Origin of the sequence: Pseudomonas sp. SID14000 (assembly GCF_002165135.1) — a bacterium.
In the GTDB taxonomy this organism is placed as follows: Bacteria; Pseudomonadota; Gammaproteobacteria; order Pseudomonadales; family Pseudomonadaceae; genus Aquipseudomonas.
Genome location: NZ_NFZQ01000005.1, coordinates 1 through 57,117 on the forward strand (window position 1 = coordinate 1; position 57,117 = coordinate 57,117).

A 57,117-nucleotide genomic window follows, 5' to 3' on the forward strand; every position below is an offset into this window, starting at 1 on the left:
ACCTTGCGAAAGCCCCGGTTGCCCTCTAGGTAAGCGGTGATAGCCGTGAGCTTGAACTGCTCTGTGTATTTACCCATAGATCCCCCACGGGTTGGATTGGTGTCCAACTTCTTGGGGGCAGTCCAGGGACCGCACCGCCCTCAAGGAATGTGCAGTACCTGTGGGAGCGGGTTCACCCGCGAAGAGGCCGGCACAGGCAATCAAACCTCCCGCAGGTTATGGCAGCGCCTGAACCGCGCCTCCAGGTTGCGATCAGGCATCTGGTGGCTGCGCAGGGCATTCAAGGTCTGCTCGACATAATCACGCGTAGTGCCATAGCGCCCCTTGGCATTGGCCAGGATCTGGCTGAGCAGGGTGTCCGGCAGGTTCCCGGCATAGCACGGCAAATGCCTCTCCAGCACGAAGCCCAGGGCCTGCACCTTGCTGCCATCACCCAGCCGGCAGCTGAGCCAGTGTGGCCGGTACGCCGGGTACGGCATCTCGCGCTGCCACAGGGCCATCAGCGACTCGTCCAGGCTGCTTTCATCCAGCCGGTAGGCAAAGCCACTGCAGGAGCCACCGCGGTCCAGGCCGAACACCAGCCCGGGGGTTTCCGGAGTGCCGCGGTGTTCGTGCGACCACAGGTACAAGCCACGGTGGTAACCATGTACCCGCGCGCGTTGACGCTCCACGGAGTTGCACTCCGGCCGCCATATCAACGAACCATAGGCGAACAGCCATACCGGCCCACCCTGATGGCGAGACATGGTTGTCTTCATGGAGTTGAACAATTGTTCGCGAGTATGTTGCTGACCGAAGTCGAGTGTCGGAGGATATGAAACTTCCCAGGACATACTTTCAAGTGCCGACATAAGCTGCCGCCATTATCCCTGTGAACTACGGATGTAGCGAGATTCGATTACGATGCGGCCCAAGGCCTCTGTACCAAGGGCGCTTGCAGTAACCATAGGACAGAAATGCAAGAATACTCAAGCCCTCGCGCCAGAGTTTCATCCGCGCTTCCGACGACTGGAAATACTGTTTCGGCAACTGTGAAAGTTATTAGCCAAGGCGGTAACAATTACCGCCTTATACCCAGACTTGCAAACTTCGGTTATTAACCGCGTGGTGCGTAGGCAAACACATCCGCACGCATGCGATGCGCATCCATACCGGCTTCGACCAAGGCATCGAGCGTGGCATAGATCATGTTCGGCGAGCCGCTGGCATACACATGCACGCTGTTGAGGTCGGCGATGTCCTCGCAGACCGCCTCGTGCAACATGCCGCAACGGCCTTCCCAGCCACACAGGTCGCTGACCACCTGGTGCAGGAACAGGTTTGGCAGGCGCTGCCATTCTTCCCAGTGCTCGATCTGGTAGAAGTCCTCGGGCCGGCGCACGCCCCAGTACAGGTGTACCGGGTGCTTGAAGCCCTGGGCCCGGCAGTGCTCGACAAGGCTGTGCATCTGGCCCATGCCCGTGCCGGCAGCGATCAGCACCAGCGGCCCGTCGGGCAATTCGGCCAGGTGGGTGTCACCGAACGGCAATTCGATGCGTGCCAGGCGCTCGCGCTGCAGCTGGGCGATAAGTTGCAATGCGCTGGGCTCGCGTGCCAGCACATGCAGCTCCAGTTCGCGCCCGGCATGGGGCGCGGAAGCCAGCGAAAACGCCGACTGCTTGCCACCCTCACGCTCGATCATCAGGTACTGCCCGGCATGGTAGCGCGGCGGTTTGCCGGCCGGCGCGCGCAAGCGCACGCGCCAGACGTCGCCACCGACCTCGACGCACTCACTGACACTGCACGCCAGTTTGCGCACCGGCAGCTCGCCCAGGGCGAGCACACCATCCCAGAGCAACACGCAGTCCTCCAGCGGTTCGGCAATACAGGTGAACAGCTCGCCATGGTCGCGGACTTCGCCGTCCTGGCGTACCCGGCCTTCAACCAACAACGCGGCGCAGACATGGCAATTGCCATTGCGGCAGCTGTTCGGGCAGTCATAGCCCAGCCGCCGCGCTCCATCCAGGATCCGTTCCCCGGGTTCGAGCGCCAGCACCGCCCCGGACGGCTGCAACGTTACCTGCATCAATCTATTCCCAATTGATCCCACAGCTCATCGATACGGCGGGTGACGGCTTCGTCCTTGACGATGACCCGTCCCCATTCGCGTGTAGTCTCGCCCGGCCACTTGTGCGTGGCATCCAGGCCCATCTTCGACCCCAGCCCGGATACCGGCGACGCGAAGTCCAGGTAGTCGATCGGGGTGTTGTCGATCATCACCGTATCACGCTTGGGGTCCATGCGCGTGGTGATGGCCCAGATCACATCGTTCCAGTCACGGGCATTGATATCGTCGTCAGTGACAATAACGAACTTGGTGTACATGAACTGTCGCAGGAACGACCACACACCCAGCATCACACGCTTGGCGTGGCCCGGGTACTGCTTCTTCATGGTCACCACCGCCATGCGGTATGAACAGCCTTCCGGCGGCAGGTAGAAGTCGACGATTTCCGGGAACTGCTTCTGCAGGATCGGCACGAACACTTCGTTCAGCGCCACACCGAGGATCGCCGGCTCATCTGGCGGGCGGCCGGTATAGGTGCTGTGGTAGATCGGTTTCTGCCGGTGGGTGATGCGCTCGACGGTGAACACCGGGAAGCTGTCCACTTCATTGTAGTAGCCGGTGTGGTCGCCGTACGGGCCTTCCGGGGCCATCTCGCCCGGGTGGATCACGCCTTCCAGGATGATTTCGGCAGTGGCCGGTACCTGCAGGTTGCTACCCCGGCACTTGACCAGCTCGGTGCGGTTGCCGCGCAACAGGCCGGCGAAGGCGTACTCGGAGAGGGTATCCGGCACCGGAGTCACGGCACCGAGGATGGTGGCCGGGTCAGCACCCAGGGCCACGGCGACCGGGAACGGCTGGCCAGGGTTTTTCTCGCACCACTCGCGGTAATCCAGGGCGCCACCACGGTGGCTGAGCCAGCGCATGATGACCTTGTTGCGACCGATCACCTGCTGGCGGTAGATGCCCAGGTTCTGGCGATCCTTGTTCGGGCCGCGGGTTACTGTGAGGCCCCAGGTGATCAGCGGCGCCACATCGCCCGGCCAGCAGTGCTGGATCGGCAGGGCGCCGAGGTCGACATCGTCACCCTCGACCACCACTTCCTGGCAAACCGCGTCCTTGACCACTTTCGGTGCCATCGACACGACTTTCTTGAAGATCGGCAGCTTGGACCAGGCGTCCTTCAGGCCCTTCGGCGGCTCGGGCTCCTTGAGGAAGGCCAGCAGCTTGCCGATTTCCCGCAGTTCATCGACCGACTCGGCGCCCATGCCCATGGCCACCCGCTCCGGGGTGCCGAACAGGTTGCCCAGCACCGGGATATCGAAGCCGGTCGGCTTTTCGAACAGCAATGCAGGGCCCTTGGCACGCAGGGTGCGGTCGCAGACCTCGGTCATTTCCAGGACGGGAGAGATCGGAACCTGGATGCGCTTGAGCTCGCCGCGCTGTTCCAGGCCACGGATGAAGTCGCGCAAGTCGCGATACTGCATGCAGAAGCCTCGTGTTGGCCGTATCGGTCGGGGTGCAGAGTGTAGCGCCGTTCTGGCTTTGTTTGGGGGCAAAAATGCATTGGGGCCGCTTCGCGTCCCTTCGCGGGCACGCCCGCTCCCACAAGGATCACACTGAACCTGTGGGAGCGGGCGTGCCCGCGAAGGGCCGCAAAGCGGCCCCAATTACTGCCTGGCTTGAAACGCTTACTTGCGCTTCATCGACAGGAAGAACTCGTCGTTGGTCTTGGTCTGCTTGAGCTTGTCGACCAGGAACTCGATGGCGGCGATTTCGTCCATCGGGTGCAGCAGCTTGCGCAGGATCCACATGCGCTGCAGTTCGTCGTCGGCAGTCAGCAGCTCTTCGCGGCGGGTACCGGAACGGTTGATGTTGATGGCCGGGAACACACGCTTCTCGGCGATACGGCGGTCCAGCGGCAGCTCCATGTTGCCGGTGCCCTTGAACTCTTCGTAGATCACTTCGTCCATCTTCGAGCCGGTTTCGACCAGCGCGGTGGCGATGATGGTCAGCGAGCCGCCTTCCTCGATGTTACGCGCGGCACCAAAGAAGCGCTTCGGCTTCTCCAGGGCGTGGGCGTCGACACCACCGGTCAGTACCTTGCCGGAGCTCGGGATCACGGTGTTGTAGGCACGTGCCAGACGGGTGATGGAATCCAGCAGGATGACCACGTCCTTCTTGTGCTCGACCAGGCGCTTGGCCTTCTCGATCACCATCTCGGCAACCTGTACGTGGCGGGTTGGCGGCTCATCGAAGGTGGAGGCAACCACTTCGCCGCGTACGGTACGCTGCATTTCGGTCACTTCTTCCGGGCGCTCGTCGATCAGCAGAACGATCAGATGGCACTCGGGGTTGTTGCGGGTGATGTTGGCCGCGATGTTCTGCAACATGATCGTCTTGCCCGCTTTCGGCGGGGCAACGATCAGGCCACGCTGGCCTTTGCCGATCGGGGCGCACAGGTCGATGACCCGACCGGTCAGGTCTTCGGTGGAGCCGTTACCGGCTTCCATCTTCAGACGCTTGTTCGGGAACAGCGGCGTCAGGTTCTCGAACAGGATCTTGTTCTTCGCGTTTTCCGGGCGGTCGAAGTTGATGGTGTCGACCTTCAGCAGGGCGAAGTAACGCTCCCCTTCCTTCGGCGGACGGATCTTGCCGACGATGGTGTCGCCGGTACGCAGGTTGAAGCGGCGGATCTGGCTGGGCGAGACGTAGATATCGTCAGGGCCGGCCAGGTAGGACGCATCAGCCGAACGCAGGAAACCGAAACCATCCTGGAGAATCTCCAGCACGCCGTCACCCGAGATCTCTTCGCCGCTTTTCGCGTGCTTCTTCAGCAGGGCGAAAATCACGTCCTGTTTGCGCGAACGGGCCATGTTTTCGATGCCCATCTGTTCGGCCATTTCCAAAAGATCGGTAATCGGCTTTTGCTTGAGTTCAGTCAGGTTCATAAGGGGAATGACGTAATCATGTAAGAAGGGAGAATTAAGCTTCTGGCTTAATGAGGCCGCGCCGCTAGATGGCGACAGGATCGCGTACTGATTCGAATTAGGGATGCTTCGGCGACGGCGTGTAGAGGGCACTGGAAAAGCAGTGCGAGGCCGAATGTAACACTTGCTTTTTTCTGCGTCTAGTGGTTTTGCCCTGCCATTTACAGCTGCCACACACCTGCCAGTAGGAGCAGCCTTGTGCTGCGAAGAGGCCATCAGCCGCAGCGACAACGTCAGCCTTACCGGCCCTTTCGCAGCACAAGGCTGCTCCTACATGGGCAAGACTGCCTTTGCAGAGGCAAAAAAAACCCCGCATCTGCGGGGCTTTTTCACATCACAGATTAGCGTCGAGGAACGCGGCCAGCTGCGATTTGGACAGAGCGCCGACCTTGGTGGCTTCGACGTTGCCGTTCTTGAACAGCATCAGCGTCGGGATACCACGTACGCCGTGCTTGGCCGGGGTTTCCTGGTTCTCGTCGATGTTCAGCTTGGCGACGGTCAGTTTGCCCTCGTAGGTCGCAGCGATGTCGTCCAGAACCGGAGCGATCATCTTGCATGGGCCGCACCATTCAGCCCAGTAGTCGACCAGCACCGGGCCTTGAGCCTGCAGTACGTCGGCTTCGAAGCTGGCGTCGGTGACGTGTTTGATTTTGTCGCTCATGGAAATCTCCAAGGTCGTAAGCAATAAAAACGTTGCCCATCATAGCCGCACCCGTCTCCTACAGGAAGCCGCGGACGATTGAGTGTAACTATAGTTGTGCAAGACGCCGCGAATCGAAACTGTCATACAAGCGTCATAGCATCGAATGGCACATTGCCTTGCATCAATGCCAGCTCAACGGCTGTATGTCACGCGTTGGCGATAGCCTGCTATCGTGGCACGATTGCCGGGTTAACGACCGAGAACAACCAGATCATGCCGCATACCATCGCGAAGAACCTGTCCCTGATTGCCGCCATCGACCTTGGCTCCAACAGCTTTCACATGGTCGTGGCCAAGGCCCACCATACCGAAATCCGCATTCTCGAGCGGCTCGGCGAGAAGGTTCAGTTGGCCGCCGGCATCGATGAAGAGCGCATGCTCAGCGAAGAAGCCATGGAACGAGGCCTGGACTGCCTCAAGCGCTTTTCCCAGCTGATCAACGGCATGCCCGCCGGCTCGGTGCGCATCGTCGGCACCAACGCCTTGCGTGAAGCGCGCAACCGCAACAGATTCATCCAGCGCGCCGAAGCCATCCTCGGCCACCCGGTCGAGGTGATCTCCGGCCGTGAGGAAGCGCGCCTGATCTACCTGGGCGTGTCGCACACCCTGGCCGACACCCCCGGCAAGCGCCTGGTGGCCGATATCGGCGGGGGCAGTACCGAGTTCATCATCGGCCAGCGCTTCGAGCCGCTGCTGCGCGAGAGCCTGCAGATGGGCTGCGTCAGCTTCACCCAGCGTTATTTCCGCGACGGCAAGATCACCCCGGCCCGCTACGCCCAGGCCTACACCGCCGCGCGCCTGGAGCTGATGAGCATCGAGAATGCCCTGCACCGCCTGACCTGGGACGAGGCCATCGGCTCATCCGGCACCATTCGTGCCATCGGCGCCGCCATCAAGGCTGGCGGCTTGGGCAATGGCGAGGTCAACGCCGAGGGGCTGGCCTGGGTCAAGCGCAAGCTGTTCAAGCTGGGTGAGGTCGACAAGATCGACTTCGAAGGCGTCAAGCCGGACCGCCGCACCATCTTCCCGGCTGGCCTGGCGATTCTCGAAGCGATCTTCGATGCCCTGGAACTGCAGCGCATGGACCACTGCGACGGTGCCCTGCGCGAAGGCGTGCTGTTCGACCTGTTGGGCCGCCACCACCACGAAGACGTGCGCGAACGCACCCTGAACTCGCTGATGGAACGCTACCACGTGGACCAAGGCCAGGCCGCGCGTGTCGAGCGCAAGGCATTGCACGCCTTCGACCAAGTGGCCGACGCATGGGACCTGAAAGACGGGAACTGGCGCGATCTGCTGGGTTGGGCGGCTAAAGTGCACGAAATCGGCCTGGATATCGCTCACTACCACTACCACAAGCACGGCGCCTACCTGATCGAGCACTCCGACCTGTCGGGCTTCTCTCGCGAGGACCAGCAGATGATGGCCTTGCTGGTGCGCGGCCACCGCCGCAACATCCCCAAGGACAAGATCGCCGAACTGGGCGAGGAAGGGGTCAAGCTGCTGCGCCTGTGCGTGTTGCTGCGCTTCGCCATCCTGTTCCATCACATCCGTGGCAACCAGCAGATGCCGAAGGTCGAGCTCAAGGCTGCCGATGACAGCCTTGATGTCGCCTTCCCTGAGGGCTGGCTGGAACAGAACCAGCTGACCCAGGCCGACTTCGCCAACGAGGCGGAGTGGCTGGCCCGGGTCGGCTTCGCCCTCAGCGTACGTTGAGGACCGGGTTGCTCAGGCGCTCCAGCAGGGTCGCCTGGGCACTGCGCGGGTTCTGGTTGCCGGTCGGCGTGCTGCGCACATAGCGCCCGTCCGGCTGCAGGGTCCAGGCGTGGGTGTTGTCGGTCAGGTAGCCTTCCAGTTCCTTCTTCACCCGCAGCAACAGCTTCTTGCCTTCCACCGGGAAGCAGGTCTCGACGCGCTTGTCGAGGTTGCGCTCCATCCAGTCGGCACTGGACAGGTAGATCTGCTCTTCGCCGCCATTGAGGAAGTAGAACACCCGTGTGTGCTCGAGGAAGCGGCCGATGATCGAGCGCACCTGGATGTTGTGCGAAACCCCCGGAATGCCAGGGCGCAGGCAGCACATGCCACGCACCACCAGGTCGATCTTCACGCCTGACTGGCTGGCCTTGTACAGCGCCTTGATGACCTTGGCGTCGGTCAGCGAGTTGAACTTGGCGATGATATGCGCCGGCTTGCCTTCGAGAGCGAACTGGGTTTCCCGCGCGATCATGTCGAGCATGCCCTTCTTCAGGGTGAACGGCGCGTGCAGCAGTTTCTTCATGCGCAGGGTCTTGCCCATGCCGATCAGTTGACTGAACAGCTTGCCGACGTCCTCGGTGAGGGCGTCGTCAGAGGTCAGCAGGCTATAGTCGGTGTACAGGCGGGCGTTGCCAGCGTGGTAGTTGCCGGTGCCCAGATGTGCATAACGCACGATCTCGCCCTGCTCGCGACGCAGGATCAGCATCATCTTGGCGTGGGTCTTGAAGCCGACCACACCGTAGATCACCACCGCACCGGCGGCCTGCAGGCGGCTGGCCATCTGCAGGTTGGACTCTTCGTCGAAACGCGCCCGCAGCTCGATCACCGCGGTGACCTCCTTGCCGTTACGCGCCGCGTCCACCAGGGCGTCTACGATTTCCGAGTTGGCCCCGGAGCGGTACAACGTCTGGCGCACGGCAAGCACGTGCGGGTCCTTGGCGGCCTGGCGCAGCAGGTCGATCACCGGCGTGAAGGACTCGAACGGGTGCATCAGCAGGATGTCCTGCTTGCCGATCACGCTGAAGATGTTGTCGGCGTTCTGCAGCAGCTTGGGGATCGCCGGGGTGAACGGCGTGTACTGCAGCTCGGGGTGGCTGTCCAGGCCGGTGATGCTGAACAGGCGGGTAAGGTTGACCGGACCGTTGACCTGGTACAGCTCGCTTTCGCTGAGGCTGAACTGCTTGAGCAGGTAGTCCGACAGGTGTTTCGGGCAGGTATCGGCCACTTCCAGGCGCACGGCATCACCGTAGCGACGCGAGAACAGCTCGCCGCGCAGGGCCCGGGCCAGGTCGTCGACCTCTTCGGAGTCCAGTGCCAGGTCGGCGTTACGGGTCAGGCGGAACTGGTAGCAGCCCTTCACCTTCATGCCCTGGAACAGGTCATCGGCGTGCGCGTGGATCATTGACGACAGGAACACGTAGTTGGCGCCTGGGCCACCCACATCTTCCGGCACCCGGATGACCCGCGGCAGCAGGCGCGGGGCCGGGATGATCGCCAGGCCCGAATCGCGGCCGAAGGCGTCGACACCTTCGAGCTCGACGATGAAGTTGAGGCTCTTGTTCACCAGCAGCGGGAACGGGTGGGTCGGGTCGAGGCCGATCGGAGTGATGATCGGGGCGATTTCGTCACGGAAGTAGCGGCGCACCCAGGTCTTGAGCTTGGGTGTCCAGTAACGGCGGCGGATGAAGCGGATATGGTGCTTTTCCAGCTCGGGCAGCAGCACGTCGTTGAGGATCGCGTACTGGCGCTCCACTTCACTGTGCACCAGGTCGCTGATGCGCGCCAGCGCCTGGTGCGGCTGCAGGCCATCGGCTCCGGCCTGTTCACGGGCGAAGTTGATCTGCTTCTTCAGGCCGGCGACACGGATCTCGAAGAACTCGTCGAGGTTGCTGGAGAAGATCAACAGGAACTTGAGGCGTTCGAGCAGCGGGTAGCTCTCGTCCAGCGCCTGTTCCAGCACACGGATATTGAACTGCAGTTGCGAGAGCTCGCGATGAATGTACAGGCTGCTGTCGTCCAGGCCTGGGACGATGATCGCCGGCGCAGGCGCCGGAGCCGCAGGCTCCACGGCAGGCACGGGCGCCGGCGGCAGGTCTGGCGGGGTCTGCATCATCTCTTCGGGGAGTTCCTGAGCATCCTTGATCGCGACAGGGGTTAGCACTTCATTATTCATCTGGCGTTCCTGAGGACGTTAACGCCCTATCATCTATTGAGCGGCAAGATAAGCACCCATTATGACGCCTGTGTTACACGCCAGGGCAAGCCATGGCGCATAGCTTCTGGCATTCTCCGAGCAGGAAATGTTCATGTCGAGACACATTTGGACACTTTCACGAACGCGCGCGAAGGGGTAGGCTTCGCGTTCATTTCGCCAGCACCTCAGAAAATGCTTCAACAATTCCTGCAGGATTTCGGCTACTTCGCCCTTTTTCTAGGCACCTTCTTCGAAGGCGAGACCATTCTGGTGCTTGCGGGATTCCTTGCGTTCCGCGGTTACATGGACATCAACCTGGTGTGCCTGGTGGCGTTTTTCGGCAGCTATGCCGGCGACCAGCTGTGGTACTTCATGGGCCGTCGCCACGGGCGCCGGATCCTGGCACGCAAACCGCGCTGGCAGGCGATGGGTGACCGGGCGCTGGACCACATCCGTCGCCACCCCGACATCTGGGTACTGAGTTTCCGCTTCGTCTACGGCCTGCGCACGGTCATGCCGGTAGCCATTGGCCTGTCGGGCTATCCGCCACGCCGCTACCTGCTGCTGAATGGTATCGGCGCAGCCATCTGGGCAGCGGCCCTGGGCGCGGCCGCGTATCACTTCGGCGCCATCCTCGAAGGCCTGCTGGGCAACGTGAAGCGTTACGAGCTATGGGTACTGGGTGGCCTGCTGGCGCTGGGTGGCCTGCTATGGCTGCGCCGGCGCTTCCGTACCCTGCGTGCGGAGCGCAAGGCGGCGGGCATGCCCCAGGCCCCAGAGGCTGAACAGGCTGTAGACCACGAACAGGAACCAGGCCAGCGGCGCGACCACCGCTAAGCCCAATGCGCCGGCCAGGTGCCTGGCTTGAATTTCTCAGGTGATGCGTCAATCGAGCGCCGCCCGCGCGGCGCTTCGCGGGGCAAGCCCGCTCCCACATTTGTTGCAACGTGGCCATGCCTGTGAAAGAGGCGTTGTCAGCCTTGGTGCAAGGCTTGAGGCAAATGGGGGGCAGAAATGCCAGCACAGAGATCCAGCCAGCCCACCCAGGCTGACAACCATGACCTGTCAGGTTCGGCACGTTGCAACAAATGTGGGAGCGGGCTTGCCCCGCGAAGCGCCGCGCGGGCGGCGCTCGATCTCACAGGCACCATACAACTCACGCCAAGCATAAGATAAAGCCGCACGGAACCCCCTATCGCTACATCTGCCAAACTAGAGGACATTTAGCGCCTCGACACTGGAGTAAAAAGCATGACAAAAAAAGTAGCGGTGATTCTTTCCGGCTGTGGCGTTTATGACGGCGCCGAAATCCACGAAAGCGTGATCACCCTGCTGCGCCTCGACCAGCGTGGTGCGCAGGTGCAGTGCTTCGCGCCGAACATTGCGCAGATGCATGTGATCAACCACCTGACCGGCGAGGAAATGCCCGAGTCGCGCAATGTGCTGGTGGAATCGGCGCGCATTGCCCGCGGTGAGGTCAAGGACATCCGCGAAGCCAAGGCCGAAGACTTCGATGCGCTGATCGTGCCGGGCGGTTTCGGGGTGGCGAAGAACCTGTCCAACTTTGCCGTGGAAGGCGCCAACTGCAGCGTCCACCCCGACGTACTGGCACTGGCCGAAGCCTTTGCCGACGCCTGCAAGCCGGTTGGCCTGATCTGCATCTCGCCGGCGCTGGCGGCGAAGATCTACGGGCCGGGCGTGGTCTGCACCATCGGTACCGATGCAGGTACCGCAGCGGCCGTGGAGAAGATGGGTGGCACCCATGAACCGTGCGATGTGCACGATATTGTCGAAGACACCCAGCGCAAGCTGGTGACCACCCCGGCGTACATGGAGGCCAAGTCGATCAGTGAAGCGGCTGGCGGGATCTACAAGCTGGTGGATCGGGTGCTGGAGCTGACCCACGAGTAACGGGTGCAAGATTCAGAATCTGACGCGCTCCCACACGTCGCCCGCCAGCAGGGTCGCTTCAGGGTTTGGATAACCGGGCAATGATCCGGTCCAGCGCATTGGCAAACGCCTGCTTCTCGCGCTCGCCATAAGGCGCCTGCCCTCCCCCGACCTGGCCCTGCTCGCGCAGTTCGGTGAACAGGTTGCGCGCCGCCAGGCGGTCGCCCATGTTGCGCTCGTCGAACTCGCGCCCGCGCGGGTCCAGCGCCGCCACGCCCTTTTTCACCAGGCGGTCGGCCAACGGCACGTCACTGCAGATCACCAGCTCGCCGGGCACGGCGTGCTCCACCAGGTAATCGTCGGCCGCATCCATGCCGCTGGGCACCACGATCAGGCGCACGATCGCGAACGCCGGCTTGGCCACAGCCTGGCCCGCCACCATCACTACCTCGAACTTGCGTTTAAGGGCGAACTTGACGATCAGATCCTTGGCCGCCTTGGGGCAGGCGTCGGCATCGATCCACACACGCATCGGAAAACCTCGCAATCAGCTTGAGGCACCCATCATGCCTCAAGCGCAGCGAAAGCTGGAGCAGCTCAAGCGCGTTGGAAAAATGGCGCCAATATTTCAATTGCCGCTTATCCACCCCCGCCACTCAGGCTACACTCGCCACAGCCCCGCTGGCCTGCCCGAGTACGCAATGAACCACCCCCACGAAATCCGCCCCGACCTGGATGAAGGTATCGACCGCAAGGTCCTGGCGACATTGCGTGCACGTTTCCTGCGGCTCAACCAGGGCCGGCTGCAGCGGGCCCTGGAGGGCCTGTCGACGCGCCAGCAACAAGTGCTGACGCTGCTGCCACTGCTGTTTCATGTTAACCACCCGCTGCTGCCGGGCTATGTCTCCGGCAACACCCCCGCTGGCGTCTCGGGCTACGAGCCAAGTGCCGACCTGATAGTCGAGGCCCAGCGCCTGGCCCGCTCGTTCACCTACAAGGCCCGCCATGGCAATCCACCTCGGCCGATACACGGCCTGTTCCTGATGGGCAGCCTGGGCTCGCTGGCCCAGGCCGAGCAAAGCGACATGGACCTGTGGGTGTGCCATGCGCCCGGCCTGGCCGACGAACTGCTGGGCGAACTGCGCCGCAAATGCCAACTGCTGGAGGCGTGGGCGGAAAGCCTGGGTGCCGAAGCGCACTTCTTCCTGATCGACACGCAAGGTTTCGCCCTGGGCCAACGCGAGGGCCAGCTCGGCTCCGACGACTGCGGCACCACCCAGCACTACCTGCTGCTGGACGAGTTCTACCGCACCACTATCTGGCTGGCTGGCCGCACGCCGCTGTGGTGGCTGGTGCCGGTCTACCAGGAGCACCACTACCACGCCTACACCCAGACCCTGCTGTCCAAGCGCTTCATCCGCAACCAGGACGCCCTCGACCTCGGCAACCTGGCACATATTCCGCCCGGCGAGTTCGTCGGCGCCGGCTTGTGGCAGCTGTTCAAAGGCATAGATTCGCCCTACAAGTCGCTGCTCAAGCTGCTGCTGACCGAGGCCTATGCCAGCGAACACCCCGGCGTGCGCTGCCTGAGCCTGGACTACAAGCAGGCAGTGTTTGCCAACCAGCTCGACCTCGACGAGCTGGACCCCTACGTGATGGTGTACCGGCGCATCGAGCGCTACTTGCTGCAGCGTGGCGAGCCCGCGCGCCTGGAGCTGGTGCGGCGCAGCCTGTACCTGAAGGTGAACAAGAAGCTCAGTGATCCGGCCCGAGCCAATGGCTGGCAGCGCCGGCTGTTGCAGCGCCTGGCCGACGAGTGGGGCTGGGACGAGCGCCAGCTGGCCCTGCTGGACAGCCGCAACCAATGGAAAGTGCAGCAAGTTGCCGTCGAGCGTCGGCAACTGGTGGCCGAACTGAACCACAGCTACCGCTTCCTCAGCGAGTTCGCCCGCACCCAGAAAGCCAGCAGCCGCGCCGACCAGCGCGATCTCAATGTGCTGGGCCGGCGTCTATACGCGGCCTTCGAGCGCCGCGCCGGCAAGGTCGAAGTGATCAACCCTGGAATCGCACCGGACCTGGCCGAAGACACCCTGACCCTGGTCCAGGCGCCCAACCGCAAGGAGCCCGGCAGCCACCACTGGGAGCTGTACACCGGCAACCTGAGCATCCATGAGGTGGATCAATTCAGCCCGCTCAAGCGCTGCCGCGAGCTGCTCGAACTGCTGACCTGGGCCCATCGCAACGGGGTGATCGACAGCAGCACGCGCCTGGCGCTGCACCCGGGTATCAGCGACCTCAGCGAATTCGAGCTGTTCAACCTGATCGGCTGCCTGCAGCAGAGCATCCCCCTGCCCTTGCCGACCGTCAGCGAAGTGCGCCTGCTGCAACCGAGCGTTGCCGACGAAGTGCTGCTGCTGATCAACGTCGCCATCGACCCGCTGCGCCACCACCGCGACCTGAACATCCTGATGACCACCGAGCGCACCGACTCATTGAGCTATGCAGGTGTGCGCGAGAACCTGGTACTGACCCTGGATCAGATCACCCTCAACAGCTGGAGCGAGGTGCTGGTCCAGCGCTATGACGGCGAGCATGCGCTGGTGCGCTGCCTGCGTGACTTTCTCAACAGCCCCGTGCTGCGCGGCCACCGGCCGAGGGTGCGGGTGCGCTGCTTCTGCCAGAGCCGCGCCCAGGCCATCGGCCAACGCGTGGAGGAAATTTTCGACACCGCGCAACTACTGCTGGACCAGGGCCTGAACCACCGCTACCTGCTGCAGGTGGCCCAGCACACCCACGTACTGGAGCTGATGGCCGGGCACGTCGGCCTGACCACCCTGGCCGAGCATGAAGCGCTGCTGAACCACCTGGGCGAAGAGCGTAGCGCCTACAGCCCGCTGTATCTGGATGCCAACGCCCTGCAGGACCACGACCTGCACCTGGTGCTGGAGCAGGGCCGGCCGGCCTGTATCCAGGTGTTCTACCGCCTGCAAGGTGGCTGGGCAGAGCTGTATGTGCTGGATGAATACAACGCCCTGTGGCAGCAACGCCTGCCCCTGCACGACGAAGCCCACCTGCTGTTGCCACTGCAGCGTTTTCTCCGCTCGGTGGTGATGCGCCGTGATGCCCGGCTACCGCTGGATAACCTGCGACCGGCCTCGCTGGACATCCACTACGCGCAACTGCTGCCTTCCGGGCCAGGCAAGGCGCGCAGCATCGAGCCGCGCCAGGCCCCGGTCGAGGGTCGCGACCAGCCTTACTATGAGGTGCAGGCGATCATCCAGGCCGGGGTGGCGGGCGCAGCGCATGTGACGCTGTATTGCGACCAGCAGGAGTTTTCCGAGCTGGAGCATGGTGAGCAGTTGTATGCGGTGGTGGCCAGGCAGATCATTGGGCAGCGGCGCAGTGCCGGGCAGTACCGGTGCTACATCACCGACCTGGATTTGTCCGAGATGCTGGATGACCAGCTGGGGTCGACGCAGCTGTACCTGCGCTACAAGCGGGAGCTTGAACACGCTTTGAATGAGGGGTTGGAGCAGGTCTTGGCGGAGGGATCCTGAATTCGCAGCACAAGGCTGCTCCTACATGGGATCGCATCTCAACCTGTAGGAGCAGCCTTGTGCTGCGAATGGGCCGCAAAGCGGCCTCTCGGGGCTTACAGGTCGAAATCGCCCGCTGCTTCCGGCTGGTACTCGACTTCCAGCAGCTTCAGCTTGAGGGTCTTGCCCCCCGGTGCCGGCCAGTCGATCTGCTCGCCCACCGACAACCCCAGCAAGGCGCAGCCAATTGGCGCCAGGATCGAGACCTTGCCTTCCGGCCCAGCATCCTTCGGGTACACCAGGGTCAGGTGGTAGTCCTTGCCGCTGGCTTCCTCACGGCAGTGCACGCGCGAGTTCATGGTCACCACGCCGGCCGGGACTTCCTCGTGACCAACCACCTGCTCGGCGCGGTCCAGCTCGCCCATCAAGGCGAGCACACCCGGCGTACTCTCGTCGAGGCTGTCAATCAGACGCTCCAGACGTTGTACGTCCAATCGGGTGAGGATGAGGGAAGGCTTGGTGCTCATGATCCAGTCAGACTCCTTTGAACAGGCGGTTTTCATCGTGCAGATAAAGCAAAACCCCGCCCAGGGGCGGGGTTTGTAAAGGCTTTGGCGTCACCGACGCAGAACCCGACGTTACCACAGCCGGGTAAATACTCAAGCCCCTGCGATCAGTGTGCCTTAGCCTGGTCGCGCAGGGCCTGGGCCTCGCGGCAAATCTGCCGGCGCCGTTCGTCATCGGCCGAGCGCCATTCCCGGATATGCTCGACATGCCGGTGGCAACCCGTGCAGACCCGCTGTTCGTCCAGCCGGCAAACGCTGATGCACGGCGACGGCACGGCAGGACTGACGTTACTGTAGAGCGGTTTGGGCGGCCGGACCTGGGTGCTGCTCATGTCAGATCTCGTCGAAGTCCAGCTTCTCGCCGGCCCGCTCCCAGACGATGCGCTCGAGCATTTCGCCCAGCAACTCCTCGCTCTTCTCGCATACCCACTTGCCGCTGTCTTCGTCGTAGTCGAAGTGGAAACCGCCGGAACGGTCGGCCAGCCACAGCTGGCGCAGCGGCTCCTGGCGGCTGAAGATCAGCTGGGCGCCGCCCTCGAACTTGACGGTGAGGACGCCGGCGGAGTTCTCCATGTCCAGGTCCAGGCCGCTCTCGTCGAACAGGTCTTCCAGGGCCTGTTGGGTCGCGTCGACCAGATCATGGAAACGCGCTTCACTCAAACTCATTGCAGGAACCTCGAAATTGGCTGCGTTACAGGCAAGCCCGGCAAGATACGGGCGCTTGCCGCCGAATGCAAAGGTTTAGCCGCTACCTTAACTGGCCCCGTCGCGGCTAAAGCCGCTCCCACAGGGATAGCGCAAGGCCCGAGGCCAGTGCAGTACCCGGTAGGAGCAGCCTTGTGCTGCGAAGAGGCCAGTAAGGCAACAGATATTCTTCAGCAGTAACGGCCTCTCGCAGCACAAGGCTGCTCCTACAAGCCGCGAAAGGGCCCTTGCAGGCGGTAAGAATAGCCCGCCCGGCGGGCCGGCCCTTGCATAGGCAAGCCGTCGGTCGCTCGGTATACTCGGTCGCAATACTGCATATTTCTAAGGATTTCACCCATGAAGCGCCTGATTTCCTCCCTCGCGGCGCTGGTCGCTGTTGCCTGCCTCGTTTCGGCCTGCGGCCAGAAAGGCCCGCTGTACCTGCCTGAAGACGGCAAGGACGGCAAGGCCAGCCACAAGTCGCACCAGTACCAGCCAAAAGCCAAGCCGGCCCCGACGCAGGAGCAGCAGCCCGAGCTGCAGTCCGAGCCCGAGCAGTCGCCAGCGCAGTAAGGAAACCAGATGAACGCTTTCAACTACCGCGACGGCGAGCTGTTCGCGGAAGGCGTGGGCCTGTCGGCCATTGCCGAACGCTACGGCACCCCAACCTACGTCTATTCGCGTGCCCACATCGAGGCCCAGTACCGTAGCTACGCCGACGCCCTGCAAGGCACCGAGCACCTGGTGTGCTTCGCGGTCAAAGCCAACTCCAACCTCGGTGTGCTGAACGTGCTGGCGCGCCTGGGCGCAGGCTTCGACATCGTTTCCGGCGGCGAGCTGGAGCGCGTGCTGGCCGCTGGTGGCCGTGCCGACCGCGTGGTGTTCTCCGGTGTCGGCAAAACCCGCGATGACATGCGCCGAGCCCTGGAAGTCGGCGTGCACTGCTTCAACGTCGAGTCCACCGACGAGCTGGAGCGCCTGCAAGTGGTGGCCGCCGAGATGGGCAAGGTTGCCCCGGTCTCGCTGCGGGTCAACCCGGACGTCGACGCCGGCACCCACCCGTACATCTCCACCGGCCTGAAAGAAAACAAGTTCGGCATCGCCATCGCCGACGCCGAGGCCATCTACGTGCGCGCCGCGCAGCTGCCGAACCTGGAAGTGGTCGGTGTCGACTGCCACATCGGTTCGCAGCTGACCACCGTCGAGCCTTTCCTCGATGCCCTCGATCGCCTGCTGGTGCTGGTCGACCGTCTGGCCGAGTGCGGCATCCACCTGCGCCACCTGGACCTGGGTGGCGGTGTCGGCGTGCGCTACCGCGATGAGGAGCCGCCGCTGGTGGCCGACTACATCAAGGCTATCCGCGAGCGCGTCGGCGAGCGCGACCTGGCCCTGGTGTTCGAGCCGGGCCGCTACATCGTGGCCAACGCCGGCGTCCTGCTGACCCGCGTGGAATACCTCAAGCACACCGAACACAAGGACTTCGCCATCATCGATGCGGCGATGAACGACCTGATCCGCCCGGCCCTGTACCAGGCCTGGATGGGCGTCAGCGCGGTCAAGCCTCGCACAGGCGAAGGCCGTGCCTATGACCTGGTCGGCCCGATCTGCGAGACGGGTGACTTCCTCGGCAAGGACCGCGTGCTGAACCTGGCCGAAGGTGACCTGCTGGCCGTACAGTCCGCAGGCGCCTATGGTTTTGTCATGAGCTCCAACTACAACACCCGTGGCCGTTGCGCTGAAATCCTGGTCGACGGCGACCAGGCCTTCGAAGTACGCCGCCGCGAGACCATCGCCGAATTGTACGCTGGCGAAAGCCTGCTGCCGGAGTAAGCCCATGCTGCTGCGTTTTACCAAGATGCACGGGCTGGGCAACGACTTCATGGTCCTCGACCTGGTCAGCCAGCACGCGCATATCCAGCCCAAGCACGCCAAGCAATGGGGTGACCGCCACACCGGCATCGGCTTCGACCAGTTACTGATCGTCGAGGCGCCGAACAACCCGGAAGTGGACTTCCGCTACCGCATCTTCAACGCCGACGGCTCCGAGGTCGAGCAGTGCGGCAACGGTGCGCGCTGCTTCGCCCGCTTCGTGCTGGACAAGCGCCTGACCGCGAAAAAGCGCATCCGCGTGGAAACCAAGAGCGGCATCATCGAGCTGGACGTGCAAAACGACGGCCAGATCAGTGTCGACATGGGTCCACCGCGCTTCATCCCTGCCGAAATCCCCTTCGTCGCCGACGAGCAGGCACTGAGCTACCCACTGGAAGTCGACGGCCAGGTGCATTCGATTGCCGCCGTATCCATGGGTAACCCGCATGCCGTGCTGCGTGTCGACGACGTGCGTACCGCCCCCGTGCACCAACTGGGCCCGAAGATCGAAAACCACCCACGCTTCCCGCAGCGGGTGAACGTCGGCTTCCTCCAGGTCATAGACCGCCACCGCGCCAATCTGCGCGTGTGGGAACGCGGCGCGGGCGAAACCCAGGCCTGCGGCACCGGCGCCTGTGCCGCCGCCGTGGCGGCGATCAGCCAGGGCTGGATGGACTCCCCGGTGTCCCTCGACCTGCCCGGTGGCCGCCTGCACATCGAATGGGCCGGCCCCGGCAAGCACGTGGTGATGACCGGCCCGGCCGTACGCGTCTATGAAGGACAGGTTCGTCTCTAAGCGAGTAACCGCCATGACCGATCAGCCCCAGGTTGTACCCCAGCAGTCCGCTGAGCTCGATGCCGAAGCGGTGGTCGCCTACCTGCGCGCCCACCCCACCTTCTTCGCCGAGCACGACGAGCTGCTGATCGAGCAGCGCATCCCTCACCAGCGTGGCGACAGCGTGTCGCTGGTGGAGCGCCAGCTCAAGCTGCTGCGCGACCGCAACATCGAGATGCGCCACCGCCTGTCACAACTGATGGACGTGGCCCGCGACAACGACCGGCTGTTCGACAAGACCCGCCGGCTGATCCTCGACCTGCTCGACGCCGGAAGCCTGGAAGAAGTGGTGATGGCGGTCGAAGACAGCCTGCGCCAGGAATTCCAGGTGCCCTTCGTCAGCCTGATCCTGTTCGGCGAAAACGTCGCGCCGGTCGGGCGCTGGGTCAGCAACGCCGAAGCGCAGCAGGCCATCGGTGCCCTGCTGGGCGGCGGCAAGACGGTCAGCGGCAACTTGCGCGAGCACGAGCTGGCCTTCCTGTTCGGTGATGAACAGCGCCGGGAAGTGGGCTCCAGCGCCGTGGCTGCCCTGGAATACCAAGGCCTGCACGGGGTGCTGGCAATCGGCAGCCGTGACCCGCAACATTACAAGAGCAGCGTCGGTACCCTGTTCCTCGGCTACATCGCCGAAGTACTTGGCCGCGTTGTGCCACGCGTTACCCAGACCCTGCGCCCGGTACGTTGATGGAACGCCAGCTGGAGGCTTATTGCGCCCACCTGCGCAACGAGCGCCAGGTGTCCGAGCACACTCTGCTGGGCTACCGTCGCGACCTGGACAAGGTCGTCGCCTACTGCAAGGAACGCGGCATTGCCAGCTGGCAGGCGCTGCAAATCCAGCAGCTGCGTCAGCTGATCGCCCGCCAGCACCATCATGGCCAATCCTCGCGCAGCCTGGCGCGACTGTTGTCGGCGGTGCGCGGCCTGTACCGCTACCTCAACCGCGAAGGCCTGTGCCAGCACGACCCGGCCAGCGGCCTGAGCGCGCCCAAGGGCGAACGCCGACTGCCCAAGGTGCTGGATACCGACCGTGCCCTGCAATTGCTCGATGGCGGTGTCGATGATGACTTCATCGCCCGTCGTGACCAGGCCATCCTCGAACTGTTCTATTCATCGGGCCTGCGCTTGTCCGAGCTGACCAACCTCGACCTCGATCACCTCGACCTCGCCGCCGGCCTGGTTCAGGTGCTGGGCAAGGGCGGCAAGGCCCGCGTGCTGCCAGTTGGCCGCAAGGCCCGCGAGGCCTTGCAGGCCTGGTACCGCCTGCGCGGCATCGGCAACCCGCGCGACCGCGCGGTGTTCATCACCCGCCAGGGCAATCGCATCAGCCCACGGGCCGTTCAGCAACGGGTGAAAGCGGCTGGTGAGCGCGAGCTGGGCCAGCACTTGCACCCGCACATGCTTCGCCATTCCTTCGCCAGCCATGTGCTGGAATCGTCCCAGGACCTGCGCGCGGTGCAAGAGATGCTCGGCCATGCCGACATCGGCACCACGCAGATCTACACCCACCTGGACTTCCAGCACCTGGCCGCGGTGTACGACAGCGCCCACCCTCGGGCCAAACGCAGCAAAGGCACAGACTCATGAGCATCAAGCTGATCACCTTCGACCTCGACGACACCTTATGGGATACCGCGCCGGTGATTGCCAGCGCGGAAGTCGTGCTGCGCGACTGGCTCGAAGCCAACGCCCCAATCCTTGGCGGCGTGCCGGTTGAACACCTGTTCGCCATCCGCGAGCGCCTGGTGCAGGCCGAGCCCGGCCTGAAGCACCGCATCAGCGCCCTGCGCCGACGGGTGCTGTTCCACGCTCTGGAAGAAGTCGGCTATAGCGAGAAGCATGCGCAGGAGCTGGCCAACGAAGGCTTCGAAGTATTCCTGCATGCCCGCCACCAGGTGGAGATTTTCCCGGAGGTGCAGCCGGTGCTGGAGATCCTGCGCCATCACTACATCCTGGGAGTGGTCACCAACGGCAATGCCGACGTGAGCCGGTTAGGGCTGGCGGACTATTTCCGCTTCGCCCTGTGTGCCGAGGACCTCGGCATTGGCAAGCCGGACCCGGCGCCGTTCCTCGAAGCCCTGCGCCGCGGTGACGTGAAGGCCAGCGCGGCGGTGCACATCGGTGATCATCCAGGCGATGACATCGCCGGCGCCCAACGTGCCGGGCTGCGGGCGGTGTGGTTCAACCCGCTGGGCAAGACCTGGGTAGGCGAGCAGGCGCCGGATGCCGAGATCCAGCGCCTGTCGCAGTTGCCCGACATCCTCGCGCGCTGGCGCTGACAGGGGCCGCTGCGCGGCCCATTCGCGGGTAAACCCGCTCCCACAGGTTCACCACTGCCCTCCGGTCCTGCGCCGTCCCTGTGGGAACGGGCGTGCCCGCGAAGAGGCCGGCACAGGCAACACAAAACCCACAGGCACAAAAAAGCCCGCAGCGACGGCGGGCTTTTTTAGATCAGCCACTCAGATAGGGCGGCTGCCGTACTTGTTGTCCGGCTTCTTGGGCGGGTCGGCGACCACGTTGGCCTCGACTTCCTGAACCTTGCCGCCGCGGGCGAGGAACTCTTCCATGGCCTTGGCCAGGGCGTCACGCTCTTTCTGCTTGGCTTCCATGCTCGGCATCTCGTCTACCGAGACCGCCGCCTTGGATTTGCCCTTGGCAACGGGTGCCGGACTGCTGTCGTCATCGCCAGCGTCTTCGGCGCCATCGTCGGCTGCCGCTTCGAGGCCTTCATCGCCCTCGTCTTCGTCGCCTACTTCGAGGTCATCATTTTCCAGATCGTCGTCGCTCATGTTCTACCTCATGACTTGCGAAAAGCAGGTTAGTTATAGACCAGTGCAGCCGTAGACCGGCAGCCACCAGTGAAAATTCAACTGGCCGTGGGTTAGGCCACTGCCCCAGGGTCGGCGCTCCTGATGGGAGGCGGCACCCAGCAGGCCCTGCTCCTGGCAGGACCTGACAAATCCTTTAGCCCCTGCTGGCCACACGCTATTGGCAAGCCTAGCAAAGGCTGGCGAAGCGTGTGGACTACTCGTCACACACCCTTCGGCGCGCATTCTAGCGCGCCAGCAGAAAAAGCAAAGCATCATGAATGCTCTGCGTTTTGTAAGTTTTCTGCCTACGTCGCGAACGTGTCGGATAAACCGTTTGCCGTACTGGAAATGCTAAAAACCTGGCAAAAAAAATGCCCGGCAAGCCGGGCAAGTTTTTACCGCACCGCGGTTACAGGTTGTAGCCGCGCTCGTTGTGCTGAGCCAGGTCGAGGCCGACCGACTCTTCTTCTTCGCTGACCCGCAGGCCCATCACCAGATCCAGCACCTTGAGGATCACATAGGTGACGATGGCGGTATAGGCCACGGTGAAGATCACGCCCTTGGCCTGGATCCAGACTTGGGCTCCGATGTCGGTGACCGCGCCAAAGCCACCCAGGGCCGGTGCCGCGAACACGCCAGTGAGGATGGCACCGATGATGCCGCCGATACCGTGCACGCCAAAGGCATCCAGCGAGTCGTCATAGCCCAGTTTGCGCTTGAGGCTGGTGGCGCAGAAGTAGCAGATCACGCCCGAGACCAGGCCGATCACCAGGGCGCCCATCGGGCCTACGGTACCGGCAGCCGGGGTGATGGCGACCAGGCCGGCGACCACACCCGAGGCGATGCCCAGGGCGCTCGGTTTGCCGTGGCCGACCCACTCGGCGAACATCCAGCCCAGGGCCGCGGCGGCGGTGGCGATCTGGGTCACCAGCATGGCCATGCCGGCGGTGCCGTTGGCGGCAGCGGCAGAGCCTGCGTTGAAGCCGAACCAGCCGATCCACAGCATGGCCGCGCCCATCAGGGTGTAGCCCAGATTGTGCGGGGCCATCGGGGTGGTCGGGTAGCCCTTGCGCTTGCCCAGCACCAGGCAGCAGACCAGGCCAGCGATACCGGCGTTGATGTGCACTACGGTGCCGCCGGCGAAGTCCAGCACACCCCAGTCCCACATCAACGCACCGTCACCGCTCCAGACCATGTGCGCGATCGGCGCATAGACCAGGGTGAACCAGATGCCCATGAACACCAGCATCGCGGAGAACTTCATGCGCTCGGCGAAGGCACCGACGATCAGCGCCGGGGTGATGATGGCGAAGGTCATCTGGAAGGTGATGAATACCGCTTCAGGGAACAGCGCGGCAGCCGAGGTCAGGTTCGAGGGCGTGACGCCGCTGAGGAACGCCTTGGAGAAGCCGCCGACGAAGGAATTGAAGTTGAGCACACCCTTTTCCATACCGGTGGTATCGAAGGCCATGCTGTAGCCGTAGACGACCCAGAGAATGCTCATCAGGCCAGTGATTGCAAAACACTGCATCATCACCGACAGCACGTTCTTGGAACGCACCATGCCGCCATAGAACAGGGCCAGGCCCGGAACGGTCATGAACAGCACCAGCGCCGTTGCGGTCAGCATCCAGGCGGTGTCGCCGGAGTTCAGCGCTGGGGCAGCTTCCTCCGCCAGGGCAAGCCCGGGCATTACGAGGGACAATAGGGCTCCTAGCCCTGCGATCTTACGCAGAGTCATGTTGTTTTCTCCTGGGGCGTTGGGTTTGGTGAGGCTTTGTTGCTGCTTAGATCGCGTCGGTATCGGTTTCGCCGGTACGGATACGGATCGCCTGCTCCAGATTCACCACGAAAATCTTGCCGTCACCGATCTTGCCGGTGTTGGCTGCCTTGGTGATGGCTTCGATTACCCGATCAAGGTCCTTGTCATCGATGGCAACATCGATCTTCACCTTGGGCAGGAAATCGACCACGTATTCAGCACCGCGATACAGCTCAGTGTGGCCCTTCTGCCGACCGAAGCCTTTGACTTCGGTGACGGTGATGCCCTGCACGCCGATTTCCGACAGCGACTCGCGCACGTCGTCCAGCTTGAACGGCTTGATGATGGCTGTGACTAGCTTCATGAAACTCTCTCCCGATTTGGTGGACTTGCCCCAGGAAAACAAACCCGTCTCAAGTCTAAGCGCAGCGGTTGGCTTTGTAACGCGTCGTCGGCATCCGGCTCCGCGTGCGCACTGCCTGGTCACAAGGAACTGCATCAGTGCATGGCTCGTACTGGTCTTTGCAGAAACCTTGCCAGTTCTGCCAAAGCACGCGAAAACAGTGGGTTATGTGAATTGGTCGGGATTGGCCAGTCGCCAGCATGGAAAACATGCACAATTTCGGTGCGCCTCGACCTGACGCATTGCTCGAAAAATGTGCAGTTAAGAGGAGAGCTGCTTTCTGCTGGAGCCAGCGACGCAGCCGGATGCTCATGCATGCGTGCTACACTGCCGGCCATTTCCCAGCATCAGTGGACAGCCCCATGCTCGCGCCCAAAGCCCTTCTCGACGCCCTGAGCGACCAGGCCTCGCGCCTGTTCAGCAGCGATAGCGCCCAGCCCCGCGCAGAACTGGAAAGCCAGTTCAAGGTGCTGATGCAAGGTGCCTTCAACAAGCTGGACCTTGTCAGCCGCGAAGAATTCGACAGCCAGATGGTCGTACTGGCGCGCACCCGTGCACGCCTCGAGGCCCTGGAAAAACAAGTAGCCGAGCTGGAAGCCCGGCTTGACCCGACCCCACAGGATGAGTGAATGCAGCCCTCCAGCGCTTACCCGGTATTGTTGTTCTCCTACGGCACCTTGCAGGACAAGGCCGTGCAACTGGCCAACTTCGGCCGCGAACTGAGCGGACAGGTCGACCGCATGCTGGGCTACCGCCAGGACTGGGTCGAGATCACCGACCCGGCCGTGCTCGCGGCCAGCGGCAAGTCCCATCACCCTATCGTTACCCCCAGCAGCCAGGCCGACGACAGCGTGGCCGGCATGGTCTTCCAGATCAGCGAGGAAGAGCTGGCGGCGGCGGACCGCTATGAAGTCGCCGACTACAAGCGCGTCGCCGTCACCCTCGCTTCGGGCCTGACCGCCTGGGTCTATGTACGCGCCTGAGTCTCTCGGGCGTGCAGCAGGCACGAATCCAACGGGGTGAGAATGCAGGGGAAATCCCTGCCTGAAAAATCACGACGCACACTTCTTGCGCCGCTCCGGGCCGCGCTCGCTATTCTTGCATAGCCGCAGGAAGCGGCCCTTTTCAGCGACAACGGAGCGTCCATGTCCCTAGCCCTCGTCCACAGCCGCGCCCAGGTGGGCGTGCAGGCACCGGCGGTCAGCGTCGAAACCCACCTGGCCAACGGCTTGCCCCATCTCACGCTGGTCGGCCTGCCGGAAACCACAGTCAAAGAGAGCAAGGACCGGGTACGCAGCGCCATCGTCAACTCCGGGCTGAACTACCCGCAGCGGCGCATCACCCAGAACCTCGCCCCCGCCGACCTGCCCAAGGACGGCGGGCGTTATGACCTGGCCATTGCCCTGGGCATCCTTGCCGCCGACGGCCAGGTGCCAACGGCCACCCTTGCCGAGGTCGAATGCCTGGGTGAACTGGCGCTGTCTGGCAAGTTGCGCCCGGTGCAGGGTGTGTTGCCCGCGGCACTGGCGGCACGCGAAGCAGGCCGGGCGCTGGTGGTGCCACGGGAGAACGCCGAGGAGGCCAGCCTGGCAGGCGGGCTGGTGGTGTATGCGGTGGGGCACCTGCTGGAGCTGGTCGCCCACCTGAACGGCCAGGTGCCGTTGCCGCCGTATGCCGCCAACGGCCTGATCCTGCAGCAACGCCCGTACCCGGACCTGAGCGAGGTGCAGGGCCAACTGGCGGCCAAACGCGCACTGCTACTAGCTGCGGCCGGGGCGCACAACCTGCTGTTCACCGGGCCTCCCGGTACCGGCAAGACCCTGCTCGCCAGCCGTCTGCCGGGGCTGCTGCCACCGCTGGACGAGCACGAGGCGCTGGAAGTGGCAGCAATCCAGTCGGTCAGTGGCCATACGCCACTGAGCAGCTGGCCGCAGCGGCCTTTTCGCCATCCGCACCACTCCGCCTCCGGTCCTGCGCTGGTCGGCGGCAGCAGCCGGCCGCAACCGGGCGAAATCACCCTCGCCCACCATGGCGTGCTGTTCCTGGATGAACTGCCGGAATTCGAGCGGCGTGTGCTGGAAGTGTTGCGCGAGCCGCTGGAGTCGGGCGAGATCGTGATCGCCCGGGCCCGCGACAAGGTGCGTTTCCCCGCACGTTTCCAGCTGGTGGCGGCAATGAACCCCTGCCCTTGCGGCTACCTGGGCGACCCCACTGGCCGCTGCCGCTGTAGCACCGAGCAGATCGCGCGGTATCGCAACAAGCTGTCCGGGCCGTTGCTGGACCGTATCGACCTGCACCTGACCGTGGCCCGGGAGAGCACCACGCTGAACAACCAGCCCTGCGGCGAAACCAGTGCCGATGTCGCGGCCAAGGTGGCCGAGGCACGTGAACTGCAACAGCAGCGGCAAGGGTGTGCGAATGCGTTTCTCGACCTTGAGGGTTTGCGCCGCCATTGTGGGTTGGTGGCGGCGGATCAGGTCTGGCTGGAGGGAGCCTGTGAGCGGCTGACCCTGTCGTTGCGCGCGGCTCACCGGTTGCTGAAGGTGGCGCGCACTCTGGCGGATCTGGAGGGTAGCCAGGCAATTGGCCGGGCACATCTGGCCGAGGCGCTGCAGTACCGGCCAGGGAGCAGTTAGATTGCGGCGAGCATTACCTCGCTACAAGCATATTGATTGCGCAAGTATGCTGAGATGGCTGTTGAAGCTATCGGCCTCTTCGCGGGCTTGCCCGCTCCCACAGGTACTGCACAGCTCTTGAGACCAGCGCAGTACCTGTGGGAGCGGGTTCACCCGCGAAAGGGCCGCTACAGGCTTCACTGGCTGCCCACCAAAGCATCCTCAACCACCTTCAGCAGCACCTCTTCGGAAAATGGCTTGCCCAGGCACACCAGTGCCCCAAGCGCCATCGCCGCCCGCACCGCCCCTTCATCCCAATGCGCCGACATGCAGATCACCGGCAAACGCCACCCCAGCCGGGCCAGCTCGCGTTGCACCGCCAGCCCGCTCATCCCAGGCATCTTCAGATCAAGCAGCACACACCCCGCCTGCCGCGCCAATGCCGAGGCCAGGAACAGGTCCCCCGCAGCGAACGACAAGGTCTCGAGCCCAGCCGAACGCAGCAGGTTGCCCAGGCTTTTGCGCACCGACGCATCGTCGTCGACGATGCACACCGCTCTGCTCATGCGCCGCCCAGGCCCTCAGGCCGCGACCCGATGACGTTGTGCATGGCCACCAGCTCCAGCAGCGAGCGTGACTGCATCTTGTTCATGATGTTCTTCTTGTGAACCTTGGTCGTCACCTCGCTGGTGCCGATCTGCCTGGCGATCTGCTTGTGCGACAGGCCGCCGACCACCAGCGAGAACACCTGGCGCTCGCGCTGGGTCAGGCGCTGGTACTTTTCCTCCACCTGTCGCGCATGGCGCCACTTGCGCCCTTCGACCACGGCACGCGTGCGCACCGCCTGCAGCAGTCTCAGCAGCTGGTCTTCGTCGAACGGTTTGGTCAGGAACTCCACGGCTCCGGCACGCATGGCCTGGACGGTCATCGGGATAGTGCCGAAGCCGGTCATGAACACGATCGGCCAGGGCAGCGCCAGCCGGCGCAGCGCGTCTTGTACATCCAGGCCGCTGGAATCGGGCAGGTGCATGTCCAGCAAGAGGCAGGCATAGGGGGTTTCCAGGCGGGCCTCGAACAGCGCCTCGGCACTGGCGAACAAATGATGCGGGATGTCCTGCGAGCGCAGCAGACGGCCCAACGCCGTGCGCACCGACGGGTCGTCATCCACCACCAGCACAGGCACGTTCAAGCGCTCATCGAACAGCTCGACAGTGTCGGCCACGGCGCACAGCGGCGACTTGTCCAGCGCCTTGCCAGGTACTTCGAGGCTGATCTCGGCGGCCAGGCGGTAGCCCCGGCGCGGCACGGTCTGGATCAGGTCGCGGTCGCCAAAGGCCTTGCGCAGCAAGGACACCTGCACCTGCAGATTGTTGTCCTCAACCACCGTGCCGGCCCACACCTGGCTGAACAGCTCGTCCTTGCCGACCACCCGACCCTTGGCCTTGATCAGCGTCGCCAGCACCTCGAAGGCACGCCCGCCCAACAGGATCGGCTTGCCGTCAACAAAGGCTTCGCGCCGCTCCAGCGACACCTGGGCATTACCTATCCGGATCATGGCTTCCTCGCGCGGGCAAAGGCGTTTTCGCAGCCCCGCCAGCCTAGGCCTGCGTACGCATTCAGACAATTATCCCGAGGGATAGGTTGGCCTGAGGACTATACAAAAGCCCGTCAGCCCCCAGGGGACGATAACGGACAACAGCGTGCCCGTTCCTGCCAAGCAGGCTGCAGCCCGCATCCGTACTGGGCCCGCTGCGTATACTCGCGCATCAGGATGTCGCTAGCAGGGGGTGCTTTATGCTCGATGAACGCCTTGCCCACAGGCCCATCGATTACGACCAGTCGGTCGACGAGGGCTGGCTGAACCGGTGCGACATCAGCGCGCTGGGCCAGGAAGGCGAGCTCAGCTACTTCCGCCTGAGCGACCCTGCCACCCGCCAGGCCTGGATCGCCGTGCGCGCCCCGCGCGAGGCCCCCGCCGCCTGTCAGCGCCTGGAACGTGACTACCGCCTGCAACTGGACCCACAGTGGGCAGTGATCCCCTCGGCGTTCGTGCGTTCGGCCGAAGGCCCGCTGCTGGTGTACCCGACCGGTCGCTCCATCGCCGACCTGATCGCTGAGGGCCCGACGGCCCTGGCTCCGTTTCTCGAGATCGCGGTGAACGCGGCCAATGCCTTGGCCCTGGCCCACGAACGCAATGTGCTGCACGGCGCACTACAGCCCGAACATGTGTGCCTGCACGCCAACCAGCAGGTACGGCTGAGCTGCTTTCGCGCCGACCCGCCGGAGTTGATCAGCAAACAGGGCTCCCCACTCGGCAACTGGGCGTACCTGGCACCGGAACAGATCTGCCCGCACGGTAGCAGCAGCGACCGACGCACCGACATCTATGCCCTGGGCGCAATCCTCTACCAGCTACTGCTGGGCGAACTGCCTCTGACGGGGCGCGACACCCAGCACTGGCGCCAGCTGCATGCCGGCGTGCAGCCGCGAGCAGCCTGCGAAGTGGACAACAATGTGCCGCCCCCCCTCAGCCGGATCCTGGCCAAGGCCTTGTCCAAAGAACCGGACGCCCGCTACCAGAGTGCCCGGGCCCTGGCGGTAGACCTGGCCCACTGCCAGCGGCAGTGGGCCGCCAGCAAGACCATGGAGGCCTTCGAACCAGGCTGTGCCGACCCGGTCACGCCCAGCCGCGCACGCTTGTATGGCCGCTGCGCCGAACAGAAGGCCATCGCCCTGCTGCTCAAGACCCTGCGCCGCGACAGCAAGCCACATGCCCTGTTCATCAACGGCGCCGCCGGCATGGGCAAGTCAAGCCTGGTCGAGGCTGCGCTCAAGGCCAACGCCGAGGGTTACTGGGCGGTCGGCAAGTGCAGCAGTATGGCCCAGGCCGTGCCCTACGCACCCTGGGTCGAAATTCTCGGCGCGCTGACCACCCAGTTGCTGGCCAAGAACAGCCAGGACCTCGACACCCTGCGCCGCGAGATCCTGCGCCGCATCAAAGGCCATGGCCGGCTGCTCGGCAAGCTGGCGCCAGACCTGCACCTGATCCTCGGCCCCCTCCCCGATCTGCCGGCCAAGCCCACGCGCCTGGCACTGCAGAAGGAACTGCGGTCGATCGTCGAATTCTTGCAGGTGTTCAGCCGCCCCGGCCAGCCGCTGGTGCTGTTCTTCGATGACCTGCAGTGGGCCGACGACGCCAGCCAGCAACTACTGGCGCTACTGCTGGCTCACGCACCCGGCAACCTGCTGCTGATCTTCGCCCGGCGCAATGATGCGCCCGCCAGCAGTACACCCCTTGCCCTGCCCCCAGCAGTGCGCAGCACCACGCTGAACCTGCACCCCCTGGACGTGGGCGCGGTGACCGAGCTGATCGGCGAGCGCTACCACGTCGGCCCCGAGGACGCATTTCAGGTGGCCGAACTGGTGCACGGCAAGACGGCGGGCAACCCGTTTTTCATCAATCAGATCCTCCGGGCCATGGTGGAGGACCAGCTGTTCACCTTCGACACCCAGGCCATGCGCTGGTCATGGTGCCTGCAGGCCGTGGCCCGCCATCGCTATTCCGACAATGTCGCCGACCTGCTGATCCACCGCCTGGCGCGCCTGCCGGCACCGCAGCGCGACCTGCTGCGGGTGGCTGGCGCTGCGGGCAGCCGTTGCGATGAACGACTGCTTCACCAAGTCCTCGCCAAAGTGCCCGGCGAACCGTTGAAAGCCTTGATTGGCGCGGGTTTCCTGCAAACTGGCCAGAACGGCCTGGGCTTCGCCCATGAGCGGGTGATGGAGGCCGCGTACGCTCTCACGCCCGAGCGCGAGCGTGCCCCGCTGCATGCACATATTGCCCTGGCCATGCGCCACGCCTGGCAAGATGACTTGCACGAGCTGCTGTTCGAGCTCGCCAACCAGCTGCAACGCGCCAGCCCATGCGGGTTTGCAGCGGATGACTGCGAAGCGTTCCTGCAGCTTTTACGCGAAGCAGCATCACGCGCACGCGACGACGGCGCCTTCGAGCAGGCCGCTGGCTACCTGCATACGGCCGAGCAGTTGCTGCACCACGGCGCCACGTTGGAAAGCCGCGCTACGCATGGCTTTGCCATCGCCTGCATGGCGACGGAGTGCGACATGCAACTGTCGCGAATGATCGCGGCCGAGGCCCGCCTCACTGAATGCCGCCAGCGCGCACGCTCGGCGCTGGACCAGGCGCGGGTGTGCCGGCTGCAGGCTCTGCTGTACACCTTGCGCGGCGACTATCAGGCGGCCATCGACAGCGCCCTCTCCGGCCTGGACTTGCTGGGTACAAGCCCGGTGCGGGGGGGCGACTGGCAACAGATCGAAGCCAGTCATGCCCGGGTACAGGCTCTGGTCGAACAGAAAGGCCGGCACTGCCTGGAGTCGCTGCCGTGCACCGATTCGGAGGAAGTGACAGTTGCGATCAGCCTGCTGGCCACCCTGTCGTCATCGTTTTTCGTAAAGGACGACATCTGCTTCCTGCACCTGGCCAAACTCATGGAGCTGTCGCTGCTGCACGGCGTTGCCCCGGGCAGCACCTATGGCATGGCCTGGTACGGGGTGATGATTGCCGAGCATTTCGGCGCCTACCATGACGGCCATGCCTGTTGCCTGGCCGCGCTCAAGCTGATCGAGCGACACGGTTTCGAGGCCGACCTGACCAGCGCGCTACTGGCCCTGGACCAGGTCAGCGCCTGGACCTCGCCCATGGAGTTCGCCCGCCGCACCGCGCTGGACGCGGTCGACTCGGTGCGCCTGAGCGGCGACCTGGCGATGAGCTGCTATGCCTGCAACCACCTGGTTTCCGACTCGCTGTTCATGGGCCGCTGCCTGCCGGACGTGGTCGAGGAAGTGGCGCAAGGCCTGGCCACCGTACGCCGCCATGGCTACCGCGATATCGAGCAGATCCTGCAGGCCCAGCAAGCATTCATCGCCAACTTGAGCGGCACGCCCTGCCCGGCCGCGGGCGCAGCCTCGAAATCGCCCACCACACGGTTCTTCCAGTACCTGCTGGCCGGCATGAGCGCCTTCTACCTGGGCAATATCCCGCAGGCCATGCGCAACCTGGCACTGGCCGGAGACAACACCTGGGCGGCACCGGCGCACATCAACCTGGCCGACTATCACCTGTTCCGCGGCCTGGCCCTGGGCAGCCCCGAGGCCGCTGGCAGCCTGGCCGACAAGCTGCGCGAGCTGCAGGCCCTGCGCGAGCGCTTCGACCGCTGGGCCAGCTTCAACCCGGCCACCTTCCGCAACAAGCTGTTGCTGATCGAAGGCGTGATCGCCAAGCTCGAAGGCGACGGCCTGGCCGCCATCCGCTGCTTCGACCAGGCACAGATCGCCGCCACCGCCGCCGGTTTCATCCACGAGCAGGCGCTGGCCCACGAACAGCTGGCCGAGGTGTGCATCCCCAGCGGCCTGATCTCCGGCGCCAACCTGCACCTGCGTATTGCCCGTGACTGTTTCCATATCTGGGGCGCGACCGGCAAGGTGCACCAGCTGGAGGCTTTGCACCCGTTCCTGCGCACCCAGCCGATCCAGGAAACCTACCGCGCCACCCACCAGGCCAAGCTCGACCTGGAAGTCGGCATCGAAGCAGCACGGGCACTGTCCGAGGAAGTGCTGCTCGAAGGCCTGATCGAAACCCTGATGGGCCACCTGACCCAGCACTCCGGCGCCGACCACGGTGCGCTGCTGATCGTCAGCGGTGCCGAATTCCAGATGGCTGCCCTCGCCTACATCGACGATGCCGGGCTGCACGTGAATATGGACGACTGCCAGAAGTTCATGACCCAGGCGCCGCTGTCGATCATCAACGCCACCATGCGCACCAAGAAGCCGCTGGTGCTCAATGATGCCCAGCGCGATTGCCCCGAGGCCTTCCGCGAGCAGCTGCAGGCGCGCAACGCCCGTTCGGTGCTATGCCTGCCGCTGGTGATCCAGGGCGTGCTGATCGGCCTGGTGTACCTGGAAAACCGCCTGGTGCCGAACCTGTTCGGTGGCCAGCGCCTAGCCATGCTGGAAATTCTCGCCTCGCAGGCGGCAGTGTCGCTGCAGACTGCCAAGTTCTACACGCGCCTGGCCGAAGACAACCAGACCCGCGCCCAGATGGAGGCCGAGTTGCGCCGCTCCCGCGCGGAATTGGCGCGCACCGCACACCTGCAGGTGATGAACGAGCTGTCGGCGTCCATCGCCCATGAGATCAGCCAGCCGCTGCTGGGCATCGCTTCCAACGCCGCTGCCAGCCTGCGCTGGCTGAAGCGTGCCAAGCCCGACCTGGAAGAGGCGATTGCTGGCCTGGAAGACATCCGCAACGACAGCGAACGGGCCGCCAACATCGTGCGTGCGCTGCGCTCACTGGCCAAGCAGTCACCAATGCAACTCAAGGCGGTGAAGCTGGACGAACTGATCCGCGAAGTGGTGCGCCTGACCTCGGCCGATGCCGCCAAGGGCACGGTGGACGTGCAGACGCGGTTGCAGGCAGGGGTGAGCGTGATGGCCGACCCGGTGCAGTTGCAGCAGTTGGTGTTCAACCTGATTACCAATGGCCTGGAGGCGCTGGCGGGGTATCGCAGCGATGGGGTGCTGCGCATTGCGTTGGCGGTGGTCGGGGATGATGTGGAGGTCTGCGTGGACGACAACGGGCCGGGGATAGCTGCGGATGAGCGTGAGCGGGTGTTCGATGCGTTTCATACCACCAAGATCGGCGGCATGGGGATGGGTTTGGCAATCTGCAGCTCGGTGGTGCAGGCCCATGGTGGGGAGTTGCAGGCGCTGGTGTCGGAGCTGGGCGGGTGCCGGATTCGCTTTACGCTGCCTGTGAATCCTTCCTAAGCCTGTACCGGCCCTTTCGCGGGTGAACCCGCGAAGAGGCCGGTACAGGTTCACATCAACGGGCGCTCAAGGCCGCATAGCTGTTCATCAGGTTGCGGTAGTTGGGAATCCGCTGCGACAACAGGTTACCCAGCCCTTCGATGTCGTTGCGCCAGTCGCGATGCAGCTCACAGGCCACCGAGAACCAGTTCATCATCTGTGCACCCGCCTGGGTCATGCGCACCCAGGCCGCCTGTTGCACGGTTTCGTTGAAGGTGCCAGAAGCATCGGTCACCACGAACACTTCAAAACCTTCTGCCAGCGCCGACAGGGTCGGGAACGCTACGCACACATCGGTCACCACGCCGGCGATAATCAGCTGCTTGCGGCCAGTAGCCTTGATCGCCTTGACGAAGTCTTCATTGTCCCAGGCGTTGATCTGGCCGGGGCGGGCAATGTACGGCGCATCCGGGAACATCTCTTTCAGCTCGGGCACCAGCGGGCCGTTCGGGCCTTGCTCGAAGCTGGTAGTGAGAATGGTCGGCAAGCCGAAGAACTTGGCCAGGTCGCCCAGGGCCAGCACGTTGTTCTTGAACTCGTTGGGCGAGAAGTCCTGCACCAGCGAGATCAGGCCGGTCTGGTGGTCGACCAGAAGCACCACGGCATCGTCTTTGTTCAGGCGCTTGTAATCGGGTTGGCTCATCGGGGTGACTCCTTGGGTTGGGAAAACGGGCCGGCACTGTCTACAAGGGGCTATACCGGCGGATAGGGTCGGCTTAAGGGTGGACCTGCGCCTGACGCCAGGCCTTGGGCGGCTGGCCGACCAGGCGGCTGAAGGCACGGGTGAAATGGGCCTGATCGCAGAAGCCGCATTCCAGGCTCACGTGGGTGATTGGCGCCTCGGTGGCAAGCAGGCGCTTGGCCTTTTCCATGCGCGCCAACAGGCGCCAGGCCTGGGGCGATAGGCCAGTGTTGACCTTGAACGCACGGGAGAAGTGGCTGCGGGTGAGGTTGCATACCCCGGCGATTTCGATGATCGACAACGGGCTGTGCAGCATCAGTTCCTTGGCCCGGCGCAACCGCGCAGGCGTCAGTGCGCCGGGGGTTTGCTGCGGCGCTTGGGGCTTCCCGGGGTGCATGGCGACTCTCCTGTTCAATGCAGAAAGTCTCGCCCCCGGCACATGACAAAGTCCTGAGCCAGACCTGAATAGTTGTTAATTGTGCACTGCTGGCCCTGGCCGTTTTGCCGATACCTTAAGATGCGTTTCGTATTCAGCTTCAGGCCGCTAGTGGCGGCCGGCATTCAAGGCAAAAGAGCCATGCAGGAAAAACCCGCCCACCGTACCGTAGCCATGGTGCTGTTCAATGATGTGTTGTTGCTGGACGTGACCGGGCCCATGGACGCGTTTGCCATTGCTAACCGCTTCCTTCCTGCCGAGCGAAAGTACCGGCTGCTGACCCTGGCCGAAGGGCAGGCAGCGGTGCGCGGCTCTTGCGGATTGAAAGTGGTGGCTGACCTGCGCCTGGAGGACTTGCCGGAGGCCGTCGACCTGTTGCTGGTGCCAGGCGGCCCGGGGGCCTATGACATCGCCCTGCCAGGCATCGAGCGTTGGCTGCCCCAGGCTGTGCGCCGGGCCAAACGCTTTGGCGCAATCTGCACCGGGGTATTCCTGCTGGGCCGGGCCGGGTTGCTGGACGGCTATCGCTGCACCACCCACTGGAACTACGTGGAGCGTCTGGCACAGGCGTTCCCCGAGGCCAAGGTCGAGACCGAGCAGATCTACGTGATCGACCGTTGCCTGATTACCTCGGGCGGCATCACCGCTGGCATCGACCTGGCCCTGGCGGTAGTAGCCGAGGACCACGGCAAGGCGCTGGCCCTGGAAGTGGCCAAGGTGCTGCTGGTCGCCCGCCATCGCCAGGGCGGGCAGGCACCTTACGGGCCACTGCTGGCGGCTGTACCGCGGGATGATTCGCCGATTGCCCGGGTGCAGGCGTATATCGTCGACCATATCGAGCAAGCCTTCACCGTGCAGAAAATGGCCGACCTGGTGGCCATGAGCGGGCGCAACTTCGCCCGCACCTTTCAGCGCGAGGTGGGCATCACGCCGCTGCAGTACTTGCAGAACGCACGCATTGACCGGGCGCGCAAGCTGCTGGAAGGCAGCGACCTGCCGTTGAAGGTGGTGGCGGCGCAGTGCGGGTTTGGCAGTGACCGGCACATGAGAAAGGTGTTCTGCGAGCGGATTGGCATGACGCCGACGCAGTATCGGGCGCAGTTTGGTGGCAGTTGAGTATGCAGATTTCCTGTGCTGGCCTCTTCGCGGGTGAACCCGCGAAGAGGCCAGCACGACTGTCACCTGATTCAGGACAATGTGTCTTCCTCACAGAAGATTGTCTGGCCCTCCCACATTCCCCAGAATTGCCCGCCAAACTGATCTGACGCTGCCCCGGCAGCTCATGGAGTACGAGCCCATGCCACACGAAGGCAGCCTTCTGCAAACCGCGGTGATCTTCCTGCTCGCTGCTGTCCTCGCCGTCCCCCTGGCCAAGCGCCTGCAACTGGGGGCCGTGCTCGGCTACCTGCTTGCTGGCGTAATCATTGGCCCGCAGGCACTGGGCCTGATCCGCGACACCGAAAGCGTGGCGCACATTTCCGAGCTGGGCGTGGTCCTGCTGCTGTTCATCATTGGCCTGGAGCTGTCGCCCAAGCGCTTGTGGCTGATGCGCAAGTCCGTGTTCGGCGTCGGCACCGCCCAGGTTTTGCTGACCGGCGCGGTGATCGGTGCCATCGCCCTGTTCGGCTTCGGCCAGTCGTTGCCGGCGGCCGTCGTGCTCGGCCTCGGCCTGGCGCTGTCGTCCACCGCCCTCGGCCTGCAGAGCCTGGCCGAAAGCAAGCAGCTCAACGCGCCCCATGGCCGTCTGGCGTTCGCCATCCTGTTGTTCCAGGACATCGCCGCAATTCCGCTGATCGCCCTGGTTCCGCTACTGGCCGCCAGCGGCCCGGACACCAGCCACGGCGACAGCCTGCAACACGGCCTGAAGGTGTTCGCCAGCATCGCCGTGGTCATCGTCGGTGGCCGCTACCTGCTGCGCCCGGTGTTCCGCACCGTGGCCCGCACCGGCTTGCCGGAAGTGTCCACCGCCACCGCACTGCTGGTGGTGATTGGCACCGCCTGGTTGATGGAAGAAGCCGGTATATCCATGGCCCTGGGTGCGTTCCTCGCCGGCCTGCTGCTGGCCGACTCGGAATACCGCCACGAACTGGAATCGCAGATCGAACCGTTCAAGGGCCTGCTGCTGGGGCTGTTCTTCATCAGCGTCGGCATGGGCGCCAACCTGCGCCTGCTGCTGGAAATGCCTTTGGTGCTGCTGGGCCTGACCCTGCTGCTGGTGGCCGTGAAGCTGGTACTGCTGATCGGCGTCGGGCGCCTGGCCGGTGGCTTGAACAGCGCCAGCGCACTGCGCCTGGGCATGGTGCTGGCGGCCGGTGGCGAATTCGCCTTCGTGGTGTTCAAGCTGGGCAAGGGCCAGGGCCTGTTCGACACCCAGACCTACGACCTGCTGCTGATGACCATCACCCTGTCGATGGCCATTACCCCGCTGCTGATGATTGGCTGCGCCCACGCCCTCAAGCGCCCGCAACCGGCGCGTGAAGTGCCGGAGCATTACAAGCAGATCCAGACTGACACGCCACGGGTGGTGATCGTCGGCATGGGCCGCATGGGCCAGATCGTCGCGCGCATCCTGCGGGCACAGAAGATTCCGTTCATTGCCCTGGAAACCTCGGTGGACACCATCGAGATGACCCGTATGTTCGAACAGGTCCCCGTGTTCTACGGCGACCCGCTGCGCCCGGAAGTGCTGCATGCGGCCAAGGTGGGCGAGGCGGAATACTTCATCATTACCATCGATGACCCGGAAGCTGCCATTCACACCGCGGAACGGGTGAAACGCCTGTACCCACACCTGAAAGTGCTGGCCCGCGCACGTAACCGCCAGCATGTGCACAAGTTGGCGGATGTCGGCGCCGAGCCGATTCGCGAGACGTTCTACTCCAGCCTGGAGATGACCCGCCGGGCATTGGTGGGGTTGGGGTTGAGCGACGCGCAGGCGGCGGACCGGATTGCACGGTTTACCCAGCATGACGAAGAGGTGCTGGTCGCCCAGGGGCAGGTGCGTGATGACCGGGCCAAGGTGATGCAGACGGCCAAGGAGGCCCGGGCGGAGTTGGAGCGGTTGTTTGATTCGGATGCGGATTGAGGGTTTCAAGCGCATGGCTGTAGAGATGTAGCGGCCTTGAGATCGAGCGCCGCCCGCGCGGCGCTTCGCGGGACAAGCCCGCTCCCACATTTGTTTCGGGCCAATTATTCCTGTGCCAGGTGGGTTGCAGCCTTGGTGTATGGCTGAAGATGAATGAAGAGCAATTGCGCCCCCTTCGATATCGAATGGAACAAACAAGGCGGACAGAGGTGACTTCACAGGAGTGACTGGCCCGAAACAGATGTGGGAGCGGGCTTGTCCCGCGAAGCGCCGCGCGGGCGGCGCTCGGTCTCATAGGCGCCAGAAATCTATCGCCAGGCACCTGGAGGCCATTCTGCAACCTCCCGACGGTCACCTCCCTGCCATTACGCGGATACCAAAAAACCATCAAAAAATCGTCCGTCTCTCAGCAAGGTCCTACTTCCTAGCGAACCATTTCCTACGTTAATGCTGACCCTGACGAATTATCCTACGCACCGTGTCGAAGCCCGTCTGATTGTCCGGGGAAAGCCTGCTCTCTAGGCTTGCCGGGTCGCTGTCGGTTCAGCGATCGGGTGTGGAAACCCGGATCTGATGAAGGGCTGCCGTTATGGCAGTTGTGCGCGTGAGGCCTTTTGGCCTACCGGCTTGCCTTCTCACCGGTTTTCCACCCCGCGCACAACTGCCGCCTTCTGCGTGGAAACGGGTGGTTGCAGTTCAACCCGAGAGAAGGAATTGCCATGAAAAGAATCGTCCCCAATCCACCCCTCCCCAGCACCACACAACGCGCTTTCAGCCGCTGCGATGCCGGCCATCCACCTTTGTTCACAGTAAACCCGGGCGTCTCTGCCCACGACGCCCTGGTGCATGTCGCCCAGTACCTGCGCGGCGCATACGACTGTGGCTACAAAGCCCTGGAACACCTTGATGAAACCGGCAAGAGCCTGTTCTGGAGCAACCTGAATGCGCTCGAAATGGCAGAAGGATTGGTTGAGGCATTGCTGGATGGGATTGAGTCGCAGCCTGTAAGTTGAAGTGCATTGCATTTGCACAGAGCAGGCTGCGGTAACAGGCCTGCTCCGCCTCAATATAGGAAACGCCTTACAAAACGGGTCAATCCCCGTCTGATTGTTCGAGGAAACCCTTCTCCCTAGGCTCACTTGGCCGCACTGATCGCAGCCAGGTATCGCATTGAACCCCAACAACCCCACCGCGAAAGTCGCCGAGAAAAAAGGCCAGAACACTTGGCTGGACGAACAACTACCTGACCTCAGAACGCTCGCGCGTGAATGGCGTACACGGGCTATCGAAGAATTGGCTGCTGCCGATTCGCATGAATCAGCAATCGAACTTGCTGCGCAGCATCTGGGTTTGAACAGTGAAGAAGCCAGCGTAGTAACCGTCAGAACTCCAATGGGCGACATCCAGATTCAACGCAGTTGTATCCATCACATCGTCGAGAAGCGACAAGACGCCCGGGAACGCTATGTAAAAGTAGCGCTGGATACGCTGATCGGACCATTTGAGGTATGGCAGGTCGCCTACACCAATGACACCTACAGGCTGGCGTTCATTGGCGTGTACGAGACCAAGCGGCAGATGCTAGTGGTCGTGACACTCGATAACGGCAAAATGCTGTGGAATTTCATGCAGTGCGATGCAAAGGCACTGAATAAGCATCGCCATGGAAAACTGCTCTACAAGCGGTACGCTTATCTGCCGAGCAAAGAAAAGGGCCACTGTCACCAGTGGCCCTGTGCTCGTGCTTGATACTCATATACACACCCTCAAGCCGGGGTGTGGAGGTCTCACCCGACGCTGATGATTCAGCCATCGACGGGGTTCCTACACCAGCTATTGCCGCTGAATGGCAGCTGGTTTCGCGCTCAGGTGAAACGCTAACAACACTCCTGGACCAAGTCAACGATGGCCCCCTTGCGGAAGCCATCCATCAGATTACTTGGTGTTACTTACCCGCAGTCAGCGCGCTGTAGCTGGTAATCAGATTGCGATAATCCGGAATGTGGTTGGAGCACAGCGCCGCCAGCCCTTCGATGTCGTTGCGCCAGTCGCGGTGCAGCTCACAGGCCACGCCGAACCAGGTCATCATTTGCGCGCCAGCGCGGCTCATGCGGTCATGGGCAGCATCGCGGGTCATTTCGTTGAAGGTGCCAGAAGCATCGGTCACCACGAACACTTCGAACTCCTCTTCCAGGGCCGACAGCGCCGGGAACGCTACACAGACCTCAGTCACCACGCCGGCGATGATCAGCTGTTTCTTGCCAGTGGCCTTCACCGCCTTGACGAAGTCTTCGTTGTCCCAGGCGTTGATCTGGCCTGGGCGGGCGATGTACGGGGCGTCCGGGAACAGGGCTTTCAGCTCTGGTACCAGCGGGCCGTTGGGGCCTTGCTCGAAGCTGGTGGTGAGGATAGTCGGCAGGTTGAAGAACTTGGCCAGGTCGGCCAGGGCCAGCACGTTGTTCTTGAACTTGTCCGGCTCGATGTCACGGACCAGGGACAGCAGGCCAGCCTGGTGGTCGACCAGCAGGACAGCGGCGTCGTCTTTGTTCAGGCGGTTGTAGGTGAATTTGCTCATGGTCTGTGCTCCTAAGGGTTATGAATTTTTCAGCATTCGGGGGTGTTTCGCGTTGATGGGCACAGATTAAAATCATCACCTTTGTGGCGGTAGATAGCAGAATTTGGCTTTAGCGTTCCGTTTTATGAACGATAGATTTGTAGGGGCTGTGCCGGCCTCTTCGCGGGTAAACCCGCTCCCACAGGGATGGCGCCGGGCTTGAGCCCTATGCAGTACCTGTGGGAGCGGCTTTAGCCGCGAAAGGGCCGGCACAGGCAACCAAGTACCTGGAGACCGATCATTGGAAGACCTCAACTCCCTCTACTACTTCACCCAGGTAGTCGAGCACGGTGGCTTCGCCCCGGCTGGCCGGGCGCTGGACATGCCCAAATCGAAGCTCAGCCGGCGCATCGCCGACCTCGAAGACCGCCTGGGCGTGCGTCTGCTGCATCGCACCAGTCGTCACTGCTCGCTCACCGAGATCGGCCAGGCCTACTACAACCGCTGCCTGGCCATGCGCGTGGAAGCCGAGGGTGCGGCAGAGATCATCGAGCGCAACCGCAGCGAGCCGCGCGGCCTGGTGCGTATCAGTTGCCCGACTACCCTGCTCAATTCCTGGGTCGGGCCGATGCTGACCCGCTACATGCTCAAGTACCCGCAGGTGGAGCTGTTCATCGAGAGCACCAACCGCCGCGTCGACCTGCTGCACGAGGGTTTCGACATCGCCCTGCGGGTGCGCTTTCCGCCGCTGGAGAACACCGACATGGTGATGAAGGTACTGAGCAACAGTACCCAGTGCCTGGTCGGCCAGCCGCAGTACCTGGAGCAGTTGCCCAAGGGCTTCGACCCGCAGCTGCTGGGCACGCTGCCCAGCGTGCATTGGGGCAGTGCCCAGCGCGAATACCAGTGGGAGCTGTTCCAGGGTGAGGACAGCAACCGCAGCATCGTCATCCCGCATACACCGCGCATGGTGACGGACGACCTGTTTGCCCTGCGCCATTTCGTGGTGGCGGGGGTGGGTATTGCGCACCTGCCGCGGGTGGCGGTGCGTGAAGACCTGGCGGCGGGACGGCTGGTGGAGTTGTTGCCGGACTGGCACCCGCGTTGCGGCATCGTGCACGCGATCTTCCCGTCACGGCGGGGCTTGCTGCCGTCGGTGCGGGCGCTGATCGATCATCTGGCCGAAGAGTTCGCCATCAGCGACATGGCTTGAGCCGGTTGCCGCCTGTGCCGGCCTCTTCGCGGGTAAACCCGCTCCCACAGGGTTACCACTAGCCCCAAGGCCTGTGCAGTACCTGTGAGAGCAGGTCACCACTAGCCCCAAGGCTTATGCAGTACCTGTGGGAGCGGGTTTACCCGCGAAGAGGCCGGCACAGGCAAAACCAGCCAGAGCACACACATACAAGCCCCCTTGCCTATCCTTCATCCACAATCCCGGATCATCCCCCCTGGAGCCCCCATGATCCGCGCCACTCACGGACCAGGCCGCGCCCTGCTCGCCACCCTCGCCCTGTACCCGGCGCTCAGCCAGGCTGACGAACCCGGCTGGTCACTGCTCAGCCGCAACTATTTCCTGCACAGCGACTTCCGCTCGCCCTCCGGCAGCGGCCAGAACTATCGCCAGGAATGGGCCCAGGGCTTCATTGGCGAGATCCGCTCCGGCTTCACCGAGGGCACGCTCGGTGCCGGTATCGATACCCACGGTTTTCTCGGCCTCAAGCTGGACGGCGGCCGCGGCCATGCCGGCACCGGCCTGCTGCCGCGCGACAGCGATGGCCGCTCCGAGTCCGACTACTCAAGCGCCGGCGCCGCATTAAAGCTGCGCCTGGGCAACACCCAACTACGCTACGGCGAAATGACCGTGGAAACCCCGGTGTTCGACACCAGCGACAAACGCCTGCACCCGGAGTACGCCACCGGCTGGTTCCTGGACAACACCGACCTGCCCGACTGGCGCCTGCAGGCCGGGCGCTTCACCGCCTTCAACAACCAGGACAACAGCTCCAGCCATGATGACTTCAGCGGCTACGGCGTCAGCACCCGCAACCGTGCCATCAGCCTGGCCGGCGCCACCTTCGCACCCGCAGGCCCGTTCGGTGGTGCGCTATACGCCGGGCAACTGCAGGACACCTGGCGCCAGGCCTACCTCAACCTGAACCTGGCCGAGGGCAATTGGCGCCTGGACGGCAACCTGTACAAGACCCGCGACACCGGCAATGCCGGTGCCGGGGCAATCGACACCCTCGCCTACAGCCTGCTGGCCAGGTACAGCTTCGGCGCCCAAGCGCTGAGCCTGGCCTACCAGAAGGTCGAGGGCGATACCCCGTTCGACTTCGTCGGCGGCGACTCCATCTACCTGGCCAACTCGATCAAGTACGCCGACTTCAACGGCCCCGGCGAGCGCTCGTGGCAACTGCGCTACGACCTCGACTTCGCCACCCTCGGCGCTCCCGGCCTGAGCCTGATGGGCCGCTATGTCAGCGGCCGTGGCATCGACGGCAGCCATGCCCCGGCGGGCGGCGCCTATGTGGGCCAGTACGGCGACGGCGGCAAGCACTGGGAGCGCGACATCGACCTGAAATACGTGGTGCAGTCCGGCGCCGCCAAGGACCTGAGCCTATCGTTTTCCCACGTCAGCCACCGCGCCAACCAGGCCCAGGCCGGCGATGACATCGACCGGATCTACCTGATCATCGAATACCCACTCAAAGGCAGCTTCTGACATGAGCACGTCCCCTTCAGGCGCCTGGAGCCCGTTGCGCAACACCACCTTCCGTATGCTGTGGATCGCCACCATCGCCTCCAACATCGGCACCTGGATGCACGAGGTGGGCGCCGGCTGGCTGATGACCACGCTGTCGGCCAGCCCGTTGCATGTGGCACTGATCCAGGTAGCCGGCTCGCTACCGATGTTCTTCCTCGCCCTGCCGGCTGGCGCGGCGGCGGATATCGTCGACAAGCGCCGCTACCTGTTGCTGGTACAACTGTGGATGTCTGCGGTGGCCGTGGTGCTGGCGACCCTGACCCTGCTCGGGCTGATGAACGTCACCCTGCTGCTGGTGCTTACCCTGGCGCTGGGCATCGGCACGGCACTGATGATGCCGGCCTGGAGTGCACTGACACCGGAACTGGTGGGCAGGGACGACCTGGCCAACGCGGTGGCGCTTTCCAGTGTCGGTATCAACGTGTCGCGCGCTATCGGCCCGGCTTTGGCAGGCGTGGTAGTGAGCATGGTCGGCCCGTGGCTGACCTTCGCCCTGAATGCCATCTCGTTCGCCGGGGTGATCCTGGTGCTGTTCCTGTGGAAGCGCGAGGTGAAGGAGCCGCTGCTGCCGGCTGAGCGCTTCGTCGGCGCCATGCGCACCGGGCTGCGTTTCGCGCGCAGTGCCAAACCCTTGCAGGCGGTGATATTGCGCGCCTTGGCATTCTTTTTCTGCGCCAGCGCCGGTACCTCGCTGCTACCGTTGATCGTACGTGGCGAGATGCATGGCACCGCCGCCGATTTCGGCCTGCTGCTGGCGGCCATCGGTATCGGCGCAGTGGCCGGTGCCACCTTGCTGCCACGCCTGCGCGAACGCATCAGCCGCGACCACCTGGTGCTGCTCGCCAGCCTGCTGTATGCACTGTTCCTGCTGGCACTGGCGCTGGTGCGCAACTTCTACGCGCTGCTACCGGCGATGCTGCTCAGCGGCGCGGCGTGGATTGCCGTGCTGTCCAACCTGCAGGTGGCGGCGCAGACCTCGGTGCCAGCCTGGGTTCGGGCGCGGGCGTTGTCGGTGTACATCCTGATCTTCTTTGGTGCCATGGCCTGCGGCGGGTTGCTGTGGGGAACGCTGGCCAGCCATGCAACGATCACCTTGAGCCTGCTGCTGGCCGCAGGTGGCCTGGCGCTGGGCACGCTGCTGACCTGCAAGGTGACGCTGCCGGAAACCGCAGCCGAGGAGCTGACGCCGTCACTGCATTGGCCGGCGCCGCTGCTGAGCGACGACATGGACAAGGAAAGCGGGCCGGTGATGGTCACCGTGGAGTACCACGTCGACCCGGCCAAGGCCGAGGCGTTCCAGCAGGCAGCGCGGGAGCTGGAGGCGATGCGCAAGCGCAATGGCGCGTTGTCGTGGGGGTTGATGCGCGACAGTGCGAACCCGGCGTTGTGGCTGGAGTTCTTCTTCGAGGAATCGTGGCTGGAGCATTTGCGGCATCACCACCGGGTTACCCGGGGTGAGCTGAAGATCGAGGCGCGGGTGCGGATGCTGCAGACCGATGGGGTGGAGGTGAAGATTCGGCATCTGTTGGCTGGAGCTGAGCACAAGGCTCACCATTGATGCTGGCCTTTCCGGCTTCTTCGCGGGTAAACCCGCTCCCACAGGGACAACACAGGCCTGAGTGCGCCGCCGTACCTGTGGGAGCGGGTTTACCCGCGAAGAGGCCAGCACAGTAGGAACAAAAAAGGGGGCCAATAACTGGCCCCCTTTTCATCAGCTCAGCTTAGAACGCGAAGCACGAGCAACCCAGCGCGCCCCAGAAGCCCTGGTAGTCATTCACCGGCACGCTCGAATGCCGCGCCTTTTCATGGCTGTGCGCATGCACCCCGCATGGCCCGCTGCATTGGTGCACGGCGGCTGCCAGCGACGGCGTGCCCACGCGCCAGTGGCCCGGTACCTTGGTCACCGGCGACCACTCCGGCAGCACCGGCACCTGGGGCGGGCCGAGTTTGTCGAATTCCGCCGCACCATACACCACCTTGCCGTCGACCACGGTCAGCACCGACTCGATGCCCTTGATCGCCTCTTCATCGACACTGAAGAAGTCCAGCGACAGCGCCGCCAGGTCGGCCAGCTGGCCCACCTTGATCTGGCCTTTCTTGCCCTGCTCGCTGGAGAACCAGGCGCTGCCCTGGGTGAACAGCTGCAGCGCGGTGTCACGGCTGAGGCCTTCCGGGTACAGCTCCATGCCACCGACGGTCTTGCCGCTGACCAACCAGTACAGCGAGGTCCACGGGTTGTAGCTGGACACGCGGGTGGCGTCGGTACCGGCGCCCACCGGCACGCCCATCTCCAACATGCGCTTGATCGGCGGGGTCTGCTCGGCGGCCTTGGCGCCGTAGCGGTCGACGAAGTACTCACCCTGGAAGGCCATGCGGTCCTGGATGGCGATACCGCCGCCCAGCGCACGTACGCGCTCGATGTTCTGCGGGGTGATGGTTTCGGCGTGGTCGAAGAACCATGGCAGGCCATTGAACGGGATGTCGCGGTTTACCTTCTCGAACACGTCGAGCATGCGCGTGATCGATTCGTTGTAGGTGGCGTGCAGGCGGAACGGCCAGCGCTGCTCGACCAGGTGACGCACCACCGGTTCCAGCTCTTGCTCCATGGTCTGCGGCAGGTCCGGGCGCGGTTCGAGGAAGTCCTCGAAGTCGGCAGCGGAGAACACCAGCATTTCGCCGGCGCCATTGTGGCGCAGGAAGTCGGTACCGCTGTGCAGCTTCACGCTGGAGGTCCACTTGCGGAAGTCGTCCAGCTCTTCCTTGGGCTTCTGGGTGAACAGGTTGTAGGCAATGCGCACGGTCAGTTGGTTGTTGTCGGCCAGCTCCTGGATCACCTGATAGTCATCCGGGTAGTTCTGGTAGCCGCCGCCAGCATCGATGGCGCTGGTCAGGCCCAGGCGATTGAGCTCGCGCATGAACTGACGGGTGGAGTTGACCTGGTATTCCAGCGGCAGTTTCGGCCCCTTGGCCAGGGTGGCGTAGAGGATCATCGCGTTAGGGCGGGCGATGAGCATGCCGGTCGGGTTGCCGAACTTGTCGCGCTGGATCTCGCCGCCCGGCGGGTTGGGGGTATCCTTGGTGTAGCCAACGGCCTTGAGCGCGGCACGGTTGAGCAGCGCGCGGTCATACAGGTGCAGCAGGAATACCGGGGTATCCGGCGCGGCCTGGTTGATTTCTTCCAGGGTGGGCATGCGCTTTTCGGCGAACTGGAACTCGTTCCAGCCACCGACCACGCGCACCCACTGCGGGGTTGGTGTACGCGCGGCCTGGTCCTTGAGCATGCGCAGGGCATCGGCCACCGAAGGCACGCCTTCCCAGCGCAGTTCCAGGTTGTAGTTCAGGCCACCCCGGATCAGGTGCAGGTGCGAGTCGTTCAGGCCAGGGATGACCGTGCGCTGCTTGAGGTCGATGATCTGCGTGGTGGCGCCCTTGTGGGCCATGGCCTCGGCGTCGTTGCCCACGGCGATGAAACGGCCATCCTTGATGGCGACGGCGGTCGCGGTGGGCTTTTCACGATCAACGGTGTGCAGTTTGCCGTTGAACAGAATCAGATCGGCGGTCATGGAACCTCCTTGGGTGGATGCGTAAGCGGAACCGGTAAAGGGCAATGCGGACCAGAGCGCGCCAGCGGCACCGAGCACGGTACTGGTGGCGAGGAACTGGCGACGGGTCTTGTCGTTGCGGTCCTGGGACATGGAGTTCTCCGTCTCTGGGTGCGGCGGCGGCAGGCGCAACTGCAGAGCATGCCGGTTGGTGTAGGGGCAAGGCTTGGATGGATGTGCGGTGGGTGGTTGAAGGTTAGCCCCGTTCGGCATTTGTGCTGCCTGGGCTGGCCTCTTCGCGGGTGAACCCGCTCCCACAGGGACACCACAGGCCTGTAAGACTGCGGTATCCCCTGTGGGAGCGGGTTTACCCGCGAATGCCTCCCACCATTACTTCTGGAGGAATGCCAGCAAGTCCTCATTCAGCTGCTGTGCATGAGTCACCGCAAACCCGTGCGGCGCCCCCGCATACACCTTCAGCTCAGCCCCGCGAATCAGCTCCGCCGCCCGCTTGCCGGTGCTCTCCAACGGCACGATCTGGTCGTCATCACCGTGGATCACCAGAGTCGGCACATCGACCTTGGCCATATCCGGACGGAAGTCGGTTTCGGAGAAGGCGGTCACGCAATCCAAAGTGCCCTTGATCGACGCCATCAGCGCGATGTTCAGGGTCTGGGTCTGCACCCCCTGGGACACCTGCTGCCCATGGTTGATGCCATAGAACGGCGCCGCAAAATCGGCGATGAACTGCGCGCGGTCGGCACGCAGGCCGGCGCGGATACCCTCGAACACCGACAGGTCGACACCTTCAGGGTTGTCGTCACGCTTGCCGAACACCGGCGTCACCGCGCCCAGCAGCACCAGCCCGGCCACCCGCTCGCTGCCGTGGCGGGCGATGTAGCGGCTGACGTCACCGCCACCCATCGAGAAGCCCACCAAGGTCACGTCGCGCAGGTCGAGGTGTTCGATCAGCTGGGCGATATCATCGGCGAAGGTGTCGTAGTCGTAGCCGCTCCACGGCTGGCTCGAACGGCCGAAACCACGGCGGTCGAAGGCGATGGTGCGGTAGCCGCGACTGGCCAGGAATTCCATCTGCGAATCCCACATGTCTGCATCCAGCGGCCAGCCGTGGCTGAACAGCACGGGCTTGCCGCTGCCCCAGTCCTTGAAGTAAATCGAAGTGCCATCACGGGTAACGAACGTGCTCATGTCGGTATCTCCTTGAAAATGTCGAGGTAAAGGCCTGGCTCAGCCGCGCAGCCAGTTGGCGCAGCGGCGGGTTACCCAAGGCATGATGTAGAACACCACGGGCAGGATGACGAACAGGTTGACGATCAGGTTGCCGGTGATCGCACCGCCCAACTGCGGGAAGCGCGCAAACAGCGGACTCAGCAGTTGTGGAATCACCAGGGTCATCGGGCAGATCACCAGGTAGGTCAGCAGCGCCTGCTTCCAGCGCGGCGGTTGCGCTGCGTTGGTGCTCGGCGGGGTGAACCAGAACTCCGGGTCGTCGTGCACCTGGGTGTGGTCACCACCTTCGAGCAGCGGCAGTACTTCGCTGACCAGCGCCTGGCGCTCGGCCGAGTTGACCCAGGCCTGCAGCAGGCTGGCATCGGCGAAGCGCACCACGGTGGTGAAGTGCAGCCCGCCGTCGTCGGGGCGGATCACGTTGACGTCCAGGTGCCCAGGCTGGCGGCGCGCGGTGCTGACCGTGCGCTTGAGCCATGCTTCATAGGCCACCAGCGACGCGGCGCGAACCTTGTGCTGGATGACCAGGGTCACCACGTTGCGGTTGTCTTGGAGTGCGGTGTTCATCGGCGTTCCTTGGGATGAGCTTGCCCGCATCCACTGTGCAACGGCGGACGGGCGCTGGATTGGACAGGTGTGCTGCCTTGGCGGGCACCGGTTGGCGGGCACCGCGCATGTGGAGAAGATTAAAACCATGGTCTTTTCGGCGGTAGATAGCGGTTTTTGCCTCTAGCGTTCTGTTTTATGAACGATGATTTTGTATCGGCTGTACCGGCCCTTTCGCGGCTAAAGCCGCTCCCACAGAGATTGCGCTGGATTTGAATCGTGCGCAGTAGCGGTGGGGGCGGCTTTAGCCGCGAAGAGGCCGGCACAGGCCCCATTGCCTGCCCGGCCAACCTGCTCTATTACTACCCACAGCCCTCCCCTCACCCGAGACCACCATGCTGGCGTTCATCCAGTCATACCCTTTATTGCTCGGCACCGCCCTGATCCTGCTCGACCTCGTGCTCTGGCAATTGATCCCTCTCCAGCACCGGGCCTGGCGCATCGGCGCGCGGCTAGTGCTGTTCCTGCTGTTCAGCTCGGTGCTGGTGACCGCCGGCATGAGCCCGCTGCAACCACCACCCTGGCCCGATGATGTCCCGCGCAACCTGATCGCCACGGTACTGGCGATTGGCTGGTGGCTGTTCGGCGCGCGCACGGTGACAGTGGTGTTCGGCGTGTTGCTGGTGGCCCGCGGCAGCCACGGCGGGCGTTTGCTGCAGGACGTGCTGGGCGCACTGATCTTTCTGGCTGCTGTGGTGGCAGCAGCAGGCTATGTGTTGCAACTGCCGGTGAAGGGCCTGCTGGCCACGTCGGGGGTGATGGCCATCGTCATCGGCCTGGCACTGCAAAGCACACTGGCCGACGTGTTCAGCGGCATCATCCTGAACACCACACGGCCATATCAGATTGGCGACTCGATCTCCATCGACAGCACCGATGGCAAGGTGCTGGAAATCGACTGGCGTGCCACCCGCCTGCTCACCAGCACCGGCAGCCTGGCGGTGATCCCGAACTCGGTAGCGGCCAAGGCCCGGCTGCTCAACCACAGCCGCCCGGCCGATGTGCATGGGGTGTCGATCAGCGTGGTGGTGCCGGCCAAGGTGCGGCCCAAGCGAGTGTTCGACGCACTGGAAAAGGCCTTGCAAGGCGTCAGTGCCATTCTTGCAACGCCAAAACCGAAGGTGACGGTGAAAGCCTCCACGCTGGAATCAGTGGAGTACGAAGCCAGTGGCTTCGTAGCCGATGCGGGCGCCAAGGGCGACGCGCGCAACCAGCTGTTCGACCTGGCCCACCGGCACCTGGAGGCCAGCGGGGTGATGTGGAACGCCGACCTGGCCACACCTCCGCGCAGCCGCCAGCGCGAGGTGCTGGACGAGGTACGGGTGTTCCGCTCGCTGAGCAGTGAAGAGCGCGATGCGCTAAGCCAGCGCATGACAACGGTGGAATACCTGGCGGACCAGGTGATCCTGGGCGTGGGCGAGCATTCCGATCATTTGCTGGTGATTGGCAGCGGGGTGGTTTCGGCGTCGATCCGCGATGGCGACAAGCTGGTCGAGGCCGGGCGCATGGGGCCGGGCGAGGTACTGGGGATCGAGGGGATCGTCGACGAAGAGGACTCGCTGGCCGAGTTCCGCACGCTGACCGGTTGCGTGCTGTACCGGATCGACAAGGAACAGGTGAAGAGCTGCCTGGTGCAACGCGGCGAGGTGCAGACGGCATTGAGCAAGTTGCAGCGGTTCCGGCGGCAGAGCCGGGAGTCGTTGCTGCTGCAGAAGCCGGTTTCGATCAAGAAAGGCGGCTTCCTCAGCTGGTTGCACAAGTAAGCCTGTGCCAGCCTCTTCGCGGGTAAACCCGCTCCCGCAGAGACCGCGCAAATTCGGAACACTGCGCCGTACCTGTGGGAGCGGGTTTACCCGCGAAGAGGCCTGTGCTTACAACACCACTCTGAGGCATTGCCCCGCGTGGTACAGCGAGAACCCGGACTCATAGAACGCCGTCCGCAGCGAGGGCGCACTCACGCCCTTCATTGGCGAAAACGGAATCGGCAGGCTGCCCGCCTCCCCCTTCAGCAAGAACTCGGCAAACGCCCGGCCAATCACGGTCCCGGTGGTATTACCCCGCCCGTTGTACCCGGTCACCGCCACCAGCCCCGGCGCCGGCTCGAACAGGCGCATGAGGTGGTCGGGGGTGAAGTCGATGCAGCCGGTCCAGTGCATTTCCCACTCGACCTTGCCCAGTTCAGGGTAATAGTGACTCTGGATCCGGTCGGCCCAGCTGCGCACGAACCAAGTCGGCTTGTTGTCCACCCGGCCCAGGCTGCCGAGCAGCAGGCGGCCCTGGTCGTCGCGGCGGATGCTGCTGAGCACGGTGCGGGTGTCCCACGAGCCTTGGCCATGTGGCAGCACCTTGTCCGCTGCAGCGCCCTGCAACGGCTTGGACGCCACTTGGTAGTAATAACCACGGAAGAACTGCTTCTGCAGGTTGCTCCAGTCGCCTTCGGTGTAGGCGCCGGTGGAAATCACCACCTTGTCGGCACGCACCGAACCGCGTGCGGTCTTCACCCGCCAGGCATCGCCGTCACGCTCCAGGCCTTCGACCGAAGACTGCTGGAACAGCTTGCCACCCAGGCGTGCCACCGCTGCGGCCAGGCCCTGGGTGTAGCCCATGGGGTTGATGGTACCGGCGCGGCGGTCGAGCAGCGCGGCGGAAATCTTGTCGGTACCGCAATATTCCTGGCACTGGGCGCCGGTCAGTAGCTCCACATCGGCACCACGCCGGCGCCATTGTTCGTGGCGAGCCTCGAGGTCGGCGATACCGGTGGCATTGTGCGCCATGTGCAGCGTGCCTTTGTGCTGGGCCTGGCAATCGATGCCAAGGCGTTCGATCATGGCGAACACTTCAGCGGGGGCTTCGCCAAGCACCTTGTTCAGGCGGCTACCCTGCTGCAGGCCGAGGGTGGCCTCGACATCGTCGGGGCGGATCCAGGTGCCGGCGTTGACCAGGCCGACGTTGCGCCCGGAGCCACCGTGACCGATCTTCCAGGCCTCCAGCAGGACCACCGACTTGCCCTGTTCGAGCAGGTGGATGGCCGCCGACAGACCGGTGATGCCGCCACCGATCACGCAGACATCGGCCTTGTGTTCACCGGCCAGGGCCTGGACGGCGACGGTCGGTTTGCTGACGAATTCCCACAAGCATTCTTGACGCAGTTCGGACATGGCCCGGCTCCAGCAATTTGTTCTTGTTGGGGCTGCTTTGCAGCCCATTCGCGGGTAAACCCGCTCCCACAGGTGCATCACAGGTTTCAAAAACTGTGTTGTACCTGTGGGAGCGGGTTTACCCGCGAACCGGGGGCCAAGCCCCCGGCGATGCAGCATCAGCCGATCAGTCGAACACGATACCCTGCGCCAGCGGCAGCTCGCGCGAGTAGTTCACGGTGTTGGTCTGGCGACGCATGTAGCCTTTCCAGGCATCCGAACCAGACTCACGGCCACCGCCAGTCTCCTTCTCGCCACCGAATGCACCGCCGATCTCGGCACCGCTGGTGCCGATGTTGACGTTGGCGATACCGCAGTCGCTGCCCGAGGCGCTCTGGAAGCGTTCGGCTTCACGGATGTCGGTGGTGAAGATGCACGACGACAGGCCTTGTGGCACTTCGTTGTTCAGGCGCAGGGCCTCTTCGAAGTCGTCATAGGCCAGCACGTACAGGATCGGGGCGAAGGTTTCGTGGCGAACCACGTCGCTCTGCGCCGGCATTTCGGCAATGGCAGGCGACACGTAGTAGGCGTTCGGGTACTGGTCGGCCAGCTGACGCTCGCCACCAAACACCTGGCCACCTTCGTCGCGGGCCTTGGCCAGCGCGCCCTGCATCGCGTCGAACGACTGCTTGTCGATCAGTGGGCCCACCAGGTTGTCCTTGCGTGGGTCGCCGATGCGTACCTTGCCGTAGGCGGCTTTGACGCGGGCAACCACTTCGTCCTTGATCGAACGGTGCACGATCAGGCGGCGCAGGGTGGTGCAACGCTGGCCGGCGGTGCCGACTGCGGAGAACAGAATGCCGCGCACGGCCAGGTCGAGGTCGGCGCTGGGGGCCAGGATCATGGCGTTGTTGCCGCCCAGTTCGAGGATGCTGCGGCCGAAGCGGGCAGCCACGCGTGGGCCGACTTCGCGCCCCATGCGGGTGCTGCCGGTGGCGCTGACCAGCGGTACGCGCGGGTCGTCGACCATGGCTTCGCCGGCTTCACGGCCGCCAATCACCAGTTGTGCCAGGCCAGCCGGGGCATCACCAAAGGCTTTCAGGGCTTTTTCGAACAGCGCCTGGCAAGCCAGGGCGGTCAGCGGGGTCTTCTCGGACGGTTTCCATACCACCGAGTTACCGGCGACCAGGGCCAGGGCGGTGTTCCAGGCCCAGACTGCGACCGGGAAGTTGAAGGCGCTGATCACGCCGACCACGCCCAGCGGGTGCCAGGTTTCACGCATGTGGTGGCCAGGGCGCTCGGAAGCGATGGTCAGGCCGTACAGCTGGCGCGACAGGCCAACGGCGAAGTCGCAGATGTCGATCATTTCCTGCACTTCGCCCAAGCCTTCCTGGGTGATCTTGCCGGCTTCGATCGATACCAGCTCGCCGAGGTCGGCCTTGTGCTCACGCAATACTTCGCCGAACAGGCGCACCAGTTCGCCACGGCGCGGAGCCGGCACGCTGCGCCAGGCTTCGAAGGCGCTCTGGGCCTGATCGATGCGGGCGATGGTCTCGGCCTTGCCGAGCAGTTTCACCGAGGCGATCTGGCTGCCGTCGATCGGCGTGTGAACAGGGTAGTCGCCCTGGGTGTAAGCCTCGGCAGCAACGCCAAGGCGCTCGAGCAGTCCAGCAACCATTTGTGCATCTCCTACATCGGGTGATGGGGTGGAAAAATGATGTGGATCAGTATTAATCCGATCACATAGGTACAACAAACGACCTTTATTCCGCATATCATTCCGCCAGGTAATGATTTGAGCCGCAGAGACCGCTATGTCCAAACGCCTGGTGCCCTCCATGACCGCCCTGCAGTGCTTTGAAGCTGCAGCCCGCCATTTGAGCTTTACCCGTGCCGCCGAAGAGCTGCACCTGACCCAGAGTGCCGTCAGCAAGCAGGTAGCGCAGCTTGAAGACATGTTGCGCCACCACCTGTTCCTGCGCATTCGCCGTCGCCTGCAACTGACGCCGGCGGGCAGCCTGTACCTGGCCGAGGTCAACAAGATCCTCACCCAGGTCGACATGTCCAGCCGCTACGTGCTCACCTACGGCGAGCAGACCGAGATACTGAAGGTAGCCACTCAACCGAGTTTTGGCGTGCGCTGGTTGATCCCGCACCTCAAGGGCTTTGGCAAGCGCCACGGCAACATCCACCTGGACATCCGCAACGAGATGGAGCCGTTCGCCCTGCTGCAGGGCTCGGCGGATGTGGTGTTCTTCTATGGCCAGGGCACTTGGCCGGGAGCGACCTGCGTGGAGCTGTTCCGTGAGGAGGTGGTGCCGGTATGTGCGCCGGAGCTGCTGGCCGGACATGAACTGAACGATGCCGGGGAGCTGGCCGAACTGGTGCTGCTGCAGAGCACCTCGCGGCCCGAGGCCTGGCATGAGTGGTTCCTGGAGTTGGGTCTGCAGAGCGTCAGCGCCTACCACGGGCCGCGCTTCGATACGTTCTATATGGCCTTGAGCGCGGCGCAGGCCGGGTGCGGGGTGGCGCTGGTGCCGCGTTATCTGGCAGCGAAGGAGCTGGCCGAGGGGAGTTTGGTGGTACCGTGGAACCATGCGATGCGCAGTGCCGGGGCGCATTACCTGGCGTATGCCGAGCATGCGGCGGAAGTGCCCAAGGTAAGGGCATTGGTGGAGTGGATTCGCGAGCAGCTTCAGGCTTGAGGGCCTCTTCGCGGGCGAACCCGCTCCCACAGGTATCGCGCAAGGCCTGAGCCCTGTGAGGTACCCGCGAAAGGGCCCTTGAGGTCGATCAAAAAAGGAATGACACACTCACTTTTTTTCGCTTGTGAGCCAAGTGCATTCCCAGCTTTCATGTAAGTATCCAAACCCAACCAGGAAGCTAGCGATGCCCGCCCACGATTTCGTCAGCCCCGACAGCATCCGCGCGCAGTTCTCTGCCGCCATGTCGCTCATGTACAAACAGGAAGTGCCCCTGTATGGCACGTTGCTGGAGCTGGTGAGCGAAATCAACCAGCAGGTCATGGCCCAGCAACCCGAAGTCGCCGAGGCCCTGCGCTGGACCGGCGAAATCGAGCGCCTGGACCAGGAGCGCCATGGTGCCATCCGCGTCGGCACCGCCGCAGAACTGGCCACCATCGCCCGACTGTTCGCGGTCATGGGCATGCACCCGGTCGGCTACTACGACCTCAGTTCAGCAGGTGTACCAGTGCATTCCACCGCCTTCCGCGCGGTGCACGAGCAGTCGCTGCACATCAGCCCGTTCCGCGTATTCACCTCGCTGTTGCGCCTGGAGCTGATCGACAACCCGCAGCTGCGCGAGCTGGCAGAGAGCATCCTGGCCAAGCGCCAGATCTTCACCGCCCGCGTCCTCGAACTGATCGACCAATGCGAGCGCGATGGTGGCCTTGACGCCGCCGATGCCGAGGCGTTCGTGCAGGAAGCACTGCACACCTTCCGTTGGCACCATGACGCCACCGTCACTGCCGAGCAGTACCAGCAGTTGCACGACCAGCACCGCCTGATCGCCGATGTGGTGGCCTTCAAGGGCCCGCACATCAACCACCTGACCCCGCGCACCCTGGACATCGATGCGATCCAGCTGGGCATGCCAGCCAAGGGCATTCCGCCGAAGGCCGTGGTCGAAGGCCCGCCCACCCGCCGTCACCCGATCCTGCTGCGCCAGACCAGCTTCAAGGCCCTGCAGGAAAAGGTCGCGTTCAGCGACCAGCAGGGCAGCCACACCGCGCGCTTCGGCGAAATAGAGCAACGCGGCGCGGCACTGACGCCGAAAGGTCGCCAGCTGTACGACAAACTGCTCGACGCCACCCGCGCCGCCCTGGGTGGTGCCCCGGCCGAGGCCAATGCCGAACGCTACATGGCGTTGTTGAAGGATACCTTTGCCGAATTCCCGGATGACCTGGCGCAGATGCGTGAACAGGGCCTGGCCTACTTCCGCTACTTCGCCACCGAGAAAGGCCTGGCCGCGCGTGACCAGGATGACCGCCCGACCACACTGGAAGGGCTGATCGAGGCTGGCCACGTGCACTTCGAGGCACTGGTGTACGAGGACTTCCTGCCGGTGAGTGCGGCGGGGATCTTCCAGTCCAACCTCGGTGACGATGCGCAGGCCGAGTACGGCAGCAACGCCAACCGCGACGCGTTCGAAGCGGCGCTGGGGCTGCAGGTACAGGATGAGCTGGCGTTGTATGCTCAGAGTGAGCGCCGGTCGCTGCAGGCGTGTGCACAGGCTCTGAATCTGGGCTCGATGTAAGGCATTGCGGCCTTTTCGCGGGTCAACCCGCTCCCACAGGCCCGCTGCACGCCTTCAGGCCTGCGCTTTACCTGTGGGAGCGGGTTTACCCGCGAAGAGGCCGGTACAGGCGATCAAAGGGGCGGCAGAATCTGCACATCCGGCAAATCCATCGCCGCCACCTCCTCTTCCAGAAACGCGCTCAAACGCCGCAACCGCTCGCCCCCTGGCCGCGTACGCGGCCATACCAGGTAGTAATCCATCCCGCTGGGCACCGCCGTCGGCCAAGGCAGGCTCAAGCGCCCCTGTGCCACATCCTCGGCCACCATCAGCAAATCGCCCATGGAAATGCCATAGCCACGCGCCGCGGCAATCATGCCCAGCTCCAGGGTGTCGAATACCTGCCCGCCCTTGAGCGAAACCTTGTCACTCAGCCCCATGCGCTCCAGCCATTCCCGCCAATCGCGCTTGTCCACCGTGGGGTGCAGCAACTCGATGCAGGCCAGCCGGCGCTCGTCCCACGGTTCCTCGTCAAGCAGGTCTGGCGCACCCACGGGGATCAGCAACTCCGGGAACAACTTACGCACCTCCCAGTCCGGCGGGAACACGCCATCGCTGAGCAACACCGCGCAATCGAACGGTTCCTGGTTGAAGTCCACATGGTCGACATCCATCCAGGCGCTGGTCAATTGCACTTCATTGCCAGGCTGCAAATGGCGAAAGCGGCTCAAGCGCGCCAGCAACCAGCGCATGGTCAGGGTCGAGGGGGCCTTCATGCGCAGGATGTCATCTTCACCGCGCAAGGTATCGCAAGCCCGCTCGAGTGCGGCAAAGCCTTCGCGCACACCGGGCAGCAGCACGCGCGCCGCTTCGGTCAGTTGCAGGCTGCGGCCGCTGCGCACGAACAGGCGGCAGGCAAAGTGCTCCTCCAGCGTGCGGATATGCCGGCTGACCGCGCTCTGGGTGATCGACAGCTCTTCGCCGGCACGGGTGAAGGAACTTAGCCGCGCGGCGGCTTCGAATGCGCGCAGGGCATACAGCGGGGGGAGCTGACGGGACATGAGGCACCTGCCATGAGGAGCTGTGGAGTGAATCACCGGGAAGCATATATGCATGAGTCAGACTCATGCCAATGATCGCTTTTATCCTTTTGTGCAAAGTTGACCAAAGCCTCAGAATCGCCCTTCGTTGATCACCCCAGGAAAAAGGACTGCCCCCATGCACGTCGCGCCCACCACAGAACTCAAGGCTTTGCTGCGCCTGGCCGGGCCGCT

At 63.7% G+C, this 57,117-nt stretch carries 49 protein-coding genes (1 of these 49 only partly in view); 25 read left to right on the top strand and 24 right to left on the bottom strand.

Features of this window, described 5'->3' with window-relative positions; all coding sequences use genetic code 11:
• Positions 1–200: 200 nt before the first annotated feature.
• The 5 genes from CAY82_RS08650 to trxA all read right to left on the bottom strand — a co-directional run bounded on the left by CAY82_RS08650 (position 201) and on the right by trxA (position 5,695).
• On the bottom strand, positions 201–851 hold the full coding sequence (locus tag CAY82_RS08650) for a gamma-glutamylcyclotransferase (protein WP_087500861.1): 651 nt from the start codon (positions 849–851) through the stop codon (positions 201–203).
• 245 nt (positions 852–1,096) lie between these two features.
• A complete protein-coding gene (locus CAY82_RS08655) occupies positions 1,097–2,065 on the bottom strand; it encodes a CDP-6-deoxy-delta-3,4-glucoseen reductase (RefSeq protein ID WP_087500862.1) in 969 nt (322 codons plus the stop codon).
• The gene (gene ubiD / locus CAY82_RS08660) at positions 2,065–3,531 is read right to left on the bottom strand and encodes a 4-hydroxy-3-polyprenylbenzoate decarboxylase (RefSeq protein WP_025341062.1); all 1,467 of its coding nucleotides are present in this window, start codon (positions 3,529–3,531) and stop codon (positions 2,065–2,067) included. The genes CAY82_RS08655 and ubiD overlap by 1 nt, the downstream gene beginning before the upstream one ends.
• A gap of 204 nt (positions 3,532–3,735) precedes the next feature.
• Positions 3,736–4,995: a transcription termination factor Rho gene (gene rho, locus CAY82_RS08665; RefSeq protein WP_003253661.1), complete on the bottom strand. Its 1,260-nt coding sequence runs from the start codon at positions 4,993–4,995 to the stop codon at positions 3,736–3,738.
• Between the two features lie 373 nt (positions 4,996–5,368).
• The gene (trxA, locus tag CAY82_RS08670) at positions 5,369–5,695 is read right to left on the bottom strand and encodes a thioredoxin TrxA (protein WP_087500863.1); all 327 of its coding nucleotides are present in this window, start codon (positions 5,693–5,695) and stop codon (positions 5,369–5,371) included.
• A gap of 255 nt (positions 5,696–5,950) precedes the next feature.
• On the opposite strand from trxA, the gene ppx reads away from it, so the two are divergent.
• Complete coding sequence (ppx, locus tag CAY82_RS08675) at positions 5,951–7,453, top strand: exopolyphosphatase (protein WP_087500864.1); 1,503 nt, start codon at positions 5,951–5,953, stop codon at positions 7,451–7,453.
• On the opposite strand, the gene ppk1 is transcribed toward ppx, so the two are convergent.
• On the bottom strand, positions 7,440–9,665 hold the full coding sequence (gene ppk1 / locus CAY82_RS08680) for a polyphosphate kinase 1 (protein WP_087500865.1): 2,226 nt from the start codon (positions 9,663–9,665) through the stop codon (positions 7,440–7,442). The two genes, ppx and ppk1, sit on opposite strands and share 14 nt — an antisense overlap.
• Positions 9,666–9,878: 213 nt before the next feature.
• On the opposite strand from ppk1, the gene CAY82_RS08685 reads away from it, so the two are divergent.
• Positions 9,879–10,523 (top strand): DedA family protein, encoded by a 645-nt coding sequence (locus tag CAY82_RS08685; protein ID WP_087501082.1) that lies wholly within the window; start codon positions 9,879–9,881, stop codon positions 10,521–10,523.
• A gap of 414 nt (positions 10,524–10,937) precedes the next feature.
• Positions 10,938–11,597, top strand: coding sequence for an isoprenoid biosynthesis glyoxalase ElbB (elbB, locus tag CAY82_RS08690; RefSeq protein WP_087500866.1), 660 nt, complete (start codon positions 10,938–10,940; stop codon positions 11,595–11,597).
• A 58-nt stretch (positions 11,598–11,655) separates the two neighbouring features.
• On the opposite strand, the gene CAY82_RS08695 is transcribed toward elbB, so the two are convergent.
• A complete protein-coding gene (locus CAY82_RS08695; protein ID WP_013974739.1) occupies positions 11,656–12,108 on the bottom strand; it encodes a YaiI/YqxD family protein in 453 nt (150 codons plus the stop codon).
• Positions 12,109–12,277: 169 nt separating this feature from the next.
• Here CAY82_RS08695 and CAY82_RS08700 point away from each other — a divergent pair, with 169 nt between their 5' ends.
• On the top strand, positions 12,278–15,133 hold the full coding sequence (locus tag CAY82_RS08700; RefSeq protein ID WP_087500867.1) for a class I adenylate cyclase: 2,856 nt from the start codon (positions 12,278–12,280) through the stop codon (positions 15,131–15,133).
• Positions 15,134–15,228: 95 nt separating this feature from the next.
• Here the strand turns inward: CAY82_RS08700 and rnk are convergent, their stop codons facing one another.
• From rnk to cyaY, 3 genes are all read right to left on the bottom strand, one after another.
• Positions 15,229–15,639 carry a nucleoside diphosphate kinase regulator gene (rnk, locus tag CAY82_RS08705; protein WP_087500868.1) on the bottom strand — a complete coding sequence of 137 codons (411 nt, stop codon included), beginning with the start codon at positions 15,637–15,639 and terminating at the stop codon, positions 15,229–15,231.
• Between the two features lie 146 nt (positions 15,640–15,785).
• A complete protein-coding gene (locus tag CAY82_RS08710; RefSeq protein WP_087500869.1) occupies positions 15,786–16,010 on the bottom strand; it encodes a DUF1289 domain-containing protein in 225 nt (74 codons plus the stop codon).
• Between the two features lies 1 nt (position 16,011).
• Positions 16,012–16,344 carry an iron donor protein CyaY gene (gene cyaY, locus CAY82_RS08715; RefSeq protein WP_004575827.1) on the bottom strand — a complete coding sequence of 111 codons (333 nt, stop codon included), beginning with the start codon at positions 16,342–16,344 and terminating at the stop codon, positions 16,012–16,014.
• Between the two features lie 375 nt (positions 16,345–16,719).
• On the opposite strand from cyaY, the gene CAY82_RS08720 reads away from it, so the two are divergent.
• From CAY82_RS08720 to CAY82_RS08745, 6 genes are read left to right on the top strand one after another with little or no spacing between them, the layout of a single operon-like run.
• On the top strand, positions 16,720–16,935 hold the full coding sequence (locus CAY82_RS08720; RefSeq protein ID WP_004375542.1) for a lipoprotein: 216 nt from the start codon (positions 16,720–16,722) through the stop codon (positions 16,933–16,935).
• A 9-nt stretch (positions 16,936–16,944) separates the two neighbouring features.
• Positions 16,945–18,192 (top strand): diaminopimelate decarboxylase, encoded by a 1,248-nt coding sequence (lysA, locus tag CAY82_RS08725; protein WP_087500870.1) that lies wholly within the window; start codon positions 16,945–16,947, stop codon positions 18,190–18,192.
• Between the two features lie 4 nt (positions 18,193–18,196).
• On the top strand, positions 18,197–19,027 hold the full coding sequence (gene dapF, locus CAY82_RS08730; RefSeq protein ID WP_087500871.1) for a diaminopimelate epimerase: 831 nt from the start codon (positions 18,197–18,199) through the stop codon (positions 19,025–19,027).
• A gap of 13 nt (positions 19,028–19,040) precedes the next feature.
• The gene (locus CAY82_RS08735) at positions 19,041–19,751 is read left to right on the top strand and encodes a DUF484 family protein (protein ID WP_087500872.1); all 711 of its coding nucleotides are present in this window, start codon (positions 19,041–19,043) and stop codon (positions 19,749–19,751) included.
• Positions 19,751–20,650, top strand: coding sequence for a tyrosine recombinase XerC (gene xerC / locus CAY82_RS08740; RefSeq protein WP_087500873.1), 900 nt, complete (start codon positions 19,751–19,753; stop codon positions 20,648–20,650). Before CAY82_RS08735 ends, xerC begins: the two co-directional genes overlap by 1 nt.
• Entirely contained in the window at positions 20,647–21,342 is a 696-nt protein-coding gene (locus CAY82_RS08745; protein ID WP_087500874.1) for an HAD family hydrolase, read from the top strand. The genes xerC and CAY82_RS08745 overlap by 4 nt, the downstream gene beginning before the upstream one ends.
• A 180-nt stretch (positions 21,343–21,522) precedes the next feature.
• On the opposite strand, the gene sutA is transcribed toward CAY82_RS08745, so the two are convergent.
• The 3 genes from sutA to glnK form a co-directional block, all read right to left on the bottom strand.
• Entirely contained in the window at positions 21,523–21,852 is a 330-nt protein-coding gene (gene sutA, locus CAY82_RS08750; RefSeq protein ID WP_063912190.1) for a transcriptional regulator SutA, read from the bottom strand.
• A gap of 430 nt (positions 21,853–22,282) precedes the next feature.
• Positions 22,283–23,614: an ammonium transporter gene (locus tag CAY82_RS08755; RefSeq protein ID WP_087500875.1), complete on the bottom strand. Its 1,332-nt coding sequence runs from the start codon at positions 23,612–23,614 to the stop codon at positions 22,283–22,285.
• Positions 23,615–23,660: 46 nt separating this feature from the next.
• Positions 23,661–23,999, bottom strand: coding sequence for a P-II family nitrogen regulator (glnK, locus tag CAY82_RS08760; RefSeq protein WP_002555808.1), 339 nt, complete (start codon positions 23,997–23,999; stop codon positions 23,661–23,663).
• Positions 24,000–24,400: 401 nt separating this feature from the next.
• Here glnK and CAY82_RS08765 point away from each other — a divergent pair, with 401 nt between their 5' ends.
• From CAY82_RS08765 to CAY82_RS08775, 3 genes are all read left to right on the top strand, one after another.
• Entirely contained in the window at positions 24,401–24,667 is a 267-nt protein-coding gene (locus tag CAY82_RS08765) for an accessory factor UbiK family protein (protein WP_087501083.1), read from the top strand.
• Positions 24,668–25,021 carry a gamma-glutamylcyclotransferase family protein gene (locus tag CAY82_RS08770; RefSeq protein ID WP_087500876.1) on the top strand — a complete coding sequence of 118 codons (354 nt, stop codon included), beginning with the start codon at positions 24,668–24,670 and terminating at the stop codon, positions 25,019–25,021.
• Between the two features lie 162 nt (positions 25,022–25,183).
• Positions 25,184–26,674 (top strand): YifB family Mg chelatase-like AAA ATPase, encoded by a 1,491-nt coding sequence (locus tag CAY82_RS08775; protein ID WP_087500877.1) that lies wholly within the window; start codon positions 25,184–25,186, stop codon positions 26,672–26,674.
• A gap of 176 nt (positions 26,675–26,850) precedes the next feature.
• Here CAY82_RS08775 and CAY82_RS08780 read toward each other — a convergent pair whose 3' ends face one another.
• Entirely contained in the window at positions 26,851–27,219 is a 369-nt protein-coding gene (locus CAY82_RS08780) for a response regulator transcription factor (protein ID WP_170931053.1), read from the bottom strand.
• Complete coding sequence (locus CAY82_RS08785) at positions 27,216–28,208, bottom strand: response regulator (RefSeq protein ID WP_087500879.1); 993 nt, start codon at positions 28,206–28,208, stop codon at positions 27,216–27,218. The genes CAY82_RS08780 and CAY82_RS08785 overlap by 4 nt, the downstream gene beginning before the upstream one ends.
• Positions 28,209–28,447: 239 nt before the next feature.
• On the opposite strand from CAY82_RS08785, the gene CAY82_RS08790 reads away from it, so the two are divergent.
• Complete coding sequence (locus tag CAY82_RS08790; protein WP_087500880.1) at positions 28,448–33,496, top strand: ATP-binding sensor histidine kinase; 5,049 nt, start codon at positions 28,448–28,450, stop codon at positions 33,494–33,496.
• A 55-nt stretch (positions 33,497–33,551) separates the two neighbouring features.
• Here CAY82_RS08790 and ycaC (CAY82_RS08795) read toward each other — a convergent pair whose 3' ends face one another.
• Both ycaC (CAY82_RS08795) and CAY82_RS08800 read right to left on the bottom strand, forming a co-directional pair.
• Positions 33,552–34,178 carry an isochorismate family cysteine hydrolase YcaC gene (ycaC, locus tag CAY82_RS08795; RefSeq protein WP_004375560.1) on the bottom strand — a complete coding sequence of 209 codons (627 nt, stop codon included), beginning with the start codon at positions 34,176–34,178 and terminating at the stop codon, positions 33,552–33,554.
• A gap of 73 nt (positions 34,179–34,251) precedes the next feature.
• Positions 34,252–34,614: an AraC family transcriptional regulator gene (locus tag CAY82_RS08800; RefSeq protein WP_087500881.1), complete on the bottom strand. Its 363-nt coding sequence runs from the start codon at positions 34,612–34,614 to the stop codon at positions 34,252–34,254.
• Positions 34,615–34,794: 180 nt separating this feature from the next.
• On the opposite strand from CAY82_RS08800, the gene CAY82_RS08805 reads away from it, so the two are divergent.
• From CAY82_RS08805 to CAY82_RS26680, 4 genes are all read left to right on the top strand, one after another.
• Complete coding sequence (locus CAY82_RS08805; protein ID WP_087500882.1) at positions 34,795–35,769, top strand: GlxA family transcriptional regulator; 975 nt, start codon at positions 34,795–34,797, stop codon at positions 35,767–35,769.
• A 181-nt stretch (positions 35,770–35,950) separates the two neighbouring features.
• Positions 35,951–37,738, top strand: coding sequence for a monovalent cation:proton antiporter-2 (CPA2) family protein (locus tag CAY82_RS08810; protein WP_087500883.1), 1,788 nt, complete (start codon positions 35,951–35,953; stop codon positions 37,736–37,738).
• Positions 37,739–38,457: 719 nt separating this feature from the next.
• Positions 38,458–38,751 carry a hypothetical protein gene (locus CAY82_RS08815; protein ID WP_085588769.1) on the top strand — a complete coding sequence of 98 codons (294 nt, stop codon included), beginning with the start codon at positions 38,458–38,460 and terminating at the stop codon, positions 38,749–38,751.
• Positions 38,752–38,908: 157 nt separating this feature from the next.
• The gene (locus CAY82_RS26680; RefSeq protein ID WP_170931054.1) at positions 38,909–39,487 is read left to right on the top strand and encodes a PBECR2 nuclease fold domain-containing protein; all 579 of its coding nucleotides are present in this window, start codon (positions 38,909–38,911) and stop codon (positions 39,485–39,487) included.
• Between the two features lie 196 nt (positions 39,488–39,683).
• Here the strand turns inward: CAY82_RS26680 and ycaC (CAY82_RS08825) are convergent, their stop codons facing one another.
• Positions 39,684–40,313, bottom strand: coding sequence for an isochorismate family cysteine hydrolase YcaC (ycaC, locus tag CAY82_RS08825; RefSeq protein ID WP_085621550.1), 630 nt, complete (start codon positions 40,311–40,313; stop codon positions 39,684–39,686).
• Positions 40,314–40,593: 280 nt separating this feature from the next.
• Here ycaC (CAY82_RS08825) and CAY82_RS08830 point away from each other — a divergent pair, with 280 nt between their 5' ends.
• The 3 genes from CAY82_RS08830 to CAY82_RS08840 all read left to right on the top strand — a co-directional run bounded on the left by CAY82_RS08830 (position 40,594) and on the right by CAY82_RS08840 (position 44,614).
• Positions 40,594–41,505, top strand: a complete 912-nt coding sequence (locus CAY82_RS08830; RefSeq protein ID WP_087500884.1) for a LysR substrate-binding domain-containing protein — start codon at positions 40,594–40,596, stop codon at positions 41,503–41,505.
• Between the two features lie 246 nt (positions 41,506–41,751).
• Positions 41,752–43,014 (top strand): OprD family porin, encoded by a 1,263-nt coding sequence (locus CAY82_RS08835; RefSeq protein ID WP_087500885.1) that lies wholly within the window; start codon positions 41,752–41,754, stop codon positions 43,012–43,014.
• 1 nt (position 43,015) lies between these two features.
• Positions 43,016–44,614 (top strand): MFS transporter, encoded by a 1,599-nt coding sequence (locus CAY82_RS08840; RefSeq protein ID WP_087500886.1) that lies wholly within the window; start codon positions 43,016–43,018, stop codon positions 44,612–44,614.
• Positions 44,615–44,777: 163 nt separating this feature from the next.
• On the opposite strand, the gene CAY82_RS08845 is transcribed toward CAY82_RS08840, so the two are convergent.
• The 3 genes from CAY82_RS08845 to CAY82_RS08855 all read right to left on the bottom strand — a co-directional run bounded on the left by CAY82_RS08845 (position 44,778) and on the right by CAY82_RS08855 (position 48,413).
• Entirely contained in the window at positions 44,778–46,619 is a 1,842-nt protein-coding gene (locus tag CAY82_RS08845) for an amidohydrolase (RefSeq protein WP_170931059.1), read from the bottom strand.
• A 369-nt stretch (positions 46,620–46,988) separates the two neighbouring features.
• Complete coding sequence (locus CAY82_RS08850; RefSeq protein WP_087500888.1) at positions 46,989–47,807, bottom strand: alpha/beta fold hydrolase; 819 nt, start codon at positions 47,805–47,807, stop codon at positions 46,989–46,991.
• 39 nt (positions 47,808–47,846) lie between these two features.
• Positions 47,847–48,413, bottom strand: a complete 567-nt coding sequence (locus tag CAY82_RS08855; RefSeq protein ID WP_087500889.1) for an antibiotic biosynthesis monooxygenase — start codon at positions 48,411–48,413, stop codon at positions 47,847–47,849.
• A gap of 374 nt (positions 48,414–48,787) precedes the next feature.
• Between CAY82_RS08855 and CAY82_RS08860 the strand changes: the two genes are divergently transcribed.
• Positions 48,788–50,215: a mechanosensitive ion channel family protein gene (locus CAY82_RS08860; RefSeq protein ID WP_087500890.1), complete on the top strand. Its 1,428-nt coding sequence runs from the start codon at positions 48,788–48,790 to the stop codon at positions 50,213–50,215.
• A gap of 108 nt (positions 50,216–50,323) precedes the next feature.
• Here the strand turns inward: CAY82_RS08860 and CAY82_RS08865 are convergent, their stop codons facing one another.
• Together CAY82_RS08865 and CAY82_RS08870 are read right to left on the bottom strand one after the other, a co-directional pair.
• Positions 50,324–51,610 (bottom strand): FAD-binding oxidoreductase, encoded by a 1,287-nt coding sequence (locus CAY82_RS08865; protein WP_087500891.1) that lies wholly within the window; start codon positions 51,608–51,610, stop codon positions 50,324–50,326.
• Positions 51,611–51,776: 166 nt separating this feature from the next.
• The gene (locus CAY82_RS08870; protein WP_003253547.1) at positions 51,777–53,267 is read right to left on the bottom strand and encodes an aldehyde dehydrogenase family protein; all 1,491 of its coding nucleotides are present in this window, start codon (positions 53,265–53,267) and stop codon (positions 51,777–51,779) included.
• 136 nt (positions 53,268–53,403) lie between these two features.
• On the opposite strand from CAY82_RS08870, the gene CAY82_RS08875 reads away from it, so the two are divergent.
• Both CAY82_RS08875 and CAY82_RS08880 read left to right on the top strand, forming a co-directional pair.
• Positions 53,404–54,294, top strand: a complete 891-nt coding sequence (locus tag CAY82_RS08875; RefSeq protein ID WP_087500892.1) for a LysR family transcriptional regulator — start codon at positions 53,404–53,406, stop codon at positions 54,292–54,294.
• A gap of 184 nt (positions 54,295–54,478) precedes the next feature.
• Positions 54,479–55,864, top strand: coding sequence for a VOC family protein (locus CAY82_RS08880; protein WP_087500893.1), 1,386 nt, complete (start codon positions 54,479–54,481; stop codon positions 55,862–55,864).
• A gap of 113 nt (positions 55,865–55,977) precedes the next feature.
• On the opposite strand, the gene CAY82_RS08885 is transcribed toward CAY82_RS08880, so the two are convergent.
• Positions 55,978–56,904, bottom strand: coding sequence for a LysR substrate-binding domain-containing protein (locus CAY82_RS08885; protein ID WP_063912213.1), 927 nt, complete (start codon positions 56,902–56,904; stop codon positions 55,978–55,980).
• A gap of 157 nt (positions 56,905–57,061) precedes the next feature.
• Here CAY82_RS08885 and CAY82_RS08890 point away from each other — a divergent pair, with 157 nt between their 5' ends.
• On the top strand, positions 57,062–57,117 hold the beginning of the coding sequence (locus tag CAY82_RS08890) for a NorM family multidrug efflux MATE transporter (RefSeq protein WP_087500894.1). Its footprint extends 1,333 nt past the window's final position; 56 of the gene's 1,389 nt are visible here — the first part of the coding sequence; its start codon is at positions 57,062–57,064; its stop codon lies beyond the right edge, outside the window.

Coding starts and splice junctions, on each gene's coding strand:
- glnK (WP_002555808.1), bottom strand. CDS start 23,999: ATGAAGCTAGTCACAGCCATCATCAAGCCGTTCAAGCTGGACGACGTG.
- CAY82_RS08755 (WP_087500875.1), bottom strand. CDS start 23,614: ATGACTCTGCGTAAGATCGCAGGGCTAGGAGCCCTATTGTCCCTCGTA.
- CAY82_RS08785 (WP_087500879.1), bottom strand. CDS start 28,208: ATGATCCGGATAGGTAATGCCCAGGTGTCGCTGGAGCGGCGCGAAGCC.
- CAY82_RS08800 (WP_087500881.1), bottom strand. CDS start 34,614: ATGCACCCCGGGAAGCCCCAAGCGCCGCAGCAAACCCCCGGCGCACTG.
- rho (WP_003253661.1), bottom strand. CDS start 4,995: ATGAACCTGACTGAACTCAAGCAAAAGCCGATTACCGATCTTTTGGAA.
- sutA (WP_063912190.1), bottom strand. CDS start 21,852: ATGAGCGACGACGATCTGGAAAATGATGACCTCGAAGTAGGCGACGAA.
- CAY82_RS08710 (WP_087500869.1), bottom strand. CDS start 16,010: ATGAGCAGCACCCAGGTCCGGCCGCCCAAACCGCTCTACAGTAACGTC.
- CAY82_RS08790 (WP_087500880.1), top strand. CDS start 28,448: ATGCTCGATGAACGCCTTGCCCACAGGCCCATCGATTACGACCAGTCG.
- elbB (WP_087500866.1), top strand. CDS start 10,938: ATGACAAAAAAAGTAGCGGTGATTCTTTCCGGCTGTGGCGTTTATGAC.
- CAY82_RS08850 (WP_087500888.1), bottom strand. CDS start 47,807: ATGAGCACGTTCGTTACCCGTGATGGCACTTCGATTTACTTCAAGGAC.
- CAY82_RS08685 (WP_087501082.1), top strand. CDS start 9,879: ATGCTTCAACAATTCCTGCAGGATTTCGGCTACTTCGCCCTTTTTCTA.
- CAY82_RS08695 (WP_013974739.1), bottom strand. CDS start 12,108: ATGCGTGTGTGGATCGATGCCGACGCCTGCCCCAAGGCGGCCAAGGAT.
- CAY82_RS08780 (WP_170931053.1), bottom strand. CDS start 27,219: ATGAGCAGAGCGGTGTGCATCGTCGACGACGATGCGTCGGTGCGCAAA.
- CAY82_RS08765 (WP_087501083.1), top strand. CDS start 24,401: ATGCTCGCGCCCAAAGCCCTTCTCGACGCCCTGAGCGACCAGGCCTCG.
- ppk1 (WP_087500865.1), bottom strand. CDS start 9,665: ATGAATAATGAAGTGCTAACCCCTGTCGCGATCAAGGATGCTCAGGAA.
- CAY82_RS08815 (WP_085588769.1), top strand. CDS start 38,458: ATGAAAAGAATCGTCCCCAATCCACCCCTCCCCAGCACCACACAACGC.
- CAY82_RS08835 (WP_087500885.1), top strand. CDS start 41,752: ATGATCCGCGCCACTCACGGACCAGGCCGCGCCCTGCTCGCCACCCTC.
- CAY82_RS08720 (WP_004375542.1), top strand. CDS start 16,720: ATGAAGCGCCTGATTTCCTCCCTCGCGGCGCTGGTCGCTGTTGCCTGC.
- CAY82_RS08870 (WP_003253547.1), bottom strand. CDS start 53,267: ATGGTTGCTGGACTGCTCGAGCGCCTTGGCGTTGCTGCCGAGGCTTAC.
- CAY82_RS08700 (WP_087500867.1), top strand. CDS start 12,278: ATGAACCACCCCCACGAAATCCGCCCCGACCTGGATGAAGGTATCGAC.
- trxA (WP_087500863.1), bottom strand. CDS start 5,695: ATGAGCGACAAAATCAAACACGTCACCGACGCCAGCTTCGAAGCCGAC.
- CAY82_RS08885 (WP_063912213.1), bottom strand. CDS start 56,904: ATGTCCCGTCAGCTCCCCCCGCTGTATGCCCTGCGCGCATTCGAAGCC.
- ppx (WP_087500864.1), top strand. CDS start 5,951: ATGCCGCATACCATCGCGAAGAACCTGTCCCTGATTGCCGCCATCGAC.
- rnk (WP_087500868.1), bottom strand. CDS start 15,639: ATGAGCACCAAGCCTTCCCTCATCCTCACCCGATTGGACGTACAACGT.
- ycaC (WP_004375560.1), bottom strand. CDS start 34,178: ATGAGCCAACCCGATTACAAGCGCCTGAACAAAGACGATGCCGTGGTG.
- CAY82_RS08845 (WP_170931059.1), bottom strand. CDS start 46,619: ATGACCGCCGATCTGATTCTGTTCAACGGCAAACTGCACACCGTTGAT.
- ycaC (WP_085621550.1), bottom strand. CDS start 40,313: ATGAGCAAATTCACCTACAACCGCCTGAACAAAGACGACGCCGCTGTC.
- CAY82_RS08770 (WP_087500876.1), top strand. CDS start 24,668: ATGCAGCCCTCCAGCGCTTACCCGGTATTGTTGTTCTCCTACGGCACC.
- xerC (WP_087500873.1), top strand. CDS start 19,751: ATGGAACGCCAGCTGGAGGCTTATTGCGCCCACCTGCGCAACGAGCGC.
- CAY82_RS08735 (WP_087500872.1), top strand. CDS start 19,041: ATGACCGATCAGCCCCAGGTTGTACCCCAGCAGTCCGCTGAGCTCGAT.
- CAY82_RS08880 (WP_087500893.1), top strand. CDS start 54,479: ATGCCCGCCCACGATTTCGTCAGCCCCGACAGCATCCGCGCGCAGTTC.
- CAY82_RS08775 (WP_087500877.1), top strand. CDS start 25,184: ATGTCCCTAGCCCTCGTCCACAGCCGCGCCCAGGTGGGCGTGCAGGCA.
- CAY82_RS08650 (WP_087500861.1), bottom strand. CDS start 851: ATGTCGGCACTTGAAAGTATGTCCTGGGAAGTTTCATATCCTCCGACA.
- CAY82_RS08860 (WP_087500890.1), top strand. CDS start 48,788: ATGCTGGCGTTCATCCAGTCATACCCTTTATTGCTCGGCACCGCCCTG.
- dapF (WP_087500871.1), top strand. CDS start 18,197: ATGCTGCTGCGTTTTACCAAGATGCACGGGCTGGGCAACGACTTCATG.
- CAY82_RS08865 (WP_087500891.1), bottom strand. CDS start 51,610: ATGTCCGAACTGCGTCAAGAATGCTTGTGGGAATTCGTCAGCAAACCG.
- CAY82_RS08810 (WP_087500883.1), top strand. CDS start 35,951: ATGCCACACGAAGGCAGCCTTCTGCAAACCGCGGTGATCTTCCTGCTC.
- ubiD (WP_025341062.1), bottom strand. CDS start 3,531: ATGCAGTATCGCGACTTGCGCGACTTCATCCGTGGCCTGGAACAGCGC.
- CAY82_RS08805 (WP_087500882.1), top strand. CDS start 34,795: ATGCAGGAAAAACCCGCCCACCGTACCGTAGCCATGGTGCTGTTCAAT.
- CAY82_RS08840 (WP_087500886.1), top strand. CDS start 43,016: ATGAGCACGTCCCCTTCAGGCGCCTGGAGCCCGTTGCGCAACACCACC.
- CAY82_RS08875 (WP_087500892.1), top strand. CDS start 53,404: ATGTCCAAACGCCTGGTGCCCTCCATGACCGCCCTGCAGTGCTTTGAA.
- CAY82_RS08655 (WP_087500862.1), bottom strand. CDS start 2,065: ATGCAGGTAACGTTGCAGCCGTCCGGGGCGGTGCTGGCGCTCGAACCC.
- cyaY (WP_004575827.1), bottom strand. CDS start 16,344: ATGAGTTTGAGTGAAGCGCGTTTCCATGATCTGGTCGACGCGACCCAA.
- CAY82_RS08855 (WP_087500889.1), bottom strand. CDS start 48,413: ATGAACACCGCACTCCAAGACAACCGCAACGTGGTGACCCTGGTCATC.
- lysA (WP_087500870.1), top strand. CDS start 16,945: ATGAACGCTTTCAACTACCGCGACGGCGAGCTGTTCGCGGAAGGCGTG.
- CAY82_RS08745 (WP_087500874.1), top strand. CDS start 20,647: ATGAGCATCAAGCTGATCACCTTCGACCTCGACGACACCTTATGGGAT.